A 57,671-nucleotide genomic window follows, 5' to 3' on the forward strand; every position below is an offset into this window, starting at 1 on the left:
CACTGCTCGTCGCTGAGGTCGGAGGGATAGGACTTACGCATGGGAATAATCCTCGGACAGATGTCGATCGGCCTGACTCCTTCTACAGGCGTAGGTTACGAAATTTTCGGATTACCGGATAGCCTCTCAGAGAGGCTCAATCCTCAATACCACGAGAGTGACTGTCGCTGATCGAGCGTAGGGTGAGGTGGACCGAAAGCCTTTCGATGATGACTCCGATCGCGACACCCGCGGTATAGCAGACGAGGTCGCTCCAGACGAAGCCGTGGCCGAGGAGTAGGGCCCCTGGGGTCGTTCCGCGGATCGCGTCGATCCAGGGGGCGTGGTAGAGCTGGCTGACTTCGACCGCGAACGAGAGGCTCAGCGCCAGCAGGGCGACTCGGGCGGTCGTGGCCCTCGGCAGGAGGATCCCGATACCGAGGAAGGCGGCGAAGGCCCAGAGCGTGTCGCCCGAGTATTCCGCGAGGAATCGGGGGAGGTGGGGGCCGAAGCGCCTGGAGCCGATCCCGAGGGCGGTGACGAGCCCGAGTCCGACGACCCGGTTGAGCAAGTTCCGTCGGGGATGGGTCATGGATTCCTCTCCGGGGTCGCTCGACGGTATGGTATCGAAGAAATTCGAAGTCGACCAGGACCGGAGGTTCCAACGACATGGACTTGCAGCTCTCGGGGAAATCGGCGCTCGTCACGGGTTCGACGGGCGGGATCGGGCTGGCGGTGGCGATCGGGCTCTACGCCGAAGGGGCCTCGGTCATCGTCAACGGGCGGACGGCCGCTCGGGTCGATGAGGCGGTCGCCAAGGTCCGGGCCTCCGGTGGACCCGGCCAGGTCTCGGGGGTCGCCGCCGACGTGTCCAACGCCGAAGGGGTTGCCGAACTCGTCCGCCAGGTGCCCGACGTCGAGATCCTCGTCAATAACATGGGGATCTACGAGCCGAAGCCGTTCGAGGAGATCCCCGACGCCGACTGGCTCCGGTTCTTCGAGTCGAACGTCATGAGCGGGATCCGGCTTACCCGGCACTATCTCCCCGGCATGAGGCGGCGGGATTGGGGACGGGTCGTCTTCGTCTCGAGCGAGTCGGGCGTCCAGATCCCGGTCGAGATGATCCACTACGGCATGACCAAGACGGCGCAACTGGCCATCGCCCGGGGCGTCGCGGAGTCGGTCGCCGGCACCGGCATCACGGTCAACTCGGTCCTCCCCGGACCCACCGAGTCCGAAGGGGTCTCGGCGTTCGTGGCCGACCTCGCGAAGCAGAAGGGCGTGGACCCTTCCGTGATCGAGGCGGAGCTGTTCAAGACGGTCCGTCCTACCTCGCTGCTGAAGCGGTTCGCAACCGTCGACGAGGTCGCCCACATGATCGTCTACACGTGCAGCCCCCTCGCGTCGGCGACCAACGGCGCGGCGCTTCGGGTCGACGGCGGCGTGGTCCGCGCGATCGTCTAAATGGGGGGATGCATCCTGATGACTGAGATTTTTCACGTCATCCCCAAGCCCGCGTGGGACCAGGCCCGCCTCCGGGGCGAGTATCGGGGCGACACGCTCGAAACCGAGGGTTTCATCCACTGCTGCACCGCCGCCCAGGTCGCCGGGGTGCTCGACCGATACTTCCGAGGTCAGGCGGGCCTGCTCCTCCTGAAGATCGACCTCCCCCGCCTGCGCCCCCCCCGTCCGCTGGGAGAGCCCGACCAACAGTCAGGAGTCGTTCCCGCACGTCTACGGGCCCGTGAACCTGAACGCCGTCGTCGACATCACCCCCCTCGATCCCGTCGAGGGGGGACGCGGCGCTTGACCGGGGTGACGCCGGGGATTCCTTCGCCACAAAGACACAAAGGATAGAATTCGAGAGGATTAATTTCTATAAAATTTGAATTGTTTGTGTCTTTGTGGTGAATCCCCACCCTGTCAAGAACCGTTTTTCAGAGCGCGAGCTCCAGTTGCTCGGTCGTGGCCCATTCCTTGAGGACGGCGAGGCAGGCCTCGTCGGGGGACTCGTTGCATTTCATGCTCGCCTGGACGATATTCCGACTCTTCGGGTCGACTTCGATGGTTACGAGCCGCTTCCAGCCGGTATCGGCCTCGAATTCCATCGACCAGATGGTCGACACGCGTTTCGAACACGCGACGGTATAGTCGGCGACGCAGTGTTGCATGGCCTTTCCCTCGGCGGCGAGGGCGTCGCTGTCGAGCAACTCCCGGATCGCCCAGGCGTGGCCCCGGCTGTCCTCGCAACGATACTCGCCGACGTCGGATCGTTCCCAGCGGATCTGGCGCCTCACCGGCTCAGGGGGCTTCGCCTCGGCACGCCAGGCCTCGACCTGCCGCATCAGCGAGGCGACCGTACGGCCCTTGATCGAGAAGTCAGGTTGGGGAGGGTCCAGGGTAATCTCGGTCTCGTCGCCGATGATCACGTTTTGGTGTTCAAACTTTTGCGCGTGGAGGTATTCGACGATCCCCTGGACCTGGGCAGCGTCGAGCCTGGGCGTGTTGCGGAACAGGAGGATGACCGAGGACCAGAACTCGTCGTCGCCGAAAGCCCAGCCTAGCCGGGTCGCGCCGACGAGTCGGGCGAGTTCCTCGGTGCCCCCTAGCCCGAGGACCTGAGCACGTCGGACGGCGAACAGGATCGGGAGATGGGCTGGCGAGTTCGCGAACTCGTGGGCCATCCGCCGAGTGAAATCGATCGGAATTCCGATTGTGCGGAGGCTCTTCCCGAGGCCCGTCTGGAGGAACCAACGCCGAGAGCGCTGGGCCTGCCAACCCGACCCCGCGAACCATGCCGAGAGCAGGATCGGGGGGACCGGATAATTCGCGAACAGGTGATGGGCCAGCGACGAGAAGAGTGACATCGGCGGCGAGTCGCCGGGCGACCACTCTTCGACGGGCCGGATCCATTCGAAGCGGAGTTCGAGGAGGGCCAGGAGGCCGTCGACGATCCTCTCGAAATCCTCGACCCTTGCCCGGCCGACGTACTGGCCTGGGCTCAAGAGGTCGGACTGGGTTTGAACACTCCAAAGCAGGTGCGCAAACGCTTTCCTGGCTTTCTTGCCCTTGAGGGCGAACCCCTTGCGGAGCGCAAGGTCGATGATGCCCTTGGCGAACTCTCGACGCGTGGACATTGCGGACATGCGAAATCTCTCGGCGAGACCATATGGTGCTGGCAACCGGTACGGGCGACGACTCCACGTCGCCGATCACGGTTGCGCGGCCTCACCGGGGCGAGCGCAGGCCCTTCAGGGCGCGAACCGAGCGACGTGGGAAACGTGTTGGATGTGCTGAGTGCGGGCATTCATTGCAGGGTCACCTCCTCGTGGTTGAGACCTGGGTCGGTCGGTGTATGGGGTGGCGCTTAGCCACGGATGAAGCACGGATCAAGAAAGGGAGATTGATCAACAGATGACGCTGATGATCGCAGATTTAATAAATAGGTGGTTCTAAGTTTTTGGTTTCTGTTCGTGTTTCATTTGTGTTTGATCCGTGGCTAAAAAAATCAGCTAAAGTCGTGGCGTTCCAATCACCCGAGACACGCGCATGGCGTGGCGGGTTCGCGGGACGTGCGAGAATTGCCGGGAGAGTATTGGGGAGGACTAGTTGTATCAGGATTTGTGGGCGTGATCGCTGGGCGCGAAGGGGGGCACGGGGATTGGCGTTACTCGGAGGGGGCTTTGGCTTTCTTGAAGACGATCGGCTTGAGTCCCACGACGTGCTCGACCTCCTCGGCGGTGACGGTCAGTCGGCCGAGGGCCCTGCGGTAGAGGGTGAAGAGACGCTCGAGGGCCATGTTGGTGACGTCGAGGAGGCCGCCGATGTCGTTCTTCTCGGGGAGGATTTGGGGGAGTGCGAACCGGGCGAGGGTCATGTCCTCCTTGGCGTGCTCGAAGGGGTAGTCGATCAGGTCGCCGACTCGCCAACGCAACTCCTCGAGGTTGTCGCGAAGGCGGCTGGCGCCCCGGAGGATCGCGTTGATCAGGGGTTCGTTGTTCGCGTCCTTGTCCCCGCGGTGGAGCTCGAGGATCTCCACGAGGGCATTCTTGGCCAGGAGCAGCGAGCCGAGCGGGACGACGACGTTGGTGCCGAGGTGGGCCGTGCAGGGATAGAGAGCGCGGGCTTCTTCGCGACGGTCGCGGCCGTCGCTCACCCGGTCGGCGACGACGTCGACCTCGAGCATCGCGAGCGCCTGGATGAGGCGCCGCGCGGCGGCCTGGGTGTACGACTCGATCCGCGTCGTGAGGCCTTCGAGCTCCACTTGGGCCCGGTCGCGGGCCGCCTCCGCCGCCTTGATGGTCGGTGCGTCGAGCTCCCAATTGTCAGCGCGGATACGGTAGCCGGCCTTCAGGAGCATGAGGGCGGCCTCGGCCTTGGTGAGCCGCTCCGAAGCTTCGCCGCTTCGCTTGAGTGCGGCCAGGCATGCGGCTCGTGCCGCTCGTTGCTCTTTGCGGGCCTTGTCGAGCTCCTGCTTCGCGGCCTTCGCCTGTGCCGGGACCTTGGGATATTCGGAAGGTAGCGAGAAACTCTGCGTGACCGGCAAGGCCTCGAGGAAGAATCGGTCGGCGGTGACGTATCCTTCTTGCTCGACGGCCTGGCTCTCGACCAGCTCGACCACGGGGTAGAGTTGGGATTTGCTGATATCGCGGCCGAGCAGCGCCTTGTAATACTCGAACGTCAGCAGGCGGCAGAGCGAGTCGAAGTGGGCGAAGAGGTCCGAGGCCGGCCCGTCGAGGTTGAAGATGCCCTCGCCGGGGGCCTCGAGCTTCGCGCGGTCGATCCGGTCGCGGTCGGATGGGTGGGTACTGAAGAGGCTCGTCTTGGCCTGGCCCGAGGCTTCCCGGAACTTGGCGAGCACCTCTTTGGGGATCTGGGGCACGTTGGCCAGGATCAGCTTGGGGTAATTGTCGGGCAGACGGCCCTGCTTCCAACTCGACCGAAGGTCGACCATCGCGTATTCCGAGGACAACCCGAGCTCCCGCAGACGCCACAAGGCCTTCGCGAACGTCTTCGCGCCGATCATCCTCGCCTCGTACCGGTCGGCGTCGTACTCGCGTTGGCGCATGAACGCCATCTCGACGAGGTAGCCGACGTGCAGCAACACCCACAGCACGCGCCTGTTGAGCCAGATCGCGAATCTGGCACATACGGCAAAGAGCTCGCCGCCATTGGCGGCGGCCGCCCGGACGCGGAGCGACTCGTCCCACTCGTCTCGTTCGTAGACCACGCGAGCGAGCCAGGCATTGATCGACGAGGAGACCCCACGCAGCCTCGCACCCGAGCCGCCGGCGAGGTGGCCGAGCTCGTGCGCCATGATCCCGGCGAATTGCTTGAGGCTGAGCCCGACGACCATGCCCAGGCCGATGATGAGGACGGGCTCCCGCGTGGCGAATGCGAACGGCCCACCGGAGTAACCCGCGGCCGCGTTGACCTCGCAATCGACCTCGATCCTCTCAGGACGAGGGGCGCCGACGGACGCGCATATCCCGTCGATGAACGCGTAGAGGAGTGGCTCATGCTCCGGGTCGAGGGCCCTCCTCTGCGCGCCCTTCGAGGACCTCGCGAAGAGGGGTTTGAGCATGAATACCACCATCACCGGCGCGCAGACCAATGGGCCGAGATAGAGCGTACCCGCGAACACCTTGGCCTTCGCCGACGCTTGGCCGTAGTCCAAGAGCCAGTGGTCGTAAACCGCGTGATACCCGGTGCCGACGACCAGGAGCACGATCAGGGCCAGGTAGATCAACGGCAACAGGGCCATGACCCCGGTGACGATCAGCATCCAGAGCACGTAGGCGGGCGACGTTTGGACCGGCTCGATCGCACCTTGGAACGAGGCGAGGATCTGCGCCGGCGTGAGCGTGGTCTTGGTCGCGGCGGCCGCCTGTCGGACTCCTTTTGCGTTCGCGCCAAACTCCGGCAAGGCCCGCTCACGGACCCGCACGGCCTTGACTTTCTTCCGCCTCGCCTCGCCGGCAAAGTCGTAGGAGCCCGTCGAATCCACTTCGATGCTCGAAGCGGGGCTTGCCTCGGGACGGGCGACCTTTTCGCGACGCGTCTCCTCGGCAGGCAAGGGGACGAGATCGTCGTCCTGCGCCGCCGGTGCGGCTGGGGCGTCGGGTATGAGCAGCGTCGCCTTGCACTTCGAGCAGCGGCCACGCTTCCCGGCGTGGTCGTCCCTCACTCGAAACGTCGACCCGCAGGCTGGGCATTCGACGGAGATCGGCATGAACGAGGTCTCTCCGGCTCCTTCCTTGGCTTCCACTCGCGGAGTCCAGCGTACCTCGGATCGCCCGATCGCTCAAGCGGCCATTTGTTGCTCTCATCGCTATGGAAGGGTGGCGCGCGGAAACGGGTTTCCGGGGGACGGCACGACCCCGGGGGGGCGGGCCGTCGTTGCTCCGGGAACCCGTTCGGGATGCGGTGGGCCGTACTCAGTCCTTCAACTCGACGTCGATCGAGTTCGACTGTGCCTTGACTTCTTTCGTGATGTCGGTCGTCTCGGGGATCTGGTACTTGCCGGGGAGGGCGCCCTTGGCCTTCTTGGCCGCCTTGATCTGGAGCTCCTGGGGGATGGCGTTGTAGGTCAGGCCTTTCTTCTTCGCCTGTTCGTTGGCTTCGGCCTGGACCTTGCCCGAGTCGACCTGGCGGTCGTCCACGGTGACCTTGTAGGAGCCGGGGAAGGCTCCATCACCGGGGGAGAGGGTCGTCAAGGTGTAGTGCCCGTCCTCGACGGGCCCGGTGGCACCTCGGCCGTCGGGGCTGGTGGGGATGAAGCTGATGTTGGCCTTCTTGACGGCCTCTCCCTTGTACGTGACCTTCCCCGACACGGGGTAGCGGGTCCCGAGGCCGTCATCGCCGCAGCCGCCCACCAGGAGGGCCGAGGCGGTGAGGGCGGCCGACGACGCGAGCGGGAGGAGGCGCAGTTTCCATTTCATGGGTAGATCGATCGCTCTCGAAGGAGACCCCCTTGCCCGGAGACCGATCGTCTCGGGGACGATGCCGATCCTCCCTCGGGACGGGTGATCGTGGCCGGCCCGGCCGGAGGGCTTGGTGGGCAAGGGTGGTCGGTCGTCATTGGGATGAATCCGAATCCGTCCCGAGATCCGTCCTCGTCGAGGATGAGGGTAAGGATCTCGGGACGGATAAGCCATCTATCGGTCGGCGAGATAAGGCAAGGTAGAGCAAGGATCGGGACCGAGGCGGGAATGGCCCGCCCGGCCCCGATCGGGTTGTCGAGGGATCAATAAGCGTCGGCGCTGATGACCTCGCCACCATCGCGGCTGCCGAGGGCACAATACGTCACGCGGTTGATCGAATTCTTGATGAACCGGACCGAGCCGTCGGCGAAGAGGAAGTTGGCACCGCCGGGGTGCCGGCTCTTGAAGCCACGGGCCACGTAGCTGAACCGGCAGTTCCAGTCGGACGAGCCGTAGGGGCCGCCGTCGGTGCAAGCCGACTTCGGCTTGTTGGTCTTCCAGTTGATGGGGATGGTCACGCCCGCCGCACCGCCGGTGAAGCCCCACATCTCATTGTTCGGGTCCTCCTGCGCGATCCCCTCGCCCACGATCAGCGTGTTGCTGGTGCCGTCGGTCACCGAGGCGATCGTCGCGGTCCGGCCGTCGCGATAGTCGGCGAATCCTCGCATGATCCCGTTGGTGTCGTTCGTGCCCCAGAAGCCGTTGAAGCCGATCTGGGGGTTGGCCGTGGTCCCGTAAGGCGTCTCCCAGGGATTCTGCGTCGCGGTCAAGGGGCCGACGGCGTAGTTGTCACCGAAGCTCATCATGTAGTTCGAGATGGGGACGTAGTTCCGGTTCGGGTCCGGCGGGGAGACGACCGAGTAGGTGCCGTTGTCGCCGTAGGGGACGTATCCCGCAGGCGCCTGGCCCTGGCCGTCGGACGGGCAGAGGAAGACGTTGAAGGTCGTGTACCAGACGGTCAACATCGCCGGGCCGGGGCTCTCGTTGAGCTGGAGGCTGAAGTTGATGGTGTTGAACTGGTTGCCCAACTCCATCTGGGGCAGGATCGCCGCCCTCCAGGTCATGCCGTTGCCGGTGAACGCCCAGCCGCCCTTGACGGCCGACGGGGGGAACATGTCTTGCGAGCTGATGTAGTTATGAACGCCCAGCCCGATCTGCTTCAAATTGTTGACGCACTGGATCCGCCTCGCGGCTTCGCGGGCCGACTGGACGGCCGGCAAGAGCAGGGCAATCAGGACGGCGATGATGGCGATCACGACCAGCAGCTCGATCAGAGTGAACGCTGAGCGACGACGTTGGCGCATAACGTGGCCTAACCCTTCTGAATTAAGGTGCGATGGAGACATTGAATTCACGAGACGGACGTAGGGACCCCGCGCAGCCCATCCCGGGGACCGACCCGGCCAACGTTGTGGCGGGCCGGCGGCCTGGACGACGCGGGCGTATTGACGACGAGACGTCACGGACGGCGTAACGTCACCAACCTTCGTGACGGCCCCATGCGTCGAACGCAGGAGACGCGGGTCGCCCTCGCGTCCGCCGGATGGAAGCGGATGCGTAGGAGATCGACTTCGCACAAATTGGCGGCGCGCAGTCGACCAAGGCTGGTATGTCAGCGAGACGAGGCGGGGAGGAGTCGAGGGGGGCGTTCGATCGAGGACGCGACGCGACGGGGCCGCGAGGGCACCCGGTCCGCCAGGCCATCAACCAGCTCGGGAGTCGGCAGGGGAAGGGCGAATGACGTGCAGCACCAGAGCCCACCGTGCAGGGGAGGGAGTGGGGTCGGTACGTAGGGAACACCCGGCCCTCGCGAACACGACGGGCCCGAACACGGGACGTCGCGCGGGAAGGGCTTTGGATCCGACTCCGACTCTGCCCCGTTTCCACCGCCCAATCCAGAGGGGTTGACCTCGAGTGATATGCCGAGGTCGGACCATTCCGAATTCAGCTTGACTCCATGATTGCAACCCGCCTCCGCCGTCGAGGGAACGTAGGCCAAGACCCCGAGGAGCATGAGCCATGCCCCCGGTGCCAGCCGCGACGTTCGTCTCGAAGACGAAAAACTCATTGGAGCTCGTGTTAGAAGTCAGAGGGCTTGAGGTGGTACTGTAAGAACCAATCTAATCCGAACGACAACGAAATGCAAAGCGAAATTCGTAAATTGATTCTCCTATTGATTTAAGATTTGTCGGGTGCGTTTTGGGCGGACTCGGGTTTGCCGGGATGCAATGAGGTTTGTAAGCGGTGTTGGGATGGGGAATGTATTGAAACGTTGAAAATTTTATAACTAAATAAAATGAAAATGGTTAATTTTACAAAATTGTTGTTTATCTTATTGTATAGATTACTTTATTCTTAAGCATGGAAAGATTTTGCCTACATGGGTTTTCTTGGGAGGCGATCGGGGACTTCGGTCGATGGGCCGGGTGCATTGTCGGGTCTACGTTGAGCGAGTACGATCGGAGCCGGCGGTATTCGTGGTGAGTTTGACTCGCGGCCTGCGAGATATGCTCCTTGCCGTCGTGGGTGATTGTTGGACGGGCTCGAAGGGATCTCCGGCCGCGTTGCTCGACAGGACCCGACACTTTGAGGCTGCGCACAGAAGACCTGATCGCCCGGCCCCTGACGTTCATCAAGCCGGACGCAAGTCTGGATGATTTTCGGAAGACGTGCCGACGGATGATCGCCGAGAGTGACCTCGTCAGGTACGAGCCGCGAACGTATTCGCGGAACGAGGTGAAGAAGCTCGCCGAGGGCGTCGTCTCGTATATCCTCCATGCCTCCGACATGCATCCGGTTTTCGTCACCCTCGAACGTGACCGCGACCGGCTCAAGATGGAGGTCAATATTGCCGAAGTGGTCCACTCGGAATCTTCCGATCTGCTCCATCGTTCGATCGGTGTACTGCGGAGGCGTTCGGAGGATCGAGGGGAACGCCTCTCGGCGGTGATCGAGGCTTACGTGGCGATATGCTTGAGGTATGCTTACTGCGTGGAGTCGGATGACCGCGTGTTTCACGCCTCGACCCTCGTTCGCTTTACGGAGACGGCCAGGGAGTTCTTCACGGACGGCGATCAGGGTCGTCAGGAGCGGGAACTGGTTTATGCGGTCATCCAGGTTTTTGCGAGCATGGATCAAATAGGCCCGTTTGACTGAAGCCACGGCTCGTGTTCGCTCAAGAGCGATTGCCCGATTGTCGGGGTGGGCGTACCCTTGAGGGATCTTGCGGCGAACGGATCGCCGCGGTGACGGGGACCGGGGGCGTCCGGAATGGCTCGGGCCACGATCTCGGCGGGTTCGGCGACGGCGGTGCTGCCGGGGGCGTTGCGACGGGCGTTGGGGCGGCTCGACCGACGGATCCGGGCGTCGGCGACGATGCGCGGGCTGGGGGTGGTCTCGCTGATCTTGACGCTCGGCGCGGTGGCGGGGATGGCGGTCGATTTCGCCTGGGCGTTGCCACCAGTCGTGCGTTGGGCGATCTGGGCTGCGTGGCTCGGCGCCGGGACCTGGAGCCTCGGCCGCCTCGTGCTCCGGCCCCTCTTGAGGACAACCGACCCGCTCGAACTTGCGGCCGTCGCGGAACGTAGCCAGCCCGAGTTGGGTGAGCGGCTGACGGGGGCCGTTGGGCTGCTCCGCGTCGGTCGGGCCCACGGCTCGCCGGCCCTGATCGCCGCCCTGGTCGACGAGGTTACGGCACGGGTCGACGTGATCGACCCGGTGCGCACGGTCTCGTTGCGACTGGGGACCAGGTGGCTGGCCGCCGGGTTGATGACGCTGGGGCTCGTGGCGGCCCCCGGGGTTGTGCGCGCGGGGCCGTTCCGGTCGTTGGCGTGGCGGTTCCTGACCCCTTGGGCCAACCTCGAGCGCGTCGACCGCTTGATCCTGTCGGTCCGGCCCGGCGACCGCGTGGTGGCCCTGGGAGACGAGCTGACGATCTCGGCCGCGGTGCGGGCGAGGTTCGGTGGCCAGGCCCTGCCCGACGAAGCCTGGCTCGAGTGGCACGACGCGGGCGGCGCCCGTCGACTCGCCATGAGTGCGGAACCGCTCGAGCGTGGGGCGACTCCGGGTGGGGAGGAGCGGCCGTTCTCGGCGGTATTGCCGAGTGTCGCGGGTTCGCTCTCGTACCGGGTCGTGTGCGGGTCGGCGGCGAGCCGAACCTATCGGGTCAAAGCGGTCGAGCCCCCTGGGGTCGAGACGCTCTCGGCGAGGGTCGAGCCCCCATCATACACGAAGCTCTCGGCGACCCTGGCCCGAGATCCCTCGAAGATCGAGGCCTGGGAAGGGAGCCGGGTGATCCTGGAGGTCTCGTCCGGGAGGCCGTTGCGCTCGATCGAGATCGATTGGCCCAAGGTCTCGGGGCCGGTCGCGGTGCCCCTCGGCAACGACCGGACCATGGGCAAGGTGACGCTGGTCGCCGAAGCTTCGGGGGGGTATGGGATCCGACTCCTGGACGACGACGGCTTGGCCAGCCGCCCCGAGGCCCCTCGACGAGTGGTCGTGCGGGCGGATGCCCCGCCGGTCCTTGTCCTCCGCGAGTCGGAGCAGGCCAGGGACGCCCGCCCCGACGACACGCTCAGGGTCGACGGCTCGGCGCGCGACGACCTTGCGGTCGCGTCGGTCGAGCTGCATTATTCGATCCGACGGGCCGGGGCCAAAGACGACGAGGTGGGGACGGTCTCGGCGGCATGGAAGGGGCTGGGCTCATCCTCGACGCGGGGGAGGCTGGAGCTCCCGCTCGAGCGGCTCAAGCTCAAGCCGGGGGACGCCCTCGCGTATCGCGTGCGGGTCGCCGACAACCGGCCGGCGCCGAAAGGGCCGAATGTGGTGTGGTCGTCGCCCTCGACGCTGGCGATCGTCGCGGAGGCCGAGTCGCTCTCGGCGAGGCAGAGCCGCACCGAACGCCAGGGGTGGCAGGCGAGGCTCGACGCGTTGAAGGCCTCGGCGGCCGCCAACCGGAAGGAGACCGAACAGCTCCGCTACGCCGCCGACGCCGCCCAGCGCGGCAATGGGCCCTGGGGAGCCGAGCACCAGCAGGCGCTCGAACGCCGTGAGACTGAGGCCCGTGCCGAGGCCGATCAACTCCAGGTCCTCGCCAGGGACCTCGCCGCCGACCCTCGGTTGCGCACCCTGGCCCGCCCCGCGCGGCAGATCGCGGAGGTCGAGGCCGAGTCCGGCCGCGCCTTGCTCGAACAGGCGATGCGGCCGGCCGACGCGTCCCGGAGGTTCGCCGACCTCCGCCAGGCCGACGTGCGACTCGCCGCCGTCTCCCGGCGTCTCGAAGAGCTCCAGCAACAATTCGACGCCCTGACCCGGCGCGACGTCGACCACCAACGCCTCGAGGCCCTGGCGGACCGCGAGGGCGACATCGCCAGGAAGGCTGCCGAGAATGCGGCCGACCCGGCCCAGCTCGACCAGCTTCGCGCCGAGCAGGCGGCGGTGCAGGAGGATCTCGAAACCCTGCTCAAGTCGTCGCCGGAGCTCCGGGCCGAGGTCCTCGCCGCACAGGCCGAAGAGGCCAAGGCGCTCGCCGTCCGTGCCCGAGACCTGGCCGCCCGACAGCGCAAGGAAGCCCAGGACGCCACCGAGATGGAAGGGAAGGGGGGAGAGCTCCGGGCGCTTGCCGAGGCCCAGCGCACACTCGAGGACGACGCGCGTCGGCTCGCCCTCGAGGTCGACGATCCCCTCGCCGAGAACGGCCGGGGCCGCCTCGACCTGAAAGCGTTGCAACAGGCGATCGAGCCGCTCGACCGGGCTGACTTCGACCAGGCCCGGCAACGCCTCGAGAGGGCCGAGGCCGAGCTCCGCCGGCTGACCGGGGACCTCGAAGCCCTGCCGGGCGACCTCAAGGCCTTCGTCGCTCGCCTCGCCAGGCGCCAGGAGGCCCTGGGCGGGCAGGCCGTCGAAGCTGTCCGAAAGCTGACAGGCTCCCGCAATCCCACGGTTGCCGAGTCGGCCAGGCTGATCGAGGCGCTGAGGCCCCTGGCCGATCGGGAGCAGGCGATCGCCGGGTCTCTCGACGCGATCCGAGCCTCCGAAGTCGCCCGACCCGAGGCCGTCCGCAATGCTCCCCTCGACCTGGCCGAGGCCGCGACTCGTAGCGCTTCGAGGGCGTCGGAGGGGCTCCGGGCCCCGAACCCTTCGCAGGTCCGGGCGGGATTGGACGAGGCGTCGCGGGACATCAGGCGGCTCGCCGAGGCCTTGCCCGGTCCCCAGCAACTCGAGGCCAGGTCGCGCCAGCGGCTGGCGGAGGCGGCACGCGAGTCCGACGCGGTCGGGCGCGAGCTCGAGCCGCTCCTCCGAGAGGCCGGGCCGGTCGCGGGTCGGCCGTTCGACCCCGCGGCCGCGGCGGAGGCGTTGGCGGTCCGGCTGGCACCGGTTGCCGATCGGCAGGCCAGGGTCGCGGAGGCGGTCGCGGGCCTCGACGTCGAACCTCGCGCCGAGCCCCAGCGCGACCGCGCCGGACGTCGTGCGCGAGCCCTCGCCGAGACCCTAAAGGCGATCGTCGCCAAGGAGACCCCGCCCTCGAGGCGGCCGACCCTCATTACGCACGTGCGGAGCGAGCGGGCCGACGCCCTTGCGTCGCTCGAGCGGCTTTCCCGCAAGCTCCAAGGGGGAGCCTCGGCGGATGACCTTGCGGATGATCTGGCTATCGAGCAGGACGCGTTGCGGCGTTCCCTCGGGAGGCCGGAGGCGCGTGCCGACGTTGCCGCGGAGCAACGCCGGCTCGCCCTGGCGCTGCGGGCGCTCGACGTGCCCGATATGGCCGGTTGGCGTGACGAGGCGATTCGCGCCGCCGATCGCGCCGCGCTGGCCCTGGCCGACCGGGCCTCGACGCCCGACCCGGGTGTGGCCGTCGGTGCGGCCGTGGAGGCTATCCGGGCCCTCTCGGATCGCCTGGCCGATCGCCTCACGCCTCGAGCTCGGGTTCAGGCCCTGGCGAGGGCCCAGCGCGCCCTGGAGGGCCCAGGAGTGGACGCCGATCCGGCCGAGGCGGCTCGGCAACAGCGTTCGATCTTCGACGACCTCGCCCGGCTCCCCCTCCTCGAGAAGGGCGTTGCCGAGGAGGCGACCCGCCGCGCCGTCGAGCTGGCCGAGCAGGGGCTTCAAGCGGGATCACCCGCGGGTCCGAGCAAGCCTGGAGCCGCCGCGCTCGCCGGAGCTCGGGCACGGGCCTCGGAGGCGATCGAGTCGCTCGCGGCCAGGGCCTCGGCCGATCCGATTCGAACGGGTGCGAAGCCTGCCGAAGTCGTGGTCGACCCCGAGCTCGGGGTGGGGCCGAGGCAGACCGTTGCGGCGGGAGATCTCGCCAGGCGTGAGCGTCGGATCCGCGAACGTTTGCAAGGCCTCCTGGGCGAGCGTGCCGGGCCGCAACAGGACCTGAGTCGCGAGTCGGCCGCGCTCGGTCGACAGGTCGCCGACCTTCGCGAGCGGGGGCGACCGCTCGGCGACCAGGGCCAGGGCCCCGCCCAGGAGGCGGCCCAGCTCCTCGGCGAGCAGGCCCCGCGCGCCATGAACCAAGGGGCCGAGCAACTCGCCCAGGCCCGCCCCTCGGCCGCTCGAGACGCCCAACGTCGCGCCGCAGAGTTGGCCGAACGGGGGGCGCAGCGGGTCGAGGACCTCGCCGCCGCCCTTCGTTCCGCGCTCCCCGCCGACGCCAAGGACGCCCCGCCGAGCCCCCTCGACGCGGCCCGCGAAGCGATGCGTCAGGCCTCTCGCCAGCTCGAGCAGTCCAGGAACCCTTCGTTCGACTCTGGAGCCCATGCGGCACAGCAAGCCATGTCCCAGGCCGCCCAGGGCCTCCACGCCGCGGCCCAGGGGCAGGGTCAGGGGCAAGGGCAAGAAGGTGAAGCCTCCGGCTCCGAGCCTCGCGACGGGCCTCCTTCTGATGGCCCTGCCGTCGCCGGCCCCGCCCGCGACCCGCAAGGCAAGGCGGCCGGCCAGGCCACGCCCAGCCTCGAAGAGCTCAAAGGTCTCGTCCGCTCCAAGTCCGGCCGCAAGTGGGGCGAGCTTCCCGGCCACCTCCGCTCCGAGATCCTCCAGATGTCCAACGGCCGCTATCGCGACGACTACTCCCGACTCATCCAGCTCTACTTCCGCGAAATCGCCGCCGACGCGGACAAACCCCGATGATCGGGCCACGAGGCGAGTCGAAGTCTGGAATCGAACGATTCGCCACAAAGGCACGATGGCACAAAGGTGGGAACCACGAAGGAACGAACTTGGCTCAAGGAGCGAAATCGGTGCTGGACCTCTTGAATTGGGTAGCCCCGGTTGGCACAACCGGGGTCGCGCAGCGACAGGAGGCTTCCCGCCCACGATGCCGGTCTCTCCAGCGACGCTGTACATGGATCGAAGAGGAAGCGGGCAGGGACAAGGCGGAAGTCCACGCCTGGCGCTCCCGTTCAAGTTCGACGACTGGCCCATGTCCTCTTGTCGCTTCGCGACCCCGGTTGTGCCAACCGGGGCTACCCAATTCCTGCACGACCCACGTACGACTCCCCCACCTGATAGCACTGACTTCGCTCCATGAGCCAACAAACTCTCCTCTGCCCACCTGCTGGACAAATCAGCCCATTGCGGACTTTGGCTCAGACTCGCAAATATTGAAGACGTCGAGCGGTTTAAATGAAAGTTTGATGACTTTATGCTGTGGTTGTGTCCCATGGTGGGTCGGCTTAGCGTTCCTGCTGTCGTTCGTCGGCCTAGCCGGGGCGCAGGAGCCGTCGCGAGACAAGACGCCAGGGCCTTCGACGCCGATGATGGACGCGGCGGTGGTCCGGGCCCTCGAGTATCTGAAGTCGGCGCAGAAGCCGGACGGGGCGTGGGAGTCGGGGGGATTCGGCCGGGCGACGTCGGTCACATCCTTGGCGGTGATGGCGTATTTGGCGGCGGGGCACCTGCCCGGCGAGCCCGGGCCGTATGGCGAGGTGATCGAGAAGGGGGTGCGCTACGTCCTCGAGCATCAGCGCGCCAACGGCATGCTCGTCTCGAACGCGAGCCACGGCCCGATGTACTGCCACGGGATCAGCACCCTGATGCTCGCGGAGGTCGTCGGGATGATCGCCGACCCTGCGTTGGCTCAGAAGGCCCGCGAGGGATTGGCCAAGGCGGTCCGGTTGATCCTCCTCTCGCAGGGCGTCCCCAAGAACCCCGAGAACTCGGGCGGCTGGCGGTATCAGCCGACGAGCCGGGACAGCGACCTGAGCGTCACCGGCTGGCAGCTCATGGCGCTCCGGGCCGCGAAGTCGGCCGGATGCGCGGTCCCGGCCGAGAACATCGACCGGGCCGTCGAGTACGTCAAGGCCTGCGCGGTCCGCGACGGCGGCGGATTCAGCTACCAGCCCGGGGGTAGCCCGAACAACCCGAGGACGGGCACCGGGATCCTCGCCCTGGAGATCTGCGGCGAGCATCTGACACCCGAGGCCCTTGCGGGCGCCGAGTATTTGCTCAAGCATCCGCCGCGATGGACGGCCCCGTACTTCTTCTACGAGGTGTACTACGCCCCCCTGGCCATGTTCCAGATGGGCGACAAATATTTCCTGGGGTATTACCCTCGGCTCGTCCAGATCCTCCTCGAGCACCAGCAAACGGACGGGAGTTGGCTCTCGACCGACGGCAACGACCGCACCGGAGGCCGGAATTACTGCACAGCCATGGCCGTTCTCGCCCTGGCGGTCGAATATCGGTATCTGCCGATCTACCAGAGATAACCGCCGAGCCGGAGGGGCCCGAGAACCGCCGGCCTCGAGCACGATGGTCTGGACGCCGCGAAATATTATCGTAGCCTCGCACGAATGACCCATCGTCCTTGATCCGCGGCCCGTGGGCGTCGTACCGAAGGTGGGATGGAGACGCGGCCGAGGGTCAGGGCCTTTTTCCAAGATCCAGGGGGTTCGATGGCCGGCGAATACGGAGATGTGTACAAGAGTCCGGAGACGTTCACGCCCGAGGGCCCGCCGCCGAAGGCCGGACGCGGCTGCTTCTTCTATGGCTGCCTCTTCTCGGCCCTATTATCGGTCGTGGCCGTGGTGGGTATCGCGCTGGTCGGGTTCTTCGGCTACCGCTTCGCGATGAAGCTCGTCGAGGACAATACGTCGACCACGCCGAAGACCCTGCCGAAGGTCCAGATGACCGAGGAGCAACGCAAGACGCTCGACGACCGCGTCGCGGCCTTCAAGAAGGCCCTGGACGACGGTGAGGACGCCGAACCGCTCGTGCTGACGGCCGACGAGTTGAATGCGGTCGTGGCCGAGCATGGTAAGACCGAAGGCCGCGTGTATTTCAGCATCGAGGGAGAGAAGCTGAACGGCGAAGTCAGCCTGCCGCTCGACGAACTCGGCTTCAAAGGCCGCTTCTTCAACGGCAAGGCGACATTCCGGGCCGCCCTCGAAGCGGGTCGGCTTGTCGTGTTCGCCGACTCGCTCGAAGTGAACGGCCGCCCCTTGCCCGACCAGTTCATGGCCGGTCTCCGCAACGAGAACCTCGCCAAGGATGTCGCGAAAGATCCCAAGAACGCCGCGGTCCTCGAGAAGCTGAAGACGATCGTGATCAAGGACGGCAAGATCGTCATCACCGCCAAGCCGAAGGACGAGCGGCCGTCGAAGGCCCCGGAACCGCCGAAGGCCGACGGCGAGCCGGCCAAGGACGCGACCCCCGCCCCGGCGGAGAAGCCCGAGACCAAGGACGCTCCCGCTGCGGAGAAGCCCGAGGCGAAGGAGGCTCCCGCCCCGAAGGAGGCGGCCCCGACGCCGTAAGGCGGCTGAGCATTCAGGAGTCGGATGTCAATTCGGCCGAGGCCAATCCTCTTCGGGGTTGGTCTCCGCTGATTTCTCATGTCTGGCGGCCTCCAGGATCGCTTCCCGGGGCGAAAGCCAGGTGGGGTGTACCGGACAAAGCCCGGGGAGCCTTCGCGCCGGGGAACCGGACGCAGAAGCTTCACCGGGCTTTGAATGTGAAAGGGGCGACTTGAGGCATCCGGAGACGCATGCCTCGCACCCGCCCAACGGGAATCGAGGCCTTGAGACGGAGGAGATTACTTGGATTTCGACCAGACGGAGAGCAACTCCTCGGATGCCTGCTGACGGACCCCGTTGTCGTTCAGGATGTCGTCGGTGGCGCGGAGGACCTCCTTCCGGTCGAAGACGATCGTCTCGGAGGCGCGGTCGTTGAAGCTGATGGTGATGTACTTATCGTTGGCGTCGCGGAGGAGCTCGACGAAGTGCCGCATGTTGCGGACGGGGGTGCCGTTGACATCCTTGACGACCTTCGTGAACGGGTTCGAGTATCCCTTGGAAATCAGGTGGGGGAACATCGGCGCGGAGACGACGACGAGCTCCTCGCCCTCGAACTTCGGCTTGTCCCCGCGTCGGGTCACGATCGGGCTGCCGATCATGCTGAAGATGTTGTAGAACCGCTCGCCGGCCCGCTCGAAGCCGCTGAGGAACTCGGTCGTCACCGGCGAGAAGACCAGTGGACCGTAGACGAAATAGGGCGGATACTGGCCCCGGAGCGACTCGATCAGCATGGTGTGCTTGGGGCTGACCGGGAGCTCGACGGTCATCGGCTTGCCTTGCCGGATCAGGCTCAAGGTGACCTTGCCGTCCTTCGCGAGCTTCTGGATCAGGTACTGGAACCGGAGCCGGAGGTTGTCCCGGATCTTCACCAGCCCGACGTTGTCGATCTCGTGGTCGCCGATCTTGGTGACGAGGTCCCACTCCTTGAGCGGGTAGGATTCGTCGTCGGAGTCGGGGCCGTGGACGACCATGCCGGTCACCTTCTTGTCGAGCCCGAGCTTGCCCCTGAGCGCGTCGTTCTCCAAGGTCTGGAGGACGTCGTGCATCGCGGGCTTGCCGTCATACTTGCCGTCGGCGACGTCCTTGAGGAAGAGGTCGATCTCCTCGCTCGGGATGATGTAGCCGATGTTGTCCGACTGGTTCAGGCGGCTGAAGATGAGCCCGATGAGCTTGTCGTTGACCAGGGCGGGGCCGCCGCTGTTGCCGGGGTTGATGGCGGCGTCGACCTGGATCCGCAGGCCGGCGGCGTTGTCGTTGTAGCCGGCGAACTCGATCCGGGAGACGATCCCCTTGGTGACCGACTGGCTCGCCCCCCCTTGGGGATAGCCGTAGACGAGCACCGACTCCTTGACCTCGGGGAGCTCCGTCGTCCTGGCCAGCGGCGGGCGTTTGTCGAAGAACGACTCGTCCTCGAGCTTGAGGACCGCCAGGTCCATGCCGGGGCTGACCGCCTCGACGGTCGCCACGAGCTTCTCGCTCGACTGGTACGACTCGACGAACAACTGGCTGGCGTACGAGACGACATGCGCGTTGGTCAGGATCCGCTTGCCTTCGATGACGACGCCGGTGCCGCTGACGTCGCGCGGGCTCTGCTTCGTCCAGGGGCGGATGATGTCGGGCAGGCGCATCGTCGCCGAGATCTTGACGACCGACTCGCGGATCGCGCCTTCGTCGGCGTCGGCCGCGAAGGCGGTCCATGGGGAGAGGGTCAGGAGCCAGGCCCCCGCCAGGGCCCAGACGATGCGCGTTTGGTTCATTGCGAAGTCTCGCCTTCCGGATCCGTGGGTAGCGATCGAGGAGGTATCCCGGCCGCGCCAGGGGATCAGCCCGGGCGGGCCTCCCCACGCCCGCCGGGGCGTGCGATCGGCCGGCCCACATCTTAACCCGCCCCAAGCCTCGGGTTAACACATTAGGAGCCGGTTTTCGCCCGGAGTGCTCCGGGGCAGTCGCAGGTCGCTCAAAGAGGAGAGGACTCATCACAAAGGCACAAAGGGAGGATTCCGACGGTTACGACTCGTTCTCGAGCCTCTTCCGCCAAGACTTTGAGCCTTAGTGGTGAGGTTTCAACAAGGGTGACCGGGCAGAACCCGGAGGTCTTCAGCGAAGAGTTTCCGAGTATTCCCCAGGTTTCGAGACGGGGTCGCTGGGCGAGATTTCTCTTTGATAGGATGATCGCTCGACGGGGACGCTCGCGACGGCGGCTATCTCGTCTGCGATCAAGTGTACCGAGGGAGGTCTTCCATCCTCGGATCTCTCGCCCAGACCGCTGGGTCTACTGCCGTGAGGTGGGCGGGAGCCCGCAAACCGTGGTAACCGGCGTTGGTGATTGCAGTAAATCCCATAAACTTTCGGAAAGTGTTTGGTTGTCAATATGGTTTGCCAGTTATGTCTTGTCGAAGAAGCGACGATGCACCCGGCCGACCAATTGTCTTTGGGGCGTGTTGTACACGCCCACTACTGCCCGATGTGCCAGTACGCGAAGAAACGCATTGTCACGCTCGACGAGAGCCACTACCCGAAGTTCTTGTTTACGCTGAAGCAATTTATGGTAGTCGTGGCGATTTTCGCCATTCCCAACGGCCTCCTCGCTTGGGTGATGAGGGGTGGCATCCTCCCGAAACCCAAGGATCCGGAGCTGGCCAGGCAACTGATCCTCTCCGCGTTTCTTGCAACGAATCTCTGCTTTTCCTTGGTCGTCATCCACGTCGTCCTGGCTGCTTGGCTTCGCAAGATGATATGGTACAAGAGAACAGGGGGCATCATACCGTATACGAAGCGGACGTCTCAGGAGGTTTCCAGTGCGAGAAATATTTTTGTGATGTCGTTTAATTTTGTATTTATGTCTAATATGATTACGTCGTTCGTCTTGGGAGGATTTAGAATTGGGAGGAGCCGGGAGGACGAGGTCTTTGTCGCGGTTGCGGTTTTGTTGGGCCTTGCGGCCCTGGCAGTGACCAGGGTTTCACCCGCGGCGAGAGCCTGGCTGCGCGCGTTCTGTGATGAGTGGCGGTGTGCGTCCGCGGCGGGCAGGATCTTGAAGATCCTCGCCTTTTCGACTTTGTTCTTGGTCAAAATCAATATCGACGAGATTCTTGCGGTGATGACTCGGTTGGGCCGCATTAGCCCCTGGCTGGTCCTTCCTGCCCTCCTGCTCGCCATCCTGGGGTATCGGACTATGTTCATGGCGTGCGAGGCGTCCTTGACTCGCCGTGCTTGAGCCGATCACGGCCGTCTCGAACGAGCGGCTGCATGACGCAGGTGTTGGATGTCCAAATCGTGCGAATCGCCGCTCGTGCCGAAGGCCACTCGGCGTGAGGGGTGGCCGTCGGCTCGAACGGCCGCTGCTCAGGCCAGGATCTCCTTGACCACCTTGCCGGCGACGTCGGTCAGGCGTTCGTTGCGGCCCTGGTGGAAGTAGGTCAGGAGCTCGTGGTCCATGCCGAGGAGGTGGAGGATCGTGGCGTGGAGGTCGTGGAGGTGGACCCGGTCGGTGACGGCTTCGAAGCCGAGGTCGTCGGTCTCGCCGTAGGCGATGCCGCCTTTGACGCCGCCGCCGGCCATCCACATGGAGAACCCATAAGGGTTGTGGTTGCGGCCGGGCTCGCCGGGGCCTTCGCTGAAGGGCATGCGGCCGAACTCGCCGCCCCAGACGACCAGGGTGCTGTCGAGGAGGCCTCGGCGGTCGAGGTCGGTGAGCAGGGCCGCGATCGGCTGGTCGACCTCGGCGCCGTGCTTGCCGTGGTTGGTCTCGATGCTGGTGTGGGCGTCCCAGGTGTCTTCCAGGTGGCCGCCGCCGGAGTAGAGCTGGACGAAGCGGACGCCGCGCTCGACCAGGCGTCGGGCGATCAGGCAGTTGCGGCCGAACTCGTCGGTGGGGGCCTTGCCGACGCCGTATTCATCGAGGGTCGCCGCCGACTCCTGGCTCAGGTCCACGGCCTTGGGCGTCGCCGCCTGCATGCGGTAGGCGAGCTCGTAGCTGTCGATCCGGGCCGCGAGCTCCTGGCCGCCGGGGCGCTCGTCGAGGTGTTCCTGGTTGAGCCGGGCGAGGAGGTCGAGCTGCTCACGCTGGGCCTTGTTGTCGAGGAACGCGGGGCCGCGGAGGTCGAGGATCGGGTCGCCGGTTGGGCGGAAGTGGGTGCCGGAGAAGGCGGCGGACATGAACCCGCTCGACCAGTTCGGCTGGCCGCTGATCGGCCCTCCGCGCTTGTCGAGTAGGACGACGTAGCCGGGAAGATCCTGGTTCTGGGTGCCCAGGCCGTAGACGGCCCAACTGCCGAGCGAGGGGCGACCGATGAAGGTCTTGCCCGTGTTCATGGCCACGAGCGCCGAGCCGTGCGCGTGGCTGTCGGTGTGGCACGACCGGATCACGGCGAGCTTGTCGGCGTGCTCGCGGACGCGGGGGAAGTAGTCGGAGATCAGGAGCCCGCTCTCGCCCCCCGGGCGGAACTTGCGGAAGGCGGGCGTGAGGTAGCCGACCTTCCGGCCCCCGGAATTGATGAACTTCTTCCCTTCGGGGAGCGGCTTCCCGGCGTACTTCTCGAGCAAGGGCTTGTAGTCGAACGTGTCGACCTGGCTCGGCCCGCCGTTCATCATCAGGAAGATGACGCTCTTCGCCTTGGTGCCGAAGTGGGGCGGCCGGGGGCTCAGCGGGTTCCCCGACTTCGACGCCTCGGCCGCGCGGAGGTGCCGGCCGAAGAACCCGTCGTCCGACAGCAGGGACGTGAGGGCGAGCCCGGCGAACCCGGCCCCCATCTCCCAGACGAATTCGCGGCGGGTCCGCCCGCAGGGGAAGGGGCCCGGCTGGTTGGGACGAGTGGACATCGCCGGCTCCTCAGTCGACGTAGAGGAATTCATTCGAGTTCATGAGCACGTGGCAGAGCGACGCCAGGGCGAGGACGCCGGGGTCGTCGCCCTGCGAGCGGTCGAGGCCGTATCGGGCCATCAGGTACTGCGTGACCGCCAGGCGTTCGGGCTCGGACAGGGGGCGGTCGAAGGCGATCAACTCGGCGAGGTCGCCGTGCCACCACTCGCCCTGGATGTTGCCCTGCTGGCCGACGACGTACGGGGTCGTGAGCACCCGAGTCGCGAGGGCATCGCCCTTGTGGGCGACCTCGGTGGCGTCGCGGTAGACGGTCGCGGTCGACGGCCTGGCGACGGCGGCGAGCAGCATGAGCTCCCGGCCGTCGCGTGAGGCACCCGGGGCGCTGAAGTCGTCGCTGAGGCGGACGGTGTCGGCCTCGGTGGTGCCGAAGAAGACCGAGGTCGTCGAGTTTCCGGCGGCGCCGTCCCAGTTGGAGAAGAGGGTGCGGTGCCCTTCGCGGCCACGGTCGTCGGCCACGGCGAAGAGGGTGAAGGTCTGCGAGGTCAGGACCTGGCCGGCCAACTCGAGGAAATCCCCGCGGCCATCGAACCGGACGACCGGCCGGCCGAGTTGGGCGTCGAGCATCGGGTAGGGCCGGGCCGCGGGGTCGGCCTGCGAGGCGTGGTGGTTGCGCCCCGAGCGGTCGGCCCAGGTGCCGACGCGGCCGTTTTCGTCGACGGCGATCCCGTCATCGGCCCGCAGGTAAAGGGCGAGGCCGTCGCGGATCGGGAGCTCGTCGGGGGCGGCCAGTCGTCGGTCTTCCACCCGCCTCGCGAAGTGGGCGGCCTGGCGCGCGAGGTGTTCCAGGGCCGTGGCGACCTCGCCGGGCTTCGGATCGCGGCGGAGCACGCGACGCCAGGTCTCGCGGACCCGGCCCTCGGGGTCGGACGTCTCGCCGCCGATGCGACGGGCGAGGGCCTCGCTCTGCTCGTGGATGAAGCTGTTGTTCATCAACGCGAGGGCCTGGGGGGCGACCAGGGTTACGTCGCGTTGGCCGCACGGCAGGGTCGTGTCGGGCATATCGAACGCCGTCATCAAGGGCGAGAGCAGCCCGCGCTTGGTGAAGGCGTAGATGCCGCGTCGGAGGCGCTGTTCGGGGGGCGAAGGGGTCCAGGCGTTGCCCTTCGTGGAGAGCCCCTCGAGGGCGTCCGGGGAGATCTCCGGGAAGAAGCTCGGCCCCTCGAGTCGAGACAGGTCGAGCCGGCCGCTCGCGGCGAGCAGGGCGTCGCGCAAGGGCTCTGCCTCGAGGCGACGGCGCTCGGCCCGCCACCAGAGGCGGTTGCCGGAGTCGGCCTGGTTGTACTCGGCCTGGCGGGGGTGGAGCGAAGACTGGCGGTAGGCCGACGACATCAGGAGGGCCTTGTGCAACGGCTTCGACTTCCATCCCCCTTCGATCAACTCGGCCGCGAGCCAGTCGAGGAGTTCGGGATGCGTGGCGCGGTCGCCGGTGAAGCCGAAGTTGTCGGGCGAGCGGACGAGTCCCTGCCCGAAGTGGTGCTGCCAGAGCCGGTTGACCCAGACGCGGGCTGTCAGCGGATTTCGGGGGTCGGTGATCCACCGGGCGAGCTGGAGTCGGCGCGTCGAAGTCTTGGAGTCGGCGGGCGGGGGCGTGAACGGTCGGTCGAGCGCCGGGACCATCGAAAGCTGACCTGGCTCGACGACGCCGACGGGCCGGTTGGGATCCCCCTTCTTGAGGAGGTGCAGGGGAGGGGCCTCTCGGCCTCGGTCGGTCCAGCCGAAGACGTCGTATCCGAGTGTCTTCTTGTCGGGGCCGCCGAGCAGCTCCCGAGGGCCTGGCTCGATGAAGCCTGCCCAGAAGGCCGAGGCCATCCGGTAGTAGTCGGTCTGGCGGATCGGGTCGAACTTGTGGTCGTGGCAGCGGGCGCACTTGACCGTCATGGCCAGGAAGGCCGTGCTGGTCGCGTGCACCATGTCTTCGAGCCGCTCGTACTTATATTCTTGCGGGTCGTTCGGCTCGTCGTTCCAGGTCCCCAACTGCAGGAATGCGGTCGCGACGACGGACTGCTCGGTCTTATCGGGAAGCTCGTCCCCGGCGAGCTGCTCGAGCACGAAGCGGTCGTAGGGCATGTCTTCGTTGAGGGCGCGGACGACCCAGTCGCGATATTTCCAAACGCCCGGCTTGGTCTGGTCTCGCTCGTACCCGCTGGTCTCGGCGAAGCGGGCGACGTCGAGCCAGAAGCGGGCCCAGCGCTCGCCGTAATGCGGCGAGGCGAGCAGTCGGTCGACCAGTCGCTCGTAGGCGTCGGGGGCCTCATCGGCGGCGAACGCCTCGATCTCCTCGAAGCTCGGCGCGAGGCCGAGTAGGTCGACCGAGACGCGGCGGATCAGGGTGCGGCGGTCGGCCGTCGGGGCGAACGTCCACCCCTTCTTCTCCAGCCCGGCGACGATGAAGGCGTCGACGGGGTTGGCGACGCGGTCCTTCGACCGGACCGCCGGGACCTCCGGGCGCTTGACCGGCTGGAGCGACCACCAGTCGCGCCCGCCGTGGTTCTGGCGGGTCGCCTCGAACGGGTCGAGCACGCGACCTTCGGGCCAACCAGCGCCCCCGGCCACCCACGCCTTGAGCCGTTCGACGTCTTCGGGGGGCAGGGCCCGCGACTTCCCTTGCTTCTTCGGCGGCATCTCGCCGTCGACGACGCGCTGGATCAGGAAGCTCTCCTCGACGTTCCCCGGGACGACGGCCGCGCCGTTCTCTCCTCCGGCCCGCAGCCCGTTTCGGGTCGTCAGGTCGAGGCCGCCGGCCTTCTCGGTCGCGTTGTGGCACTCGAGGCATTCGTTCAGGAAGATCGGCGCGACGGAACGCTCGAAGTTCGGGGCCGGCTCCGCCCCTCGGGACGCGGTCGCCAGCAGCGCGGCGACGATCCCGACCCAGGCCGGTCGGAGACAAGTCAGTGCATGGCGAGCCATGCCGGGACGCCGGGCGGTCGGATGAGTCTTAATGTCGAGGCCTCCCCCACGGGTCTTGACCCCGGCTCCTCGGCCGATCGAGCCTTCGCTCGGCTTGCCGAGTTCCGGGGGACCTTGGCTGGCGCGGAGTTCCGTTGAATCCTTGACTGGGGATGATGGGCGACCCGGCCGGAACCGCGTCATCGCCGATCCCGGCGACCCCACGTCCCGGCCGCATCGTCGCCCTCATTATGCCAAGGGAGGCGACCGAAGGCCAGCATCCCCGGGCCTCAAATTTGAGAAATGTCAAACAGTTCAGGGCCGCCCATGCCCCCATCGACTTTGAGAGGGGCAAGGAGCGGTGGTCGCTTCGCGGTCGCGAGCGAGAGTAGGATTGGGGCGGAGGAGTGGTGTGGCGAGTCGATGGGTCTGTCGACGGTCACGGAAGTGGTCTAATCCAGCCGGACGTCGAGGTTTACTTCTTTCTCGTCGTTCCGGATGATGCGGGATTCGAAGTCCGCGTGTCCATGCGCCTTGATCTGGACCTTATAAGCGGGACTCGACTTCTTGAGGTTGAGGGTGTACTCGTCTTTGAGATCCCTTCGTTCTTCCCCTGGCAAACGTTGGGTCTTTCCGGTCGAGGGGTCGACGGTTTGAACCCCGAGCGAATATGGGGCGACCGCCTGTCCCGTCTTCGAGTCGAGGACTTTGACGTTGATTGTCAAGCACGGCTCGAACGCGACCACCGTCTCACCGTCGGAGGGATTGAGGGACTGTTCGAGCTCGAGGTATCCCTTCTTGGAGAACGATAGGGAGGCTCCCGACTCGTGCGCTCCGTCCCAGGCGAAACGCCCTTCGGCGTCCGTCCAAAGTCGTATGCTTTCTGATTTGTATTTGCGTGCCATGCGATTGGGAATACAGATGAAAGCGTTGACGACTGGTTTCTGCTGTTCATCGAGGACCCGGCCTCGGATCGTCCGGCCCCGAGCCAGTCGGATCTCGACGGGGGTTCGGGAGGTCTGGACGGTCCATTCGGTGCAGGCGTAGCCCTTCGCCGAGATGCCCAGGAGGATGCTATCATCCGGGGAGAAACGGAAACGGAAGAGGCCCTCGGCGTCCGAGGTGGTGCGCCGCAGATTGTCGAGGAACGTTGCGCCCTTCGTCGCGTCCACGAGGTCCGCTCCGGCAATCGGGTGGCCCTCATCGTCGACGACTTTTCCCGTGACCTCGACGCCCTTGACCATCACCTGCTGGTCCGAGAACGATTTGAGGTCGGGCAGCTTAGGATGTCGGAGGCCGGGGCCGGCGAGGCTCACCGTGCTCCCGGAGACGAAGTCGGGGTGGACCAGTTGGAGGTTGAACTTCGAGGCGTCGGGCGAGACGGCCGCGCAACGCCACCGTCCCTGGGCGTCGGTGGTGACGGGCACTTCGTAGGTGATTTCCGTCCCCACGGCGATCTTCGGCAACGTCCTTGGCTCGGCGTAACCCGAGACCGTGACGATGACCTCGGTCCCTACGATCGGGTGCCCCTGCTCGTCGACGACCGTGCCCCCGATCGGCATCCCGGGGCGAAGCCGGACGGTCAGGGGCTCATCGCGCCGACGTTTGGACGAGGCGTCGAGCTGATGGCGTTGCGGGACATAACCGTCCTTGCGGACCTCTAGGTGCGTATCCCAATCGTCGATCGTCGGGTAGGACACGAGCAGGCGTCCGTCCGCGTTGGTCGGGAAGGTGCGAAACTGGTTGTCGATGTTCACCAGGACGATGGCCTGGGCATCGGGGATCGGGAGCGCGGTGGCGTCGTCGACGACCCGCAGGTTGAGGACGTGCCATTGGGCCGTCACCGGGGGCACACCGTCGAACGCCCGCTTCAATGCTGGGCGGGCCGGTGTATTGTCGGGCGCGTCCTTGGGCGGCTCCGGGGTGTCGGGCCCGGCGAGTCCGACGCCGCCCGCTGCGACCAGGCCGAGGACGAGCCCGGCGGCGGCGAATCCTCTGAGTTTCGCGACGATCATTTGAGTCAATCCCCAACGGACCATCCGCGCGACGGAGTCCGGGACCTCCCCGGTCGTGGCCCTTTCGGCGAACCGGATGGCCGCGCGAGCGGTGGCACCGGCCGAAAGGGGGATCGTCGTCGCGGATGCGTCGCGGGCGCCGGAGGCCGACACCGCCCATGAGCTGATGACGGCCGGCATCACGCCGCGGTCGACCAGCCGTCTCCGCAGCCGATCTCGGCCGCGGTACAACCGGGTCTGGAGGGTGCGCAGCGGACAACCGACCTGGTCCGCCGCTTGTTCGTGTGTGAGCCCTTCGAGGTCACACAGGACGATCGCCGTCCGAGCGTGGCCGGGCAGTCGTTCGAGCTCCTCGAAGATTTCCGGCCAGCCTCGGGTCTCGTCCGGGGCTTCGGTTGACTTGAGCCGGTCTGCGCCGAGCTCGGCGGATCGTCGTTCGTGGATCTTGCGGCGGAGGGCGGCGCGGCGGGCCCGGGCCGCGACCCGTTGCGCGGTCCCGAAGAGCCAGTTGGCCAGCGCCTCGCGCCTGCGGACGGTGCCGGCCTTCCGGGCGAGGATGAGGAAGGTCGCCTGGGCGGCGTCGTGGGCGTCGTGGGGGTCGCCGAGCACTCGCCGGCAGACCCGGAGGACCATCGGCCCGTGGCGACGGACCAGGGCCTCGAACGCGACTTCGGACGACGCATCGCGTCGGAGGAAGCGTTCCAGCAAGACCCCGTCGTCCAGCCCGCCGAGTGTCCCCGAGTCCCAGAGGGTGCGGACCTCCTGGGCGACGCCCCTCACCTTGGCCTTCCCTGTCGCATTCCCATCGTGGTTTGGCTCTCGTTCTCCGTTTCTCGTTGGTCGTGTCGAAGGAGTAGTACCCGGTGGTCGGGGTGAATCCCTCAACAATTCTGAGAACCTCTCCCGAAACCTGTTTTTTTCTTAAAAAAACGGGTTTCTGTGGGAACAGACGACGACATCCCTAGTTGGGAGGGAGAGTCAACGTCGAGGGCCTCGGAAACCCGTATTTTAAGAAAAAACAGGTTTCGGGAGAGGTACTTACTTGCCCGAGGACTCGGGGTCGGCCGACACGTCGGGGATGACCATCAACCCTTCGCCGGCCACGCCGACCGTCCTGGTCCGGCCTTGTCGCCAGAGCTGGGCGGTCAGGGCGCAGACGACGGCGTCGAGCTGATGCTCCGAGGCCTTGGGGTGGTCCAGGCCGGGGACGAGCGGCTTCAATGCGCGGTGGATCTTGCGCCGGCCGGCGAGGGTGCGTTTCCCCTCGGAAGGGAGGCCGAGGAGGCGGAGGGTGGCATAGGGGTAGACTTCGAGCGGGTCGAAGCCGGCGACCCGCAAGGCGAGCGAGATCCGACGGCCTCGACGCGCCAAAACCTTGATCAACGCCGTGGCCAGCGTGGGGATGCCCATCCGGGCGAGCTCGCGCTCGAGCTGTCGGCTGCGAGTGCCGGGGTCGTGGCGGCAGGGGCACTCGTCGTCGAGGCAGCAGCGGCCCAGGGGGCGGGTCAGCGGGGCGTTGATCGCCACCGTCGCCCAGCGGCCCCCCGAGGTGGCCAGCCGCATCACGTCCACGTCAGATCCGGCGGAGGTCAGGGCCTCGAGCCTCCCGTCGCGGAGGATCGCCACCCCCGTCTCCCGGTGCTCGACCCCCGCGAGGTCGATCCCCACGCAGACCACCGGCCGCGCTCGGCGAACCCTCGGCGCGGGCTTCGCGGGCGTCGGCTTCTTCGTCCCGGCCATCGTCCGAACCAGGCCTCTCGAACTCGACCCCGACGGCCGCACCGCCGGGCCGTCGTCCCCTCGAGTTATTGTAATAACATGTTACTCGATTTTGAAGAGTCGGGCAAGTCCCGTCAAGCCTGTGGAGTTCCCGTCAGGCCGCGGAAAAGTTTGCGCGTTCGGCGTATCTTCGGTGGTCGCCCATCGCGATCGCGGAGGATTTCGTCACGAGGACTGGGTGAGTTGAGGTATGATGAGATAAAGATGCAATGGTTTAAATAGGTCGTTGTGCATGGCCGGGTCGGAGGCCGTGTCCGGGCCGTGTGGATCGCCCGCGGCCTGGCGCACTGGGCGACCGTGAGGCGTCGGGAATCCTCGGTATTCTTACGATGATTACAAGGTTAGTAAGGATTCCCAATCTTTTGGTTTTTTGATGCGACCCCTTGCACGGTCCGTCGATTTATCCATAATGTCGGCCTGTCGACCCCCGCGTCGTCGAGGGGCGGAGTTCCCGGGTTGCGAGTCATTCCCGAAGGCGAAGGAGGATTCCCGATGGCCGGCACGATGATGATGGATCGGAGCGCGATGACGGGCATGAGCGGGATGGGCACGGGGTCGATGAGCTCGACCGGCATGGGCATGCCGACCGGCATGAACATGATGATGGTCCCCCGGTGCACGATGACGATGGAGAAGTGCGCCGGCGGCATGATGATGACCTGCACGAGCGACGATCCCATGGCCTGCAGCATGATGCAGAACCTCTGCACCATGATGGCCGGCGGGATGTGCTCCTGCTGCATGATGATGAATGGGATGATGGTGTGCTGCTGTAACATGATGATGGGTATGTGCAAGTGTGAGATGACCGACAAGGGCGTCAAGATCACCTGCACGAGCGGCGACAAGGCCTGCTGCGACATGATCCAGGCCTGCTGCGACTGCATGTCCACCATGATGAAGGCCGGCTGCACCTGCTGCGTCATGATGAACAACACCCCCGTCTGCTGCGCCTGCTGAGCTCGGTTCGATTCGAGGCCGGGCCCTCGCCCGGGTCGCGGCCTACTTCGATTCAGGTTCTCCGCGAAGGCCTGGTCGGGACGACTTCGTCCCGGCCGGGCCTGCGTCGCTTCGAAGGTCGGTCGAGCTTGCTGGCAGACTTGCACCGAGGTTTACTCATGGTTTCTTCACCGCGCGACGTGCCAGGACCTGCACACGTCCGAGCCCGAGGTCGTCAAGTGGTGTGCTTTTTTTGCCCTCGAAGCTCCTTGATGTTTCCGTTTCGCAACAGCGTGCCGCGAAAATCGATCAAAATTGGCGTGAACCGGGGGTGGTGGGCGACTCCGCTTGTCCCCATTCAGACTCGGCCCCTAAATAGAGCCTTGTGGTGACTTGCCCGGCCGGACGTCCTTAGTCCGAGCGATATTTGATGCAAGTTTCGAAGGCCACGTGGGTTCGATGAAAATGATGCGCTCACTTGTATTTGCTTCCCTCGCCGGCCTCTCCCTCATGGTTTCCGACGTCAACGCTCGCGTCATCCCCCTCCAATCTTCCAGCGCCGATCCCGAGTCCCTCGACCCGAGCCTGGTCTCTCGCTTCGATCTCGCCGGAGTCGGCTCGGGCCGCTCGGAAGTCGTCGCGTCCGACGACCTCTCGACCGTCTCCGCGGCCGAGGTCGAGGTCAGCCTGGCCGCCGGGCCTCCCGCAACCGTCGTCGAGAACCTGGGGGCGGTCCAAGCTTCCGAAGCCGGTTCCCCGGCCGTATCGGGTGCGCGGTCGTCGTCCAAGCACGCGGCTGCCCCTCAGGTGGTCCACACCGCGGCCGGTCGCAGGCATGCGGTAGGGATCGCTCCTGCCACGAGCCGAGAGGTTGCGACGGCGTCCGCCGACGATCCGCCGAAAAAAGCCCTCCTCTTCACCTTCCCGAGCGCCGAGGAATGCAAGCTCCTCATCCTTGCCCTCGTCGGTGGTGGCGTCGTCGGCCTCTTCTTCCGAGGCCGCCTGCTCCAGGAACGCCAGGCCTCGCTGGCCCTCCTGGACTGAGGCCTCGGCCTTGGACTATTCCCCGGCCGTCGACAATTGGCCGAAGGTAGGGAGAGTCTGCCCAGGTCATCTTTTGACGTGACCTGGCCTGTCGATCACGGGCCTCAGTCAATACGAACGGGCTGTCGACGGTCGCCTTCGAAGCGATGCGTCGATCGTCTCGGCGACCACTGATGATCGGCCGGAGGGCCGGTCACGGCAGGCCCGCGCGCTTCTTCAGGATCCACTCGGCCGTCAGGATGGCGAAGAACGCCAGGAGGGCGCCCGGGTGATCCCAGAGGGGTGTTTCCTCGATGCGCAAGGCCTGCCGGGTCTGGGAGCGGAGTAGGGCGGGTAGCTCATCGGCCTCGTAGTCGGCGAGGACTCGGCCGCCGGTGGCCTTGGCGAGCCGGTCCAGGGACGCACGATCGGCGGCGATCTCAACACGCTCGGAGGTCTCGCGGCCGACGACCTCCAGGGTCGCTTGCGGGACGGCCTTGTCGTCATTCAGGTGCAACGCCCCGGCGAGCGTGGGGACGTCGAGTCGGACGAGGTAGGAGCCGAAGGGCAGGGGCGGGGCCGTCCCTTCGAACGCCCGAGGTTGGCCGGCGACACCTCGCAAGGGGATGATGGCGACGGCGTCGCCGGTCGGTTGATTCGTCTTCGGGTCGGCCTTGTAGACCCGAGCGGCGAGGAGGAGGTCGGGGCCGACGCCGGGGACCCCCTCGACGATCCTCGCCCGCAAGAGTGCGGTTTCGCCCTCGGAGACCTTCGGGCGAGTCGGGCCGAACCGAACGTGGGCATTGCCCGAGGCGAGCCGACCCGAGGACGCCCATCGCACTACCTGGCCCCAGAACCGGTGGTGGTAAGTGTCGCCGGAGCGAAATCGCCAGCGCCAGGTGCTGTCGGTGCCGACCCAGAGCACTTTCCCCAGGCCGTAGGGTTGGGCGGCGATCACCGCGCCGGGCTCCTCGCGAGATGAGGCGAGGGTCGCGGCCCCGGGCTTGACCTTGCCCGCGAGGACGCGGGGGAGCCGAGGGAGTCCTTGCCAGGCGGCGAGGTTTTGGGTGGGGTCGGTGGTGAGCTGGAACATCGGCCAGGCGTTCGCGTCGGTGAGGGCCGTCGAGGCCGGGAGGACCGTGACCCCTTGCGGCAGGCTTGGGTGCGCGGGGTCGGACGCGGTCGAGGCCGGCAGGACGGGGCGGGGATCCGAAACCGGGCGAAGTCGCCGGGCGGCCTCCGACGGAGGGGTGGACGCGGCTCGAGGGCCCGGCCCGAGGATCAAGGTCCCGCCCCGGTCGGAGACATAAGACTCGAGGCGCGTCCAGGCTTCGGCGTCGAGGTCGGCCGGGGCGACGTCCCCCACGACGATCGCGTCGAAGTTCCCGAGCGGGTCGGGGAGCTTCGCCGAAGGCTCGGGCCGGGCGGGGAGGGTCTTGCCGTAGGTCGGCGGGGCCGAGGTGCCCGCGAGTTCCGGCTGGTGGAAGACGACCGCGTCGAGCTGGACCCGAGGGTCGCGCGCGAGGGCGTTGCGGAGGTAGCGGAACTCCCAGCCCGCCTCGCCGTCGACCAGCAGGACGCGGGCCCTGTCGTCGGCGACCTGCACCGAGGCCGTCCGCCGGTCGTTGTCGGGCCGAGCGTCCCCCTCCAGGGGGGCGACGGCCACGGTCAAGGGGATCGTTCCGAGCTGGTCCATGGGGACCCGGAACGCGACGACCGGACGCGAGCCGTCGTCGGCGGCCCGGACGGTCTGCCGGATCGGCGTGGCCCCGGGGCGTTCGAGCGTCACGGCGACCTCTCGGCCGGCATACCCGTCGAGCTTCAGGGTCGCCTCGACGTTGGCCACGTCCCCCTTGTAAACGCCCTCGGGGGCCTTGATGGAGGCGACCGCCGCGTCACGAGGGGGGGCCGTCGAGCCGATCGCGACCGGGTAGACCGGGATCCCCCGCGCCGCCAGGCGGTCGACCGTCGCGGAGGCGTCGTCCGGGGCGTTGCGCCGGCCGTCGGTCAGGAGCACGACCCCGAGCACCGGCGCCTCGGCCTCACTCAACGCCCTGGCCAGGGCCGGCTCCCAGTCCGTCGTCAGGGCCGAAGGGTCATCGGCTTTCCCCGAGTTCTTGAGCGATTCGGATAGGGCCGAGAGGGTCGTCGGCAAGGTCTCTCGCGCGAATGCGACCGCCTCGACCGCGTGGTCCCCGGCGAGCTTCCCGACGGGCGAGCCGCCCGCGGCCAGGAGTCGTCGGGCGACCTCGCGCCTCGACAGCCCGTCGAGGGGTGTCTCGGGCTCGAGCCCCAGCACCTTTGCGAGTTGGGCCTTCTCCGCGGCTGACCGGCCCGGGTCGGCCGTCGCCATGCTCTCCGAGACGTCGACCGCGACGACCACCCGCCCCTTGACCGTCTCGCGGTACGACCGCGTCGCGATCGGCTCGAAGAGCGAGAGTACCAGGACGCCCGCCGCCGCCAGGCGAAGGCCCAGGAGCCAGAGCCCGACCCGCCTCGAAACCAGCCGACGTTCCTCGCGATACAGGACCAGGACGAGGACCAACGCCACCACACCGACGCCGATCCAGAACCACCCCAGCCGAGTGCCTGCCAACAGGAGCCGACGTCCCCCGAATATGTCGAACGTCATGAATCCGATTTCCATTCGTCATACGACTGGTTGGTTCGACGCGTTGGCCGGGGATGGAGTTCAGACTCTTTAGCCACGGATGGAACACGGGTAATTGAAAAGTAAATTGCATATCATATTTTTTGAATTTTATTTATTGTACATAATATTTTATGATTTTTGATTTCGTCTTCATTTGGGTCGATCTGCGTCATCTGCGGATCGTCTCCAGTCTCCCTCTTCGAGTCCCTGTTCCATGGGGCAAAAGTCACGTTTCTCCGCGACGACGGACCAGCCTACGGCTGAGGTAGATCTCGAGGCAGAGGCCGCCCAGGGCGAGGAAGATCAGGCCGCGCCAGAGCTCTCGGCGTCCGCCGCGTTCGGGGGTGAAGAGGCGGGTGGCCAGTTCGGTCGGGTTGGCGTCGAACGAGAACGGCCAAGCTTCGGAGAGTCGCGAGGCCTCGGCGGGCGAGAGGATGGTGGGGTCGGACTCGCGGTCGTCGCCGACGACCGAGGCGTACGCGAAGCCGCCCGGGGGATCGGGCAGGGCCACGCGATAGATGCCGGGCTCGTTGGTGTCGTCGATGCGGACGCTTGCCGCGCCCGATGCGTTGGTGACGGGGGCCTGCACGGTCGTCCCGCTCGGGAGCCGGAGCGGCAGGGCCTTGATCGAGGCGTCGGGGGGCGGGTTGAGGTCGATGACCAGGGGCTCGCCGGGCCCCACTCGTTTCGATTCGGAGCGTCCCGCGAGGTGGAAGGCCCACTCGTGGACGAGGGGGACGAAGTCGGGGTTCACGGGCAAGGTGCCGGCTTCGGCGTCGATCGGAGCGGCCAGGAGCATGACGCGGCCCCGGCCTTGAGGACGCTCGACCACCCAGGGGTCCCCCGAGTCGAGCCGGGCGATGACCGACGCGCCCGGCTCGGGGGCGAGCCGTCGGTAAGTGAAGAGGTCGGCCCCGGCCAACGACGGTGATTCTCCTCCGGCGAACGGGGCCATGGCCGGGCCGACGAAGCTCCGAGGCGCGGGGTGGGCCAGGCCCTCGCGGCCGTCCGGGTTTCCTTTCCGCGGGCCGAGTCGGGCCGGCATCCCCTCTTGGAGGTTGAAGGCCTCGACGTCGGTGCGGTCGCCGGGGGCGATGAGGAGGCCGCCCCCCGAATCCAGAAACCGGGCGATCGCAAGGGATTGTTCGGGCGAGAGCCGGGCGACGTTCGCCAGCACGGCGACATCCTGGCCCTTCAACGACTCGGCATCGAACTTCTCGGGGGCGACGGTCGTCGCGACCACCCCGGCTGCCTCCTCGCCGGTCGGCGCGAGGGCGGCGCGAAGGAAGTCGACTTCGCCGCTCAGGGGCTCCAGTCCCGGCTCGCCGTCGACGAGGAGCACATGGAGGGCGTCGACGACTTCGACGGGGGCGGCCGACTCGTCGTCGCCCGGCAGGGAATCTTCGCCCCCGACGAGCCTGACGGCGAGCAGGTGGGCGCCCGGCGTCGGGAGCGTCGTGCGGAAGGAAAGCGGGGCCTTGCCACCGGCCGGGATCGGACCGACGTCCTGCGACGCGCCCGGGGTGGGGACCCCATCTACGAGCAACTCGGCCTTGCGGGTCAACGGGCCGGGGCCGGCGTTCGTGAGTGTGGTCGTCACCTCGACCGGCATCCCCGGTGTGAGGATCGTCCGGGATGTGACCAGCGACCCGAGCGATCCGTTCGGGCCGTCGGGCGGGGCCTTGCCGCCGAAGTCGACGGACCAGACCCGAGGCGGGATGGGCATCCTCCGGTGGAGCTCCCGGACGAGATCCCAGAGCCTCGCTTCGCTCGGTCGCCAGGCGACGCGTTGGCCGTCGGACAGGATGATGACGTCGCGCCCGGGGTTCCGGGTCCGTTCGAGGATCCGGAAGGCCTCGGCCAGGGCCGTCGGCAGGTCGCTCGACCCGTGCGAGGCCTTCACGCCCGCGAGCGCGGCGTCGACCTTCGCTCGGTCGAAGCTCGGTGGGTCGACCAGCCCCCGGACGCGATTGCCGGCGATCAGGACCGCGACCGAGTCGCCCGGGTGCAGTTGCCCGACCAACCGGCGGGCCCATTGCGACGCGGCCATCCGAGGTGAGGTCCCGCTCGACTTGCGGTCCATGCTGGCCGAGCCGTCGAGGATGAGCACCACGTCCCGAGGGGTCTCGGCATCCCCGAATCCTCCCCCCGCCGTCGCGCCCGCGCTCGACCGCGACCAGAACGGTCGCGCGAGGGCCAGCGCCACGACGCCGAGCACGGCCATCCGGGAGACGAGCAGGAGGATCTCCGTCAGGCGGATCTTCCGGCGATCCTGCCGGCCGATCTCGAGGAACTGCATCGCACCCCACTCGACCACATCCTCGCGGCTGCGGTTCCGCAGGTGGATGGCCAGCGGCACCGCCGCGCCGAGCAGGCCGAGGAGCATGACGCCGTTGAGCAGGCCGAGCCCCAAGGGGTCAACCCCCTCGCCGCGACCGGGATCGCGACGACAAGTAGTCGAGCAACGTCGCGTCGACGGCCTCGGCGGTCGACGCCCGATGATAGTCGGCGTCCATCGCCCGCACTCGCTCTTTCAACGTGGTGCAGAAGGCCTGGAATTTCTCCAGATACGCGGTTCGGAACGACGCGGGGTCGACGCGGAGGTCGTGGCCGGGCTGCTCGAGGCTGCGGAACCGCGCGGGGCGTCGGAAGGGGAATTCCTCCTCCTCAGGGGCGAGCGTGTGGAAGAAGAGGACTTCGTGGTGCCGGTGCCTCAGGTGCCTCAATGCCGAGGTCAGGGCGTCGAGGTCGTCGAAGCCGTCGGAGAGGATGACGACGAGCGCCCGACGCCGGATCCGCTCGGCCAGGGTGCTGAGGATCGCGCTCAAGGGGGTCTCACCCCCCGTCCGCGTCTCCTCGAGCACCTTCGCGAGCACCGAGAAATGCCCGGGTGCCGACCTCGCCGGGATCATCGCGCGGACCGTGCCGTCGAACGTGACGAGGCCCACGGCGTCGCGCTGGCCGATCATCAGGTACGCGAGCGATGCCGCGAGCCTCCTCGCGTGCTCGAACTTGGAGACGGTCCGCCCGGCGTAGCCCATGCTCCCCGAGGAATCGACGACGAGGTAGGCCTTGAGATTGGTCTCTTCTTCGTATTCCTTGACGTAGTACCGGTCGCTCTTGCCGAAGGCCCGCCAGTCGATGTGCCGGATCTCGTCGCCGGGCCCGTATTGCCGGTGTTCGGCGAACTCGACCGAGAACCCCTTGAAGGGGCTCTTGTGCAGCCCCGACATCACCCCCTCGACCACCAGCCTGGCGAGCAGCTCGAGGCGTCCGAAGCGAGAGAGGGCGGTCGGGTCGATCGCGTGCGGGTCGTGGGGGGTGGGTCCGGTGGGCATTGCGGCCGACATCCGAGGCAAAACCGTCCCGGCCTCCTTGCACCACTCGGCGCGAACGTGGTCCGGACGCTCGACCCTCGTTCTTCCCCTCATCGTAAGCCGGGCGGGGGCAATCCGCAACGGTCGCTCGCTGGCTTAAGGGCTCCACCGCTCCGTCGGTACTCGGCTCGAACGGTCGAGGAGAGGACCTGATACAATGGACCATGAAATGATCGAGACAACTCTCGTCGTGGTGTGCGGCCGGCCTGTGGCCGCGTCGAGCGACTCGGGGGCGATATCATGGCAACGACCCGGCGATCCTCGGCCGAACATGAGGTCGACTATCCCACCTCGGACGGCAAGCCCATGGCGGAGACTGATATCCATCGCAGGGGCCTGATGGATCTGATCGAGACGCTGGAAGATCGCTTCGCCGACGATCCGATGGTTTACGTCTCGGGCAACCTGCTCCTTTACTACGAGGAAGGGAACAAGCGTCGATATGTTTCGCCCGACGTGTTCGTCGCGCGTGGCGTCCCCAAACTCCCGCCTAGGGAGCGATATCTTCTCTGGGAAGAGGGCAAAGGGCCCGACTTGGTCATCGAGGTCACATCCCGATCGACCCGCCTGGAGGACCAGAATCGGAAGCGGACCCTTTACGGCGAGATTCTCAAGGTCACCGAATACTTCCTGTTCGACCCCACACAGGACTATCTGAAACCAGCGATGCAAGGCTTTCGGCTCATGGGCGGGGAGTACGAGCCTATCGAACCCGTCGACGGGCGACTCCAGAGCGTAGTCCTGGGTCTCCATTTGGAGCGAGCCGGCCTCGAATTAAGGCTCCATGACCCCGCCAGCGGGCGATGGCTTCCGACCCCTCGCGAACGTGCCGAGCAGGCCGAGGCCGAGGCCGCGAGACTTCGTTTGGAACTCGAGGCCTTGCGTCGCCGCATATCCGGGGGAAATTGAACGGTCCGACGCTCTCGTGTCCCCACCGACGGAGGGATGAGTCGGTCGATGACCTTGTCGGTGCCGATCCCTTTGTCTTCAGCGTGAGAAGTCGCGATCACCCGGGGGCGGAGGACGGGCCGGAGCGTACGGGGACCACGGAACCTGCGTTTGCAATGATGCCTTGTTGGGCTCGAGGCTCCCCTCGGCGCGTTCATCCGGCTGATTTCGCGTTCGAGGATTTGCAACGAGGCCAATCCGGGCCTATGTCTCCTCTAGCAGAGGCACGATCGATTGTGGCAAGACCCCGGGAACGTGGAACGACCTGATCCGAATCGGGGGCCGGAGGGCGCTTTCGAAGGTGGAGATTTCGCCGATCGTGTCGAACGCCACTACGCCAAGCATGGTCGATCTCGACGTGCATCACGATCCCGAGGATGACGGGTATCGTAAAAGTGAATATTAGAACCTTGTAATTAATGCGTGATGTTGTGTCGGGTTTGTACGGACTTACGCCTGGCCAAGTAGAGGAGCTCCTCGCGGAAGACCTCGACCCGCCCCTCAGCCTACGTGCCAAGGATCTTTTCCGCTATCTGCTCATGACCGCCCCGCCCGCCACCTTCGAGGCCTGCTTCAACGGCGGGATCCTAAGCCTCCGCAACGACGCCATCGTCGAGACGGGCATCGAGCAGGTCTGCCGGGACGAGATGACGGGAGGAGGCTGAAGTCGGTCGGGTTCGAGTCTTCGCATTACCACTGCGACGGCCAGGCTGGCCTCGAGTTGTGTGACGACATCAGCAGCCTTGCCGCGGATGTGGGCCGGTTCGCCCTCGCGGCCCGAGGCGATTCGTCAGTGAACATCCCCGCCATAGGTCGCTCGATGTGACGTTCCGTCGTCGGCCGCGAAACACGCGTGAGAACGCAGCATGCTGGTCCGAATTTCGAAAAAACGGATTGCTGCTGCCAGGAAGGGTGCGTCCGCCGTCGTGGTGGCGATCTGCCTCGTGCCCCTGATCGGGGTGATGGCGTTCGCCATCGAGGGTGGCCTCCTCATGGCCCAGAGGCGGCAGGTGCAGGCGGCCGCCGATTCCGCGGCCCACGCCGCCGCGTGCACGCTCTATATGAACACCTCCGTCGACAACGGCCTCGACCCGAGGGGGAAAGCCAAGGCGGCCGCGCTTGCCCTCGCCTCGGCCAACGGGTACGCGAACGACGGGACTATCTCCGTCGTGACCCTCCACGTCCCGCCGACCTCGGGCACCTTCTCCGGGAAGAGCGGGTACGCCGAGGCTTACGTGACCTTCAACCAGGACAAAGCCTTCAGCGCGATCTGGGGCTCCGGAACGCTCGCCGTCCGCGCACGCGCCGTGGCGAGGGGTACCACGGCACAGCCGGCTCCCTATTCGACGGCCTCGATCCTCCTCCTCGACCCTTCCGCGTCCGGCAGTCTCTCCGTGGCCGGCAGCGCCAAGGTCGTGGCGGACTCGGGCATCCAGGTGAATTCCAGCAACGCGAGCGCCGTCTCCGCGACGAACGCCGGGACGATCAACGCCAAGTCGTTGAGCCTCGTCGGCAATTACACCACGAGCAGCGGCGGTTCCATCCAAGGCACGGTCTCCAAGGGGGCGGCGTCCGTCACGAACCCGATGGCGAACGTCGCCGCGCCCGACCCTTCGACCCTCCCCACCCAGAGCTTCACCACCACCGACGGCTCCGCGACGCTGAACCCCGGAGTCTACAACGGCGGACTCACCTTCGGCGGCGGGATGAACCTCACGCTGAACCCCGGGATCTATTACATGAAGGGGGGCAGTTTCAACGTCGCCAACGGCGTCACGCTCAACGGCGGCGGGGTCATGATCTACGTCGACAATGGCGGCGGGCAGTTCAGCATCCAGGGCGGCGGCGTCATCAACATGAGCGCACCGACGACCGGGACCTACGCGGGCATCGTCATGTTCCAGGATCCGAACTCGAGCAAGACCATCTCGATCGCCAACGGCTCGACCACGACCATCACCGGGACCGTCTACGCGGCCGGCGCCACCGTGCCGATCGCCGGCGGGGCCCAGAACGGCCAGTACGGCTCGCAGTTCATCGCCAAGAATCTGAACATCTCCAACAACACTAACATTAAAGTCGCCACCGACTCGACCCCCATCGCCCGCCGTTCCGGCCCCGCCTCGATCGCGATCGTCGAGTGAGCGTATGTCCCGAAGCCCGTCGTCTTCGGAAAACCCGGCTTGGCTCAAGCCGCGAAATCGGTGGCAGAATGGAGGTTGCGGGTGCCAACAGTTGGTCCTTGTCGCCCGACAGGAACGTCGTACTCGCTGCGTACCGCCCCTGGAAGACGTGCTCAGCAAAGCGAAGACGCCGCTTCCAGGCGTTGGCATAGGCGGAGAGGACTCTTTGCATGCCTCTGACCAGGCTGGGCTCGGGTGTCTTGAGTACGACTCGGCGGATTCCTCGGCGGTGGCTGGCTACAGGACTCCGGATACCCCTGAGCTCAACTCCGCCGCCGAGAGTCTCATCGCGACCCGAGCCGCGGTGGGAGCGGCTTCAGCGTCGTGATGCTGAGCCCAGACTTCTTCCGAATGCCTTCGTTGAGACTGCGGGCCGAACGCGATATCCTCCGTTGTCCTCGACATCCTTGACCTCGGAGGGAGTCATGCGCCGGATTCGTTTCCGTATCGGACTCCGCACGGCCTTGATCCTGATCATGATCGCGGCCTTCTTGAGTTGGGTAGGCGTCCGGATTGTCCCGTGGGCATGGCAGATGTGGGCGAGGTCGGTGGAATATCGCGAGATGGCGGACTTCGTTCAGAGCCAACCACGAATGGACCTGCGAATCGCCGATGAGTCCGAAGGCAAGGCCCGTAAGATCCAGGAACGGGCTGGGCCCGAGGACAAAGTCCTCCAGGAGCAAGCGGGCCGCGAACGGCGATGGGCGGCCTATCATCGGAAGATGTCCGCGTACCACGCGGCGTTGGAACGGTGGTACAGGCGAGGGGCGGCCCGCCCCTGGGAGGCCCTTCCTCCGATGCCGGAGGCCCCGGTGCCGGTGCCGGACCCTGCCAGCGTCGGTTCTCGCTAAGGCGAGCATCGACGGAGTGGGATGCCCATCGTCGTTCGTCCTCCCGACGCTGACCACGCGATCATCAACGGGCCATGCCCAGGACGGCCGATCGTTTTGTACGATGATTGGCGAACTCGTGTCCAATCAAGAGACCTGAGGCGCTTCGTCCTTCCCCTTCGCGGGGCATCGAGACGAGAGCCTGCCTAATTAATCTGCGAAAGACAGGATCCATGCCCTCATTACCGCAGAAATCGTTCCACCGGGAAGACGTTGACGGGGTCTGCACGATCCTCGTGACCCGTCATCTCCTCGAGCCCGAGATTGCGGACGAACTCTACGCGAAGGCGACCGAGGCCGTGGCGAGCGGCTTGCTCAAGGTCGTCATCAACCTCATCCACGTCGAGGTCATGAAGAGCGCGACGATCGCCATCCTGCTCACCTTGCAGAAGCGGGTGAAAGAGGGAGGCGGGACCCTGAAGATCTGCCGCCTCCGCTCCGAGCACCTCCGATTGCTGGAGATCGCCCACGCCGATTCGCTGTTCGACATCCACCCGACGCAGCACGAGGCCGTGGCCGCATTCCTGGGCGCCCCGGATCCCGGGCCGAAGAAGAAGGCCAAGGGTTGGCTCCCGACCTTCCGCTGGTAGGGCGCGGGATGGCCATGGCTCGATGACTGTTGCCGGGTTGCCGGGGGATGTCACCAAACCCGTAGGACGGGGAGTTAGCGAACCCGAATCGTTACGAGCCTGAGAGGGGTTCCGTACGGCGGGCGTACTGGACTTATATCGACAAGTGTGCCGATCGCCTCCAAGCGGATCCTGGATCACCCAGGCCCGCACGGAGGCTCGACCTTGGCCACGGGTATTCGGGGTCAGACCTCTGGTTTCTCATTTCCTTCGATGGCGCCGTGACGTTCGGTGGCCTGTCCAGTCCGTCTTCCATCGTCGTGGCAAGCCGGCCATCGAAGCATCGTCAGCCGCCGTGGCAGGCGAGAAACGAGATGCAAGGGAAGTCCGGACCGACTGCTCAACCGAGGAGGCGGTCGACCTCCGGCAAGAGTTGGGCGAAATCGAGTTTCGTCGGACAAGCGGCTCGGGCTGCGGCGAGGTCGGCGCCGTGCCAGTCTCGCTCTTCAACGGTGAGCTTGGCATAGGCATCACGTGCATGGCGGCGGGCGCCGTGATGCTCGTGGTAGGTCAGGAACCGGGTCAGATCGCCCAGCCGTGCGTCCGTGCCGGCCGCTCGCTGGCATCGTCCGTCGCAGGCCGCGCACAGGATGGGACCGGCATCCAGGAGGGCGGCATGCAGTTCGTTGATTTCGGATGGTTTCATGGGTTCGAAACGCCGGGCGGCTTCGGTGTTCTGGGTCACCTCATCCGTGTTGGCCATGGCCACGCAGGCGGAAGCGATCCGCTCATCGGACCACATCGCCTGCAGGACCCCCTGATAAGCGTTCAGGCCCCGCTGCTTGAGCGTCGGGGCTTCGAATCGCACTCGATTTGACAGGTGGCCGGCCACCAGCTTCATGGCCACCAGGCCGATTTTCTTCTTGTAACAGGCGTCCAGCGCCCGGTTGAGTCGAGAGTCCTTCTCCAGCCAGGGGTTCATGGCGATCATGATCACGTCCATCAAGCCGCCCTCGGCGGCGACCTCGAGCTGCTCGGCCCGGCGCTGGTCATGGGTCGCGAAACCGACAAATCGCACCTTGCCGGTCTTCTTGATGGCGGCGATTGTCTCTTCCATCTCCTTGCTCTTGGGCCAATCCATCTCATTTTCGGTCAGCCCGTAGTCCACCGCTTTTCCGGACAACGCGTGGAAGTAGAGAAGATCGATGTAGTCGGTCCCGAGCGCCTCGAGCCGGTGATCGACTCGGCTGATCATGTCGCGGGGCCGCGCGACACCCTCCTTGGTGGCGAGAAAGATTTCTCGACGGACCTCCGGCATGGCCGCGAACCATTTCTTGAAAGCCTCTTCGGTCCCATAGCTTGCGGCCGTGTCGAAGAAGCGGACTCCACGGGTGTATTCGAAGCGCAGCAAGCGGTCGAGGGCCCCGGGGGCGCGTGCGGTCCCGCCATTGAGGATCGTTACCTCGACCCCTGTCTTGCCCAGCATGCGCTTGGGGAGCTCGAGCAACTTCGGCTGCGCCGCGTTGTTGTCCTGAGCCAGGGATGCCACCGGCGGCAGGGTTGTGGCTGCAACCGTCGCGGCGGCACTGGTCTGAATGAACGTTCGACGACGCATCGAGTTCGAATCAGAGTCGGCCATCGATTTGTCCCCCAGGAAGAGGCAAGACGGCAGTCATCGCAATCGGCATGAACGCTATCTTTGAGGCTAACGCGGAAAAAACGGTGTGTCCAGTAGGGGATCTTTTTCTCTCTGATGCTTATTGTTTATAGTCTTTAATATATAAAGACATGTATAATAAAATAGAATTTTTGGTTTCTTCCGGCGACGCTGCGACGTTCGATGGCCTGTCCAGTTCGTCCTCCATCGGGGTGACAACGGCGATTTCAAAGCCTCCGTCGTGGCATGGCATCGGCCGAAATCGGGCGTCGTCTACTTCGTCAACAGCGCCAACGGCCTTTCCATCGCGCTTGACATCGTCGCCGAGGTGGTAGGCGGAGCACAATCAGGGCTCGAATGGCTTGGTCTCAAGCCATTATACATCGGAAAAATTCGGGATTGCACAAGTAATTTTATGCGAGAGGTAAAGCGGCCGCGATCCGGTGTCCAGCCCTCACGCCTAGGAACCTGTCCCCATTGGCTGGAAATCGCCTTGTTTTCAAGGCTCGAAGCCGCCTACGGGGATCGGCTCTTAAGCGGCACAACGGAGCTTTGAGATTTCCGGATCAGTGTGTAATTACTTCCTGTCGAGCAGTTTCCTCACCGACTTTGTGACCCGTTCCTTCAGCATCGGAGCGTACCCGATGTGGATGTCGGCAATCCTCCCCTCCTGGTCCAAGATGACGAGATGAGGGATGCCTCCTACCTTATATCCTTCCGAGAGCCCGGCAGCCCGCACCGTCGGATAGGTAATGCGCATCTGCTCGACCACCAAGCGGGCGTCTTCCTCCTTTTCGTCGAGGCTCATCCCCAGGAGTTGCACCGGCCGGCCCTCGAATTCTTCCCGTAGGGCCTTCAACTGCGGCATGGCCCGGATGCACCAGCCGCAGCCCCTGCTCCAGAAGTCGAGGATGACTACATTCCCGCGAAGATCCTTCGTGGAATGTGACTTGCCGTCGATATCCTTCGCTTCCCATTCTGGACCCGGCTTCCCGATCATCTGGGCGAATTCGTCAGTGCGCGACGATCCGGACGATTGCCGGTACCGGGCGAGCAAAGAATCAACCCTCTGGCGGAAGAGCGGTACGGTGAGCCTGTCCCTAAGCTCAGCGAGGATCGCACCAGCCTCCGCATGCTTCGATGGGTCGACGGCGGAGCGGTCCTCGAGATCCCAGTAGGCGGCAAGAGCATCGAAAAACACGTCGGACTCCCGTCCGAGTTGTTCGACATCCGCCTTCTCGACCGTCTTCAGTTCCAGGGTTTCGGTCTCGCTGCCAGTGGTGATGTACTCGCGCGTTTTCCTTGCCTCCAATCGCTGGACCATGCCTTTGTCGAAGGAGTAGTCCACCGTCGTCGTGGTCAGACTGACGCGACCGATCGGGCTCTCGATGGTATCCCGGAAGCTCAAGTCCGACGTGGTTGGGCTGATAGGCGTGTAATGGTGCTTCGAGGCGTCCCACTCGACGCGGCCTTCCCATCCCTTCTCCGAGGACGTGGCTGGCATTTCAGGGAAGAGCCGGAGCGGGTCGAAGTGATAGCCGATGGAGCGGTTAGGGATGATCTTCCCGTCCGGTCCGATGTCGAGGTATCCCAGGGACGTCTCGGCGGGACCGGCCGTTCTGACTCCTTTGGGACCTAACCTCGTCGCTGCCTTGCTCGATCGGAGGAGGAGACGCCAGCTGCCATCCGGATTGTCGCGGACGACCCACACTGCCCACTCTTCTGTCTCATCGGAATTGAACTCGTATTTTTCAGCCTTGTAGCGAGACTCCGCCTTGCCTGCGTAGGTGATCTTCTGGCCGACCTCGAATTGATAGCGGGGCAACTCTTGCCCGAGACTGAGCGCAGCAAGGGCTATGATGCTTTGGATCATGGCAGCTCCTCCCGAAGGTTGGTTGAAGTCGACTCCGTATTCTAAAGAGCTTGGGTCGTTATACTGATCGAAGTTTGTTGATTTCTCGCGAGGGGCCTCATGACCGAGAAGCTTAAACGAAATGGCCACTCTGCTACGCTGAGAGGATGTGAAAAAAATCCTCTACACATTGTATATTGAAAAGGAGCGGTTCAAGGAGAAGGCGATGAGACCACGAAAGCACCCCAAGCAAGCCCCTGTGGAGAGTCCTCCCCCCGTCGGAGAGTCTTGCCGTTCGGCGAAGGGCCCCACTTCCGCGATGGGCCCGCCCGTGTCCGAAGCCGCGCGTCCTCCCCGCGCCGAGTCCGACCGCACCGCGCAACCGCGCCTGTCGGTCCCCGATCGCCGGCAACTCCTCTCATCCATGACGATCGATCAAATCCTTGAGCCCGAGCAGCCTGCCCGCGCCGTTTGGGCCTACGTCCAGGGGCTGGATCTCACACCGTTGTTCGATCGCATCCGGGCCCGAGGCCGAGTCGCCGGACGACCGGCCATCGATCCTCGCCTGCTCGTCTCCTTGTGGTTATATGCCACCCTCGCCGGCTATACCAGCGCTCGCGAACTCGCCGATTTGTGCCTCCATGACGATCCCTTCTTCTGGCTCGCCGGCGGAGTGTCCGTCAACTACCACACCCTCGCCGATTTCCGTACCGATCATCCCGAATTCGTCGAGCCGTTGCTCAAACAATCCGTCGAGGTTTTCCGTCAGCACGGCCTGATCGATCTCGACCGCATCGCTCAGGACGGCATGCGTGTCCGCGCCAGTGCCGGAGCGGCCTCGTTTCGCCGACGCGAGACCCTGGAGCGACTCTTGCGGGAGGCCCGATCCGAACTCCAAGGCCTGCGCCGGAAACTGGCGGAAAATGTCGCCGATCCCGCAATTCCCAAGGAGGCGGCGTCGGATCGGATGCCCGCGGGCGAGCCGGACTCGTCGCGGCAGGAGGCCGCCACGTTGCGACATGCTGAGGATCGCGTGGAGCGAGTGGAGCAGGCCCTGGAGCGGATCCCGGAGATGGAAGCGAAGATCAAGCCGGGCGAGACGAAGGAGGCACGGGTCTCGACCACGGACCCCCGAGCCACGGTGATGAAGATGGCCGATGGCGGGTTTCGCCCGGCGTACAACGTCGAGTAAGGCACGACCTGCGATGGCCAGGTGGTCGTGGGCTTGGATGTGGTGACGGTGGGCAGCGATCAAGGGCAGATGCCCCCGATGTTGGACCAGATCGAGGCCCGCTTCGGGCGTCGGCCGAAAGAGGTGTTGGTCGATGGCGGCTTCGTGAACCTGGAAGACATCGAGGAAGTGCAAGCTGGCGGGAGATGCAAGGTCTATGCGCCGGTACCCAAGCCGAAGAAAGAGACGGTCGATCGGCATGAGCCGAAAGCCACAGACAGTGAGGAAGTGGCGGAGTGGCGAGAACGGATGGGGACAGAAGCGGCCAAGGAGATCTACAAGGAGAGGGCCGCGACGGCGGAGTGCGTGAACGCACAGGCGCGCAATCACGGTCTGCAGCAGTTCGTAGTCCGAGGCCTTGAAAGAGTGAAGTCCGTTGCGACGTGGTTCGCCATCACCCAGAACATGGCACGTAGTTTCGCTCTCCAACCGCGACTCGCGGTCATTGATAGTTCCTGACATCGGGCATCAGACTGTCCCCGATTTTTTCACAGCCTCTGAGGTCAAGTCGTCGCTGAGTCGGTTTCGAAGGCCGTAGGATGGCACATTACGTCGCACGTGGCCTTCCCAGTATCCGACACTTCTCGCTGATCTCCGCCAGACACTCACCGCGCGAGGATTTCATCACAAGCGAGGAGTGTCGACGTTGCCATTCCTCTCGAAGACCATCGATCCGCATCCCCTTCCCGGGGATGGCGGATCGGGCCAGATCTCCGACGAGAACTTACTTCTTGACCTGGACCTGGAAGCCGGCGTCGTTGAGCGCCTTGACCAGGGCCTCCGCGTCGAAATCGCCCGTGACCTCGAAGTCGGCCTTCTTGGGTTGGACGGTGTTGCCCGACACGCCGGGCACCGACTTGACGGCCTTCTGGATGGCGTTGCCGCACGACCTGCAGCAATTGTGCGAATTGGTCAGGCTGATGGACTTCACGTTGCCGGAAGGCAGGTCGCTCACGGGCTTGATCGTCAGGCCTTTCGCGTCGATCGTGCCGAAATAGCCCGCCGTGGTCAGCGCGTCGAGGGCCTTCTGGGCGGTCTCCTCGCCGCTCGCCGTGATCGTCACCGTACCGGCCTCCTGATCGCAAGCCGCGGACGCTCCATCGACCCCCTTCAATGCCGTCGCCACGCCCTTTACGCATGCGCCGCAGCAGAGGTGGACGCCCTTCACCTCGACCTTGGTCTCGGCCGGCGCCGCGGCGCCGAGGGCCACCACCGCCGACACTCCAGCCAATAAGCCGAACCATTTCGAACGCATGAAGCCTCTCCAGGAAGGGATAATTGGGGCCGAAATGGCCCTTTGTTAAACATCGCCGGGTATGAGAGTATCGGATGGTGCATAGGCGTAGAAGGGAGATCTCCCGAATTTCGAAGGGAATCGTTCATTCTGGGCCCGACACGTCATGGCGCATTGAAGACTGGGAGTGGTTCGTGCGATGAGAGTGTTTCAGAAATAAACAGTGGATTTAATATGACGGTGGAAAAATAGCATTTAAAATTATGGACTTGTGATGCTTCGTAGTTCCTCGCTTGGTTTTTCCCACTTTCGACTGAAGGCGAGATATCGTCGGCCTGATGTTGTAGGATGGCCACCCTCCGAAGTGCGATCGATACTCCCCCAAGGTTCTCCGAGGCCGAATCTATCATGAGACGTGTGGTTTTTGTGGCGATCCTGTCGGCGTTGGCTCAGACCCGCGGGGCCCGGGCGGGCGAGGCAGGAGTTCAGGCGGGGGCCGCGGCGGTCAATTTGGTCGCCACGGACTCGCTCGTGATCGGCGGCGGGATCGAGCCGGCCAAGGCGACCGGGCAGGAAGGAGAGCTTCGCGCCTCGGCGGTCGTGGTCCGAGACCCCAAGGGGGCTCGGGTGGCGCTCATCGAGTGCGATGTCCTGGTGCTCAACCGCGACATCCTCGACGCGGCGGCCCGGCGCATCGAGAAGTCGACCGGCATCCCCTTCGAAAACATCCTGATCAATGCCACGCACACGCATCACGGGCCGTCGACCGTGAACGTGCACGGATACTCGCGTGAAGAAGAGTATACGAAACAGGTTGGGGACAAGGCCGTCGAGGCGGCCGTCGCGGCCAACGCTCGGCTTACGCCGGTGACGATGCGTTTTCGGCTCGGCGAGGAGTCCTCGGTCGGGCAGAACAGCCGGCTCCTCCTCAAGAACGGGATGATCAACTGGATCGGGATTGTCTCGGATGCGGTCCGGCCGACCGGCCCGTTCGATCCGGATCTTCCGGTCTGGGCGTTCCAGAAGCCCGACGGCTCTTATGAAGCGATCCTCTACAACCACTCGACCCATACCATCGGCTCAATCAAGCCGGGGGTCCGCTCCCCCTCGTTCTATGGGCTGGCCGCCCAGGAGTTGGAGAAGGAAAAGGGCGGCACTGTCCTATTCTTCGAGGGTGCCTCCGGGTCGACTCACAACATGGGGCTGGCGGTTCCGGAAATGATCCTCCGGATGAAGCAGGCGATCCTCGAGGCCCTGGCCAAGTCGAGGGAGCATCCGGTTTCTCGGGTCAAGGGGATCCGGAGCGAGTTCCCCGTGAAGGTTCGCCACTTCGACGAGGCGAAGGACGCCAAGGCGGTCACCGACTACCTGCACTATCGATTCAAGGATGATCCGCGGGCGGAGAAGACCGTCACCGACGTCTTCGCCGCGAGGCGGAAGGAACTGGCGAGTCATCAGGGCGAGACGCGCCAGACCTGGATCCAGGCGATCCAGATCGGAGACACGGCGGTGGTCGGGGTCCCGGCCGAATTCTTTACCGTCCTCGGCCAGGAGATCAAGCGACGGTCGCCGTACCGGTACACGTACGTCTTCGAGTTGGCGAACGATTTCATCGGCTATGTGGGGGACCGGAAGGCCTATGACCTCGGCGGCTACCAGGTCTGGACCGGACTCCACAGCTTCGTGGAGCCGGGGACCGGAGAAAAGATCGTCGACGAGGCCGTCAGGCTGCTCGATGTCTTGCACGCCGAGGCCAAGTGAGGTTCGAGGGCTTCGGGAAATCCTTTGTGACGAGTCTTTGTGGTGAGGTTCGGCCCGCCTCCATCGGTCGTCGCCCCCCCCTCAATGGCCGCCGACGAGCCGGGCCCCGGCGCGTTCGGAGGGGGCGGGGACGTCGTTGATGAGCTGGTCGATGACCTTGTCGGGGCCGATGCCTTCGGCCTCGGCGTGGAAGGTCGTGACGATCCGGTGGCGGAGGACGGGCTTGGCGACGTGGCGGATGTCGGCGACCCCGGCGTGGTAGCGTCCCTGGAGGACGGCGCGGGCCTTGGCGGCGAGGATCAGGGACTGGCCGGCTCGGGGGCCCGCCCCCCACGAGACGCACTTGCGGACGACCGCCGAGGCCTCGGTGCCGTCCGGGCGGGTGGCGCGGACGAGGTCGCGGGCGTAAATGAAGACATGTTCGGGGACCGGGACGCGCCGGACAAGATGCTGGAGTGCCACGATCCGCTCGGCCGATAGGGTGATCGCCGGCTCGGGGTGTTCGTCGCCGGTCGTCCGACGGAGGATCTCGAGCTCCTCGTCGGCGGTCGGGTAGGGGACCATGACGTTGAGCATGAACCGGTCGAGTTGCGCCTCGGGCAAGGGGTAGGTCCCTTCCTGCTCGATCGGGTTCTGCGTCGCCAGGACGAAGAAGGGGACGGGCAGGGGGTAGGTCGAGCCGCCGGCGGTGACGTGCCGCTCCTGCATCGCCTCGAGCAAGGCAGCCTGCGTCTTGGGCGGGGTCCGGTTGATCTCGTCGGCGAGGATGATGTTGGCGAAGATCGGCCCGGCGATGAACGCGAACCGACGCCGGCCGGTCTCGGGGTCGTCCTGGAGGATGTCGGTCCCGGTGATGTCCGAGGGCATCATGTCGGGGGTGAACTGGATCCGCCGGAACGAGAGGCTCAGGATCCTCGCGACCGTGCTGACGAGCAGGGTCTTGGCCAACCCCGGCACGCCGACGAGAAGCACGTGCCCGCGGGCGAACAGCCCGGTTAGGAGCTCGTCGACGACGCTGTCCTGCCCGATGATGACCTTGCCGATCTCGGCCCGGAGGCGGCGGTAATCCTCGGCCAGGGCGGCGACGGCCGCGACCTCGTCCAGAGGCGGCTCATCGTGGGGGGAGGGCGCGGGCGTCGTCATCGCGTCGGATCCTTGGCGGGAGTCGAGCCGTGGGCGTGTCGATCGGCGCGGACGGGCCTCATTCGGCCTCGCCTTTGGAAACGCGCCGCGAAGGCCGGGATGTTGGACTTATCGGGTGTCGTCCTCGAAAAGAGTGGCCACGGGGAGTCGGAAGCCCGGCAGGATCGCTCCTCCGTCGATCTCGTCACCAGGCCTGAGGACCTTGGGGGTGGTCGGCGAGTCGTACAGGTAAACGAGGGAGAGTCGCGGGTAGATGACCCAGACGCCTCGCACGCCCGCTTGGAAATACTCCAAGCCTTTGGCCATGACCTCATTCGCCGAGTTGGTAGGGCTGACGATTTCGACCGCAAGGTCGGGGACAATATCCCAGGCGGCCTCATCCGGAACCTGTCGGCCTCGGGGCCAGCGCTCGTAGGAAAGGTACGCGAGGTCTGGTCTGCGTTGGAGATTCGTGGGGACATCGATCCGAAAGAGCATCTCGACCATGACCCTTCCCAATCCGTGAGCTTTCGCGTAGGGGCTCAAGGATCGGCAGAGTAACGAAGCAATCCAGGTCGAATACGCTCCCATCGGCGGCTTCTCCACGACCTGTCCGTCGACCACTTCGTATAGGGCTTCCCCTCCACGTGGCTCAAGGGTCGTCGCGTCGAGTGGCGGATCAGTCGCGGTCGCCATGGCGCCCTCCGGCTTCAAGACTCGGGACGTGGCATGCGCTCATTGTACCGCCGACGACGTTGGCCGGGAATTCGAAGGGGCGGCGTCGAGGGGGCGGGTGACCTCGAATCGGTCGAGCTCCTTTCCGTCGCCGGAGACCTGGCGGACGGTCAGGCGGGAGGCGTCGAGGTCGACGACGGTGAGCGAATGGATGTTGGAGACGAACCGGGCGGTGAAGTCTTCCCAGGACGAGGCGTCGTCATTTTGGTCCCGGTTGTAGAGCCGCGCGCCTCCGGCGCCGGTGACGAGGTAGATCACGCCGTCGGGGCGGGTCTGGGCCTTGCCGTCGAAGCTCTTGTCGAGTCTCCAGCGGCCCTTCACGTGGCCCGAGGGCTCGACCGCCGCGCGGCCGTCGGCACCGGCCTCGGGCACGAAACGCAAAGGGTAGGACCGTTGGTAATTGTGAATATGTCCACAAAATACGATGTCGACGTGGTACTGCTCGAATAGCGTCGCCAGGACTCGCGTCCGCTGCTCGTCGGAGTGGGTCTTCGAGGAGTGGAAGGGGGGCTGGTGGAAGGCGACGAATCGCCAGGGGGTCTTCTGGGCTTCGGCGAGGTCGCGCTCGAGCCATGAGCGGAGCGCGGGCTCGGACCAGTTGGCGTAGGGGTTGGTGTCGAGCACGGTCCAGTGGGCGTCGCCGCAGTCGAACGAGTAGTTCGCCATCCGAGGGTAGGCCGGTCCGGCCCGCTCGAGGAAGGTCTGCCGGTTCGGGGCGGACCCGCGCAATGTCGGCGAACTCGGCGACCCCGGCTCGACGAGCGGGCCGTTCATGGGCAAGGACCAGACCAGGTAGTAGGCGAGTGCGTCGGGGAACTGGTCGAGGTCGCGCTCGAGCAGGTCGTGATTGCCCGGCGCGACGAGGAACGGGGTCGACCGCAGGAGCGGGGCGCCCGTGCTCGGCGAGGCGACGTCGTTGTTGTAGATCGGGAAGAACTTGTCGAGGTAGTCCGACATCAAGCCTTTGTAATAGGCGATGTCGCCGGTGACCATCACGTAGTCGGGGCGGGCGAGCGAGGCTTGATAGGCGACCTCACGCTGCTCCCAGGAGTCGGCGCCGCCGTCCCCGAAGGCGACGAACCGATGGGACTGGCCGGGGCCTTTGGGGGCACGGGACTTGGCCTCGAAGGCCGGCTGGCCCCCGCGTCGGAGGCGGTAGGAGAACTCCTCACCCGGGGATAGGCCCGAGAGCGTCGCCCGGTAGAGACGTCGCGGCCCTGCGTTCGGCCCGCCGTCATAAGGTCGCCCCACCGGGGCCCCCGCTTTCGTCCAGGGGGCGGTCGCCGACGCCTTGACTTCGACCGACCACCCGGCGTCGCGGTCTTCCGTCTGCCAGAGCAGAGTGACGACGCCCGAAGGTCGCGATTCCTCGCCCCACTGCACGTACGGCAGGACCAGGAACGTCCCCGGCAAGGCCGGACGTCGACTCGCGAACTGAAGCCTGATCGCGACCCCGATCGCCAACAACCCCAGGATCACGGCATACGCGACGAGCCGACGCTTTCGGCGCTCATTCATCAAGCCCATCCCCAAGGTCCGGTGCGGAAGGCGATCCTCCGGGGCGGGCCCGAGGCCCATCCTCCTAATCTTGAAACTGTCCTAACAAACCGAGGTCGGCTTCGGCAATGCACTTTCGGTTACGATTGGGTACGAATCCAGAATTGAAAATTCGATTCTGCCAACGGAATCGCCGGATTTTTGGCTCGATCCGCCAAAGGCTCTTGGTCGCGATATCCTGCCCAACCCGCCCTTGGTCGCTAATCGAATTGGTGCGTCGATGGTCCGATTCTTGCACTTTCTCTCCCGTATCGGTCGGGCCCGGCTCCTCCAGACTTTCGGAGGATTGTGCCGGGGTGATGGGCGGGCCCTCGGGAATCGCGAGTCTTGAACGAAGTGGTGGAGAGATGGGAACGATGAAAAACGCAACGCCGATCGGACGGAACCTCGGCCTGGCATACCTCGCCGTCGCGGGCGCCTTGGTTTTGGGGTGGGCGGAGACGAGCCGGGCCCAGATCCCCGGGCTTCCTACGATCCCTGGGATCCCGAAGGCGGCCGCCCCGGCTCCCAAGGAGAAGGACAACAAACCGACCGCGGCCCCGACCCCGGATAACCCGGGCGCGACGGTCGCGACCTCGGAAGGCCCGATCGCCGTGGACAAGCCGGTGGACGACGAGGCGGTGCGAGGGACCCTGGTCCAGCTCCTCTCGAAGTACCCGGGCGTGTACCACGTCGACGCATTCGTCAGCAACGGCGTGGTGACGCTCGAGGGGCACCTCGACGACGACGAGACTCGCGACGCGGTGACCGAGTTCACCCGGAAGGTCCAGGGGGTCCGCCTCGTCCTGAATCGAATGAAGACCGACGCCCAGGTGATGACGGGCTCGCAGCTTGCGGGGAAGGTCCTGACGGATCTCGGGAGGGCGGTCTCGCAGAAGTGGCTGCTGGTCGTGATCGCCCTGGTGATGATGTTTGGCTCGATCGGCGCGGCGAGGGTTTTCGGGGCCCGCTCCGAGACGCTCCTGGCGCCTTTTGTCTCCAACGTACTGCTCCGCTCGGTGCTCGGCTCCCTCTTGAGCTCGCTCCTGATCATCGGCGGCCTCATGCTCGGCCTCTCGGTGCTGAACCTGACGCAGGCGGTGCTCTCGATCCTCGGGCTGGCGAGCATCGTCGGCCTGGCGGTCGGATTCGCGTTCCGCGACATCGCCGAGAACTTCATCGCGTCGATCCTGCTTGGAGTCCGCCGACCGTTCCGGATCGGCGACTACGTGCAGGTCGCCGGGCAGGCCGGCGTCGTGCTGTCGCTGAACACGAGGGCGACCGTGCTCGTGACGCTCGAGGGGAACCAGGTCCGGATCCCGAACGCGGTCATCTATAAAGAGATCCTCGTCAACTCGTCGGCGTCCACGAGCTCGAGGGCCAGCTTCGACGTCGTGGTCCCCTACGAGGTCTCGACGGCCACGGCGCTCGAGGCGATGACCGACGCCTTGCGGTCGCTCGAAGGCATCTTGCCCGAGCCCCCGGCGCGGGCCCTGGTCGATTCCTTGGAAATCCAGGGTGTCCGGCTCCGGGCCTACTATTGGGTCCCCGTGCAGGGAGTCGACGGCATGAAGCTCCAGAGCGACGCCAAGCTGAAGGTCAAGGTCGCGCTCCAACAGGCGAGGATCGCCCCGCCGCCGACGAGCGTGATGGTCTCGGTGGTCGGCCACATTCCCGTCGATGTCTTCGAGGCCGACAACCGAAACCGGGTCGACTCGGTCGTCCGACCGTCTTCGATGGTGACCCCCGAGCAGGCCAAGGCGAACCTCCGGCAGGACACCCGCGCCGCCGACGTGGCCTCCGCCGCCCCGACGGACGGGCATGACACGCCGGTGGAGCACGTCCTGAGCCAGGCCATGGGTAACGTCAGCGACGAGGGCACCAACCTCCTCGCGACGCCCAACGGCGAGGCCGTGGCGCGTTGAGCATACGGGGGAGGATTCACCACAAAGGCCACAAAGAATATTGAAAATTTGATTTCAATTAAATTTTTTTCTTTGTGTTCTTTGTGCCTTTGTGGTGAATCCTCCCCCCATAGATTTGGCCTGTTCGTCCTCGGAGCGTTGGTACAAGATATTAAGGAATATCGCGCGGCCAATGGGCCTACTGGGGTGTGCGGATTCCATTATGAGCTCGATCTTCCGAAGACTGGTGGAAATGGGCGAGAAGCCCCAACGTGTGGTCGTCGGGATGATCTCGGGGACGAGCGCCGACTCGATCGCCGTCGCCGTCTGCCGGATGAAGGGGGGAGGGACCCCGTCGTCGGGGTGTCCCGGGGGCGAGGTCGAGCTCCTGCACTATGACGAGCATCCGCACGACTCGGCCGTTCGCCTGCAAGTCCTGGGTGCGGGGGAGCTGAAGACGCGGACGATCGCCGAGCTCAACGTGCGGGTGGGCGAAGTGTTCGCCGAGGCGTGTCTCGCGGCGATCTCGGCGGCGGGGCTCTCGACCGAGGGCGTCGACCTGGTCGGCTCGCACGGCCAGACGGTCTATCACCACAGTTCGATCCCCGGCGCCCCTCGCGCGACGCTCCAGCTCGGCGACGGCGACCAGATTGCCGAGCGGACGGGCATGACGGTCGTCTCCGACTTCCGCACCCGCGACATCGCCGCGGGGGGGGAGGGGGCCCCGCTGACGGCATTCTCCGACCTGATCCTGTTCGCCCGGAGGGGCGACGTTCCGCAGTCTCGTCGGGTGGTCCTGAACCTCGGCGGGATCGCCAATGTCACGGTCCTCTCCGACGATCCGGCGCGGGTCTTCGGGTTCGACACCGGCCCGGCCAACGCCCTCCTCGACCGGCTCGCGATCCGGATCTCTCGAGGTTCGCTCGCGTGCGACCTCGACGGCCACCTCGCGCGGAGCGGCACGATCCAACGTGAGTTGCTCGAAAACCTCCTGGCGAACGACCCCTTCCTCGCGCGACGCCCCCCCAAGTCGACCGGCTTCGAGATGTACGGCGACGCTTTCCTCACGGTGGCTGCCGAGGCCCACGGTGGTGAGGACGCCGACCTGATGGCGACGCTCGTCGAATTCACCGCCCGATCGATCGCCAGGGCCCTCGCCGACTTCCTCCCCGACGGCCCGGCCGACGAGCTGATCGTGGCGGGGGGCGGCGTGCGGAACCCGGCCCTCCTCGAGCGGATCCGCGCGGCGATGGACCCCGTCCCCGTCCGGCTCTCCGACGACGTCGGCGTCCCCTCGATGGCCCGCGAGGCGATGGGCTTCGCCGTGCTCGCCAACGAGGCACTCCTGGGTCACACGACCTCACTCCCCGCCGTCACGGGGGCGACAAGGCCCGCGGTCCTGGGAAAGTGGTCGCTCGCGTGATGGCAGCTTTGGGATGAATATGCCGCAATGCTATCAGGAATGAGGGTCCCTTGCGGCCGGGCCGTTCATCGTTGATTCACGAGATTTTCATGTTGTCGCCCGATCGTCGCGAAAATCGGCGGTGGCGGCCCGAACCGCCTCGATTTCCTCGGGTTGTGGTGATATCTTCTGACGGACTTCTCCGACCTGGACCTCGGGACGAACCCGGGCGTTGAGCGTGCCCGGGCCGCAGTGTCGCGACGTCCCGAGCGACGCGGGGGCTGGGAAAACGGGCGTGAGCGTGGCGCACGCCCGAAGGGCCCTCTCCGGGATGGCCTGTCCCCCCCTCCCGATGGGCGATCTCGAACGGCAAGGGCGACGACCCGATCGTCGTCCGGTCTTTCCATCCGAAGGGGATCTCTTTGGAACCGATACGGGTTCGTTTCCCGGGCTCCGGGGCCTTCCACGGCGAGTTGAAGCGCCGAGCCGCCGCGTATTTCGAGAATGTGAAGATTTCGCCGCGCGACGCCGCGTGGATGTACGCCAAGTCGGCGGTGATCTTGACCTGGACGGCGGGGTCGTACCTGCTGCTGATGTTCGTGGCCGACGCCTGGTGGCAGGCCTTGCCCCTGGCGGCCTGCCTGGCCCTGGGGATGGCGGGGATCGGTTTCAGCGTCCAGCACGACGCCAACCACGGCGGATATTCGCAGAACAAGTGGGTGAACCGGCTCTTCAGCGTCTCGCTCGACCTGATCGGCGGGAGTTCGTTCATCTGGTACTGGAAGCACAATATTATTCACCACACGTATACGAACATCTCGGGCGTAGACGTGGACGTGGAGCTCGAGCCGTTCCTCAGGCTCGCGCCGGACAAACCCTTGCGCTGGTATCATCGCTACCAGCACGTTTATATTTGGTTCCTCTACGGCCTGTTGCCGGTCAACTGGCAGTTCTGGGCCGACTATCGCGACCTGGCGAACGGCCACATCAGCGGGCTCCCCTTCCCGAAGCCCAGCCGTTGGGCGTTGGCCGGGACCCTGGCCGGAAAGGTCTTCTTTTATGCGTGGTCGATGGTGCTGCCGTTGCTCCTGCACCCGGCCTGGGCGGTCTTCGGGGTTTATGTGTTCACGACGTTCACACTCGGGGTGGTGCTGACCACCGTCTTCCAACTCGCGCACTGCGTCGACGAGGCCGAGATCGTGACGGTCGAGCGGCCCGAGGCCGCGTTGACGGTGGGCTGGGCCGAGCATCAGGTCCGGACCACGGCCAACTTCGCGCCGAGGAACCCGTTCCTGACGTGGTATCTCGGCGGCTTGAACTACCAGATCGAGCACCACC

At 65.7% G+C, this 57,671-nt stretch carries 37 protein-coding genes and 1 pseudogene (1 of these 38 running past the window's edge); 19 read left to right on the forward strand and 19 right to left on the reverse strand.

From position 1 onward, the window contains the following. Positions 1-136 precede the first annotated feature (136 nt). Positions 137-571 carry a ribosomal maturation YjgA family protein gene (locus ACYOEI_RS34800; RefSeq protein ID WP_462854838.1) on the reverse strand — a complete coding sequence of 145 codons (435 nt, stop codon included), beginning with the start codon at positions 569-571 and terminating at the stop codon, positions 137-139. A gap of 77 nt (positions 572-648) precedes the next feature. Here ACYOEI_RS34800 and ACYOEI_RS34805 point away from each other — a divergent pair, with 77 nt between their 5' ends. After that, positions 649-1,443 (forward strand): SDR family NAD(P)-dependent oxidoreductase, encoded by a 795-nt coding sequence (locus ACYOEI_RS34805; protein WP_462854840.1) that lies wholly within the window; start codon positions 649-651, stop codon positions 1,441-1,443. 18 nt (positions 1,444-1,461) lie between these two features. Next, positions 1,462-1,836 (forward strand): DUF952 domain-containing protein, encoded by a 375-nt coding sequence (locus tag ACYOEI_RS34810; RefSeq protein ID WP_462854842.1) that lies wholly within the window; start codon positions 1,462-1,464, stop codon positions 1,834-1,836. Between the two features lie 80 nt (positions 1,837-1,916). Here the strand turns inward: ACYOEI_RS34810 and ACYOEI_RS34815 are convergent, their stop codons facing one another. From ACYOEI_RS34815 to ACYOEI_RS34830, 4 genes are all read right to left on the reverse strand, one after another. Next, a complete protein-coding gene (locus tag ACYOEI_RS34815; RefSeq protein ID WP_462854843.1) occupies positions 1,917-3,125 on the reverse strand; it encodes a PcfJ domain-containing protein in 1,209 nt (402 codons plus the stop codon). Positions 3,126-3,646: 521 nt separating this feature from the next. Continuing rightward, positions 3,647-6,211, reverse strand: a complete 2,565-nt coding sequence (locus ACYOEI_RS34820) for a M48 family metalloprotease (RefSeq protein WP_462854845.1) — start codon at positions 6,209-6,211, stop codon at positions 3,647-3,649. 205 nt (positions 6,212-6,416) lie between these two features. Continuing rightward, entirely contained in the window at positions 6,417-6,920 is a 504-nt protein-coding gene (locus ACYOEI_RS34825) for a hypothetical protein (protein WP_462854846.1), read from the reverse strand. Positions 6,921-7,225: 305 nt separating this feature from the next. Beyond that, on the reverse strand, positions 7,226-8,266 hold the full coding sequence (locus ACYOEI_RS34830; protein WP_462854848.1) for a DUF1559 family PulG-like putative transporter: 1,041 nt from the start codon (positions 8,264-8,266) through the stop codon (positions 7,226-7,228). 1,282 nt (positions 8,267-9,548) lie between these two features. Between ACYOEI_RS34830 and ACYOEI_RS34835 the strand changes: the two genes are divergently transcribed. From ACYOEI_RS34835 to ACYOEI_RS34850, 4 genes are all read left to right on the forward strand, one after another. Further along, positions 9,549-10,118: a hypothetical protein gene (locus tag ACYOEI_RS34835; protein ID WP_462854850.1), complete on the forward strand. Its 570-nt coding sequence runs from the start codon at positions 9,549-9,551 to the stop codon at positions 10,116-10,118. Positions 10,119-10,232: 114 nt separating this feature from the next. Next, on the forward strand, positions 10,233-15,092 hold the full coding sequence (locus ACYOEI_RS34840; protein ID WP_462854852.1) for a coiled-coil domain-containing protein: 4,860 nt from the start codon (positions 10,233-10,235) through the stop codon (positions 15,090-15,092). Positions 15,093-15,598: 506 nt separating this feature from the next. After that, positions 15,599-16,672 (forward strand): prenyltransferase/squalene oxidase repeat-containing protein, encoded by a 1,074-nt coding sequence (locus tag ACYOEI_RS34845; protein ID WP_462854853.1) that lies wholly within the window; start codon positions 15,599-15,601, stop codon positions 16,670-16,672. A gap of 186 nt (positions 16,673-16,858) precedes the next feature. After that, complete coding sequence (locus tag ACYOEI_RS34850; RefSeq protein WP_462854855.1) at positions 16,859-17,716, forward strand: hypothetical protein; 858 nt, start codon at positions 16,859-16,861, stop codon at positions 17,714-17,716. A 278-nt stretch (positions 17,717-17,994) separates the two neighbouring features. Here ACYOEI_RS34850 and ACYOEI_RS34855 read toward each other — a convergent pair whose 3' ends face one another. After that, positions 17,995-19,512, reverse strand: coding sequence for a S1C family serine protease (locus ACYOEI_RS34855; RefSeq protein ID WP_462854856.1), 1,518 nt, complete (start codon positions 19,510-19,512; stop codon positions 17,995-17,997). A 650-nt stretch (positions 19,513-20,162) separates the two neighbouring features. Here ACYOEI_RS34855 and ACYOEI_RS34860 point away from each other — a divergent pair. Then, entirely contained in the window at positions 20,163-20,972 is an 810-nt protein-coding gene (locus ACYOEI_RS34860) for a hypothetical protein (RefSeq protein ID WP_462854857.1), read from the forward strand. Positions 20,973-21,100: 128 nt separating this feature from the next. On the opposite strand, the gene ACYOEI_RS34865 is transcribed toward ACYOEI_RS34860, so the two are convergent. From ACYOEI_RS34865 to ACYOEI_RS34880, 4 genes are all read right to left on the reverse strand, one after another. Further along, positions 21,101-22,576, reverse strand: a complete 1,476-nt coding sequence (locus ACYOEI_RS34865; protein ID WP_462854859.1) for a DUF1501 domain-containing protein — start codon at positions 22,574-22,576, stop codon at positions 21,101-21,103. 10 nt (positions 22,577-22,586) lie between these two features. Further along, a complete protein-coding gene (locus ACYOEI_RS34870; RefSeq protein ID WP_462854860.1) occupies positions 22,587-25,727 on the reverse strand; it encodes a DUF1553 domain-containing protein in 3,141 nt (1,046 codons plus the stop codon). A 248-nt stretch (positions 25,728-25,975) separates the two neighbouring features. Next, complete coding sequence (locus tag ACYOEI_RS34875) at positions 25,976-28,318, reverse strand: sigma-70 family RNA polymerase sigma factor (RefSeq protein ID WP_462854861.1); 2,343 nt, start codon at positions 28,316-28,318, stop codon at positions 25,976-25,978. A 258-nt stretch (positions 28,319-28,576) separates the two neighbouring features. Then, on the reverse strand, positions 28,577-29,278 hold the full coding sequence (locus ACYOEI_RS34880) for a DUF429 domain-containing protein (RefSeq protein WP_462854862.1): 702 nt from the start codon (positions 29,276-29,278) through the stop codon (positions 28,577-28,579). A 531-nt stretch (positions 29,279-29,809) separates the two neighbouring features. Here ACYOEI_RS34880 and ACYOEI_RS34885 point away from each other — a divergent pair. After that, positions 29,810-30,277, forward strand: coding sequence for a hypothetical protein (locus ACYOEI_RS34885; protein ID WP_462854864.1), 468 nt, complete (start codon positions 29,810-29,812; stop codon positions 30,275-30,277). A gap of 444 nt (positions 30,278-30,721) precedes the next feature. Continuing rightward, the gene (locus ACYOEI_RS34890; protein ID WP_462854865.1) at positions 30,722-31,300 is read left to right on the forward strand and encodes a hypothetical protein; all 579 of its coding nucleotides are present in this window, start codon (positions 30,722-30,724) and stop codon (positions 31,298-31,300) included. 193 nt (positions 31,301-31,493) lie between these two features. Here ACYOEI_RS34890 and ACYOEI_RS34895 read toward each other — a convergent pair whose 3' ends face one another. The 3 genes from ACYOEI_RS34895 to ACYOEI_RS34905 form a co-directional block, all read right to left on the reverse strand. Beyond that, positions 31,494-33,911: a hypothetical protein gene (locus ACYOEI_RS34895; protein ID WP_462854867.1), complete on the reverse strand. Its 2,418-nt coding sequence runs from the start codon at positions 33,909-33,911 to the stop codon at positions 31,494-31,496. Between the two features lie 247 nt (positions 33,912-34,158). Further along, positions 34,159-36,345, reverse strand: a complete 2,187-nt coding sequence (locus ACYOEI_RS34900) for a VWA domain-containing protein (RefSeq protein ID WP_462854869.1) — start codon at positions 36,343-36,345, stop codon at positions 34,159-34,161. Between the two features lie 4 nt (positions 36,346-36,349). Then, positions 36,350-37,270, reverse strand: a complete 921-nt coding sequence (locus ACYOEI_RS34905) for a DUF58 domain-containing protein (protein WP_462854870.1) — start codon at positions 37,268-37,270, stop codon at positions 36,350-36,352. 279 nt (positions 37,271-37,549) lie between these two features. Here ACYOEI_RS34905 and ACYOEI_RS34910 point away from each other — a divergent pair, with 279 nt between their 5' ends. The 5 genes from ACYOEI_RS34910 (at position 37,550) to ACYOEI_RS34930 (ending at position 41,920) form a co-directional block, all read left to right on the forward strand. Beyond that, positions 37,550-38,218, forward strand: a complete 669-nt coding sequence (locus ACYOEI_RS34910; protein WP_462854871.1) for a Uma2 family endonuclease — start codon at positions 37,550-37,552, stop codon at positions 38,216-38,218. 458 nt (positions 38,219-38,676) lie between these two features. Further along, entirely contained in the window at positions 38,677-38,922 is a 246-nt protein-coding gene (locus tag ACYOEI_RS34915) for a hypothetical protein (RefSeq protein ID WP_462854872.1), read from the forward strand. A gap of 201 nt (positions 38,923-39,123) precedes the next feature. Then, positions 39,124-40,401 carry a TadE/TadG family type IV pilus assembly protein gene (locus tag ACYOEI_RS34920; protein WP_462854874.1) on the forward strand — a complete coding sequence of 426 codons (1,278 nt, stop codon included), beginning with the start codon at positions 39,124-39,126 and terminating at the stop codon, positions 40,399-40,401. Between the two features lie 464 nt (positions 40,402-40,865). Beyond that, a complete protein-coding gene (locus tag ACYOEI_RS34925) occupies positions 40,866-41,291 on the forward strand; it encodes a hypothetical protein (protein ID WP_462854875.1) in 426 nt (141 codons plus the stop codon). 212 nt (positions 41,292-41,503) lie between these two features. Further along, complete coding sequence (locus tag ACYOEI_RS34930; protein ID WP_462854876.1) at positions 41,504-41,920, forward strand: STAS domain-containing protein; 417 nt, start codon at positions 41,504-41,506, stop codon at positions 41,918-41,920. Positions 41,921-42,299: 379 nt separating this feature from the next. Here the strand turns inward: ACYOEI_RS34930 and ACYOEI_RS34935 are convergent, their stop codons facing one another. Further along, positions 42,300-43,538: an aldo/keto reductase gene (locus ACYOEI_RS34935; RefSeq protein ID WP_462854877.1), complete on the reverse strand. Its 1,239-nt coding sequence runs from the start codon at positions 43,536-43,538 to the stop codon at positions 42,300-42,302. A 595-nt stretch (positions 43,539-44,133) separates the two neighbouring features. Then, on the reverse strand, positions 44,134-45,429 hold the full coding sequence (locus ACYOEI_RS34940) for a TlpA family protein disulfide reductase (protein ID WP_462854878.1): 1,296 nt from the start codon (positions 45,427-45,429) through the stop codon (positions 44,134-44,136). 298 nt (positions 45,430-45,727) lie between these two features. Between ACYOEI_RS34940 and ACYOEI_RS34945 the strand changes: the two are divergent. Next, positions 45,728-47,098, forward strand: a pseudogene (locus ACYOEI_RS34945) (transposase). Positions 47,099-47,363: 265 nt separating this feature from the next. Here the strand turns inward: ACYOEI_RS34945 and ACYOEI_RS34950 are convergent. Next, a complete protein-coding gene (locus ACYOEI_RS34950; RefSeq protein WP_462854879.1) occupies positions 47,364-47,894 on the reverse strand; it encodes a cation transporter in 531 nt (176 codons plus the stop codon). 387 nt (positions 47,895-48,281) lie between these two features. Here ACYOEI_RS34950 and ACYOEI_RS34955 point away from each other — a divergent pair, with 387 nt between their 5' ends. Then, on the forward strand, positions 48,282-49,634 hold the full coding sequence (locus tag ACYOEI_RS34955; RefSeq protein WP_462854880.1) for a hypothetical protein: 1,353 nt from the start codon (positions 48,282-48,284) through the stop codon (positions 49,632-49,634). Positions 49,635-49,715: 81 nt separating this feature from the next. Here the strand turns inward: ACYOEI_RS34955 and ACYOEI_RS34960 are convergent, their stop codons facing one another. From ACYOEI_RS34960 to ACYOEI_RS34970, 3 genes are all read right to left on the reverse strand, one after another. Further along, a complete protein-coding gene (locus ACYOEI_RS34960; RefSeq protein WP_462854881.1) occupies positions 49,716-50,777 on the reverse strand; it encodes an AAA family ATPase in 1,062 nt (353 codons plus the stop codon). A gap of 108 nt (positions 50,778-50,885) precedes the next feature. Beyond that, complete coding sequence (locus ACYOEI_RS34965; RefSeq protein ID WP_462854883.1) at positions 50,886-51,452, reverse strand: Uma2 family endonuclease; 567 nt, start codon at positions 51,450-51,452, stop codon at positions 50,886-50,888. Between the two features lie 39 nt (positions 51,453-51,491). After that, entirely contained in the window at positions 51,492-53,009 is a 1,518-nt protein-coding gene (locus ACYOEI_RS34970; protein ID WP_462854884.1) for a metallophosphoesterase, read from the reverse strand. A 395-nt stretch (positions 53,010-53,404) separates the two neighbouring features. On the opposite strand from ACYOEI_RS34970, the gene ACYOEI_RS34975 reads away from it, so the two are divergent. The 3 genes from ACYOEI_RS34975 to ACYOEI_RS34985 all read left to right on the forward strand — a co-directional run. Next, complete coding sequence (locus ACYOEI_RS34975; RefSeq protein ID WP_462854885.1) at positions 53,405-54,952, forward strand: mechanosensitive ion channel domain-containing protein; 1,548 nt, start codon at positions 53,405-53,407, stop codon at positions 54,950-54,952. A gap of 202 nt (positions 54,953-55,154) precedes the next feature. Continuing rightward, complete coding sequence (locus ACYOEI_RS34980) at positions 55,155-56,354, forward strand: anhydro-N-acetylmuramic acid kinase (protein ID WP_462854886.1); 1,200 nt, start codon at positions 55,155-55,157, stop codon at positions 56,352-56,354. Positions 56,355-56,755: 401 nt separating this feature from the next. Next, positions 56,756-57,671, forward strand: partial view of a fatty acid desaturase family protein gene (locus tag ACYOEI_RS34985; protein WP_462854887.1) — the 5' portion only. The gene runs 173 nt beyond the window's last position; only the first 916 of its 1,089 coding nucleotides appear in the window; its start codon is at positions 56,756-56,758; the stop codon falls past the right edge of the window.

The organism is Singulisphaera rosea, assembly GCF_054877945.1.

What these genes read in the sequence shown, in the direction of transcription:
- ACYOEI_RS34970 (WP_462854884.1), bottom strand. Translation starts at nt 53,009, where the DNA reads ATGAATGAGCGCCGAAAGCGTCGGCTCGTCGCGTATGCCGTGATCCTG.
- ACYOEI_RS34870 (WP_462854860.1), bottom strand. Translation starts at nt 25,727, where the DNA reads ATGACGCGGTTCCGGCCGGGTCGCCCATCATCCCCAGTCAAGGATTCA.
- ACYOEI_RS34920 (WP_462854874.1), top strand. Translation starts at nt 39,124, where the DNA reads ATGCTGGTCCGAATTTCGAAAAAACGGATTGCTGCTGCCAGGAAGGGT.
- ACYOEI_RS34825 (WP_462854846.1), bottom strand. Translation starts at nt 6,920, where the DNA reads ATGAAATGGAAACTGCGCCTCCTCCCGCTCGCGTCGTCGGCCGCCCTC.
- ACYOEI_RS34940 (WP_462854878.1), bottom strand. Translation starts at nt 45,429, where the DNA reads ATGATCCAAAGCATCATAGCCCTTGCTGCGCTCAGTCTCGGGCAAGAG.
- ACYOEI_RS34800 (WP_462854838.1), bottom strand. Translation starts at nt 571, where the DNA reads ATGACCCATCCCCGACGGAACTTGCTCAACCGGGTCGTCGGACTCGGG.
- ACYOEI_RS34960 (WP_462854881.1), bottom strand. Translation starts at nt 50,777, where the DNA reads ATGACGACGCCCGCGCCCTCCCCCCACGATGAGCCGCCTCTGGACGAG.
- ACYOEI_RS34935 (WP_462854877.1), bottom strand. Translation starts at nt 43,538, where the DNA reads ATGGCCGACTCTGATTCGAACTCGATGCGTCGTCGAACGTTCATTCAG.
- ACYOEI_RS34855 (WP_462854856.1), bottom strand. Translation starts at nt 19,512, where the DNA reads ATGAACCAAACGCGCATCGTCTGGGCCCTGGCGGGGGCCTGGCTCCTG.
- ACYOEI_RS34820 (WP_462854845.1), bottom strand. Translation starts at nt 6,211, where the DNA reads ATGCCGATCTCCGTCGAATGCCCAGCCTGCGGGTCGACGTTTCGAGTG.
- ACYOEI_RS34805 (WP_462854840.1), top strand. Translation starts at nt 649, where the DNA reads ATGGACTTGCAGCTCTCGGGGAAATCGGCGCTCGTCACGGGTTCGACG.
- ACYOEI_RS34895 (WP_462854867.1), bottom strand. Translation starts at nt 33,911, where the DNA reads ATGACGTTCGACATATTCGGGGGACGTCGGCTCCTGTTGGCAGGCACT.
- ACYOEI_RS34840 (WP_462854852.1), top strand. Translation starts at nt 10,233, where the DNA reads ATGGCTCGGGCCACGATCTCGGCGGGTTCGGCGACGGCGGTGCTGCCG.
- ACYOEI_RS34815 (WP_462854843.1), bottom strand. Translation starts at nt 3,125, where the DNA reads ATGTCCGCAATGTCCACGCGTCGAGAGTTCGCCAAGGGCATCATCGAC.
- ACYOEI_RS34830 (WP_462854848.1), bottom strand. Translation starts at nt 8,266, where the DNA reads ATGCGCCAACGTCGTCGCTCAGCGTTCACTCTGATCGAGCTGCTGGTC.
- ACYOEI_RS34865 (WP_462854859.1), bottom strand. Translation starts at nt 22,576, where the DNA reads ATGTCCACTCGTCCCAACCAGCCGGGCCCCTTCCCCTGCGGGCGGACC.
- ACYOEI_RS34860 (WP_462854857.1), top strand. Translation starts at nt 20,163, where the DNA reads ATGCACCCGGCCGACCAATTGTCTTTGGGGCGTGTTGTACACGCCCAC.
- ACYOEI_RS34845 (WP_462854853.1), top strand. Translation starts at nt 15,599, where the DNA reads ATGACTTTATGCTGTGGTTGTGTCCCATGGTGGGTCGGCTTAGCGTTC.
- ACYOEI_RS34950 (WP_462854879.1), bottom strand. Translation starts at nt 47,894, where the DNA reads ATGCGTTCGAAATGGTTCGGCTTATTGGCTGGAGTGTCGGCGGTGGTG.
- ACYOEI_RS34925 (WP_462854875.1), top strand. Translation starts at nt 40,866, where the DNA reads ATGCGCCGGATTCGTTTCCGTATCGGACTCCGCACGGCCTTGATCCTG.
- ACYOEI_RS34885 (WP_462854864.1), top strand. Translation starts at nt 29,810, where the DNA reads ATGGCCGGCACGATGATGATGGATCGGAGCGCGATGACGGGCATGAGC.
- ACYOEI_RS34965 (WP_462854883.1), bottom strand. Translation starts at nt 51,452, where the DNA reads ATGGCGACCGCGACTGATCCGCCACTCGACGCGACGACCCTTGAGCCA.
- ACYOEI_RS34910 (WP_462854871.1), top strand. Translation starts at nt 37,550, where the DNA reads ATGGCAACGACCCGGCGATCCTCGGCCGAACATGAGGTCGACTATCCC.
- ACYOEI_RS34930 (WP_462854876.1), top strand. Translation starts at nt 41,504, where the DNA reads ATGCCCTCATTACCGCAGAAATCGTTCCACCGGGAAGACGTTGACGGG.
- ACYOEI_RS34850 (WP_462854855.1), top strand. Translation starts at nt 16,859, where the DNA reads ATGGCCGGCGAATACGGAGATGTGTACAAGAGTCCGGAGACGTTCACG.
- ACYOEI_RS34975 (WP_462854885.1), top strand. Translation starts at nt 53,405, where the DNA reads ATGAAAAACGCAACGCCGATCGGACGGAACCTCGGCCTGGCATACCTC.
- ACYOEI_RS34955 (WP_462854880.1), top strand. Translation starts at nt 48,282, where the DNA reads ATGAGACGTGTGGTTTTTGTGGCGATCCTGTCGGCGTTGGCTCAGACC.
- ACYOEI_RS34880 (WP_462854862.1), bottom strand. Translation starts at nt 29,278, where the DNA reads ATGGCCGGGACGAAGAAGCCGACGCCCGCGAAGCCCGCGCCGAGGGTT.
- ACYOEI_RS34915 (WP_462854872.1), top strand. Translation starts at nt 38,677, where the DNA reads ATGCGTGATGTTGTGTCGGGTTTGTACGGACTTACGCCTGGCCAAGTA.
- ACYOEI_RS34905 (WP_462854870.1), bottom strand. Translation starts at nt 37,270, where the DNA reads ATGCCCACCGGACCCACCCCCCACGACCCGCACGCGATCGACCCGACC.
- ACYOEI_RS34980 (WP_462854886.1), top strand. Translation starts at nt 55,155, where the DNA reads ATGAGCTCGATCTTCCGAAGACTGGTGGAAATGGGCGAGAAGCCCCAA.
- ACYOEI_RS34810 (WP_462854842.1), top strand. Translation starts at nt 1,462, where the DNA reads ATGACTGAGATTTTTCACGTCATCCCCAAGCCCGCGTGGGACCAGGCC.
- ACYOEI_RS34890 (WP_462854865.1), top strand. Translation starts at nt 30,722, where the DNA reads ATGATGCGCTCACTTGTATTTGCTTCCCTCGCCGGCCTCTCCCTCATG.